Below are 57,671 nucleotides of genomic sequence, written 5' to 3'. Positions count from 1 at the left end.
GGTGTTTATGGTTACGTCAAAGCTTTATTTATTGGGTGATTACCAGATTATCTCGTAATCAATAATTCAGACTTGTATATACAAAGAGGTTTGAGATGTTAGACGTTGTTGAACTCTCACGTTTGCAGTTTGCGTTAACTGCTCTCTACCACTTCTTGTTTGTACCGCTTACATTAGGTCTTTCTTTCGTTCTTGTGGTGATGGAAACCTTATATGTAACAACGGGTAAAGAAGTGTATAAGGATATGACAAAGTTCTGGGGTAAGTTATTTGGTATTAACTTTGCCTTAGGGGTAACGACAGGGATTACAATGGAATTCCAATTCGGTACTAACTGGTCATATTATTCTCACTATGTAGGTGACATCTTTGGTGCTCCATTAGCGATTGAAGGCTTAATGGCGTTCTTCTTAGAATCTACCTTCATTGGTCTTTTCTTCTTTGGTTGGGATCGTTTATCAAAAGGTAAACACTTACTAACGACTTTTGCGGTCGCATTTGGTTCTAACTTCTCTGCATTGTGGATCTTAGTTGCGAACGGTTGGATGCAAAATCCAGTTGCTTCTGAGTTTAACTTTGAAACGATGCGTATGGAAATGGTCAGCTTCTCTGACTTAGTGTTAAACCCAGTAACACAATCTAAATTCTTACACACTGTTTCAGCAGGCTATACCTGTGGTGCGATCTTCGTATTAGGTATTAGTGCATACTATATCTTAAAAGGTCGTGATCTTGGGTTTGCTCGTCGTTCATTCTCAGTAGGTGCGAGTTTCGGTTTAGTCGCTATCATTTCTGTATTAATTATGGGTGATGAGTCTGGCTATGAAATCGGTAAAGCACAGCCTGTGAAATTAGCGGCAATGGAAGGTGAATTTGAAACTCACCCAGCACCGGCTGCGTGGAATGCGTTTGTTATTCCTAACACCGCTGAAATGAAAAATGAAATGGCAATTTCAATTCCTTATGCTGCAGGTATTATCGCAACACGTTCTTTAGACAAAGAAATTAAAGGTTTGAAAGATCTTCGTGAAGAGAATGTACAACGTGTACGCAATGGTATTGTTGCCTATGGTTTATTAGAAAAATTACGTTCTGGTAACTATACTGAAGCAGATAAAGAAGCATTTAAAGCGGTTCAAAAAGATCTTGGCTTCGGTTTATTGTTAAAACCATATACAGACAAAGTTGTTGATGCAACAGAAGAGCAAATCTTAAAAGCAGCAGCGGATACTATTCCAAACGTAGGTCCAACATTCTGGTCATTCCGTATTATGATGGCTGCTGGTGGTTTAATGTTATTACTCATTATCGCAGCATTTGTTCAAAATGTACGCGGTACAGTAGGTACTAAACCATTGTTATTAAAAGCATTGTTATGGGGTATTCCACTTCCTTGGATTGCGATTGAAAGCGGTTGGTTCTTAGCTGAGTATGGTCGTCAGCCTTGGGCAGTATATGAAGTATTGCCAACAGGGGTTGCGAACTCTGCATTAACAGCAGCAGATCTTTGGATCTCAATCGGCTTACTATGTGGTTTATATACCGTATTCTTGGTAGTTGAAATGTATTTAATGTTCAAATATGGTCGTCTTGGCCCAAGTGCATTAAAAACAGGTCGTTACCACTTTGAACAATCTGCGAAATAAGTAGGAGTAAAATATGTTAGATTATGAAGTTCTACGCTTTATTTGGTGGATTTTAATTGGTGTACTTTTAATCGGCTTTGCAATTACCGATGGTTTCGATATGGGGGTATTAACCCTATTACCAGTGGTAGGTAAAAGCAATGTTGAACGCCGTGTAATGATTAACTCAATCGCTCCGCACTGGGACGGTAACCAAGTTTGGTTATTAACTGCTGGTGGTGCGATCTTTGCTGCGTGGCCAACGGTATATGCGGCATCATTCTCTGGTTTCTATTTAGCGATGGTATTAGTGCTTGCGGCGTTATTCTTCCGCCCAGTAGGTTTTGAATACCGTGCGAAAATTGATGACCAAAAATGGCGTAATGCTTGGGACTGGGGATTATTTGTTGGCGGTTTCGTTCCATCATTAATCTTTGGTGTTGCATTCGGTAACTTATTACAAGGCGTACCGTTCCACTTCAATGAGTTAAACCAAGTGACTTACGAAGGTTCAACCCTTTGGAAATTATTAGGCTTATTAAATCCATTTGCATTACTTTGCGGTGTGGTAAGTTTAATGATGCTAACAACTCAAGGTGCAACTTGGTTACAAATGAAAACGACAGGTGAATTACGTAATCGTGTAAGAAATGTGGCTCAAGTAACTGCTTTAGTGGCTTTAGGTGCATTTTTACTTGCAGGTGTTTGGGTTTACTTCAAAGACGGTTTCGTGATCACAAGTGCTTTAGATCATAACGGACAATCTACTCTAGTGAATAAAACTGTTGTATTAGAAAGTGGTGCCTGGTTTAAAAACTACTTTGAAATGCCAGTATTATTCATCATTCCTGGTTTAGCTGTGATTGGGGCATTAGGTACTGTGGTTAGCTCTAAAGCAAATAATGGTGGACTTGCATTCTTATGCTCATCAATTATGCAAGCGGGCGTAATTTTAACGGCAGGTGTTGCAATGTTCCCATTTGTAATGCCATCAATTACTCATCCAGAAATGAGCTTAACGATGTGGGATGCAACTGCAAGTCATAACACATTAACCGTAATGTTTATTGTTGCCTGTATCTTTGTTCCGCTTGTATTAAGCTATACAATTTGGACTTACTTCAAAATGTTTGGTCGTCTTGACGCTAAATATATTGAAGAGAAAAGTGCAAGTTTATACTAAGGAGATCCATTATGTTTTATGTAACTTGGGTATTAGGTATTTTTCTTGCTATCCTGTTTGCAACAGTCATTACAGTAAGCATTGAGAAAACAGGTAAATTTGACGAGTAATATAGATGATTAATTCACTCTATCAACTCACAAGAAAGGGCTGGCTAAAAGCCCTTTCTTTTATCCTTTCTATTGCAATGTTTGCAATGATATTGCTCTATTCCAACACCTTTGCTCTCTACTTTGGTGGAAAAATTCCTTACTTAGTAGCCGGCGTTTTCTATGGAATGTTGATTTTATTTGTACATGGTTTTGGCTTTGAGATTAAATCAACAAGATGGCAAATGGTTTTTATGCCGTTGTTGGGGTATGCCATTATTCTTCCTGCATTAATTGCTTTAGTGATACTTTCATAACCTTTTAAGAGCCTGATTATAGGCTCTTATCATTTTTATCTGCCATATAATTCATTTTTCAGTTAAAAAGACTTGCACAACGATTTTACTCTCTCTAAAATGACAAGTAATTTGCGCCTAGTTTTTGGGCGTTTTTCTTTTTGGAAATAGCTTGAGATAATGATTGTGGATTTTCCTATTCGAGTATATTACGAAGATACAGATGCAGGTGGTGTGGTTTATCATGCTCGTTATTTGCATTTCTTTGAAAGAGCGAGAACTGAATATCTACGTAAATTAGGTTTTTCTCAACAAAATTTGCTAGCAGATTGTTTAGCATTTGTTGTTAAAAAAATGGAAATTGACTATAAAATACCGGCCCGCTTAGATGATTTATTAAGAGTTCAAACGAAAATATCTGAACTAAAGGGAGCAAAAATAGTCTTTTATCAACAGTTATGGAGAGATGATAATCTCTTAAGTGAGGCATTAGTCACTGTTGCATCTGTTGATCTGACAAAAATGAAGCCAGTTGCAATTCCTGCAAATATCAAACAGGCTTTTCAACAAACCACAATTTAGTATTTTTATTTTGGAGTTTACTCAATGGCAACTGAATTTAATTTAGTTTCATTATTTATGGAAGCGAGTATTGTCGTTAAGTTAGTTATTCTAATCTTAGTGGCTTTCTCTGTATTATCATGGGCTGTAATTATTCAGCGTAGTAGCGTGTTAACACGAGCTAAAAAAGATTCTTTAGCTTTTGAAGATCGTTTTTGGTCAGGAGAAGATCTACATCGCTTGCACGAGGGATTAGAAAATCGCCGTGATGGTTTAAGTGGTTCTGAACAGATTTTTTATGTAGGTTTTAAAGAGTTTAATCGTTTACAACAGGCAAACCCAGATTCTCCAGAGTCTATTATTCAAGGTTCGAGTCGAGCAATGAATCTTGCGTTAAACCGTGAAGTTGAAGGATTAGAAAATTATATTCCATTTTTAGGTACCGTTGGTTCTATTAGCCCATATATTGGTTTATTTGGTACAGTCTGGGGTATTATGCACTCATTTATGGGATTAAGTGCAGTAAAACAAGCTACATTACAATCGGTTGCGCCAGGTATCGCAGAGGCACTTATTGCGACAGCGATTGGTTTATTTGCAGCAATTCCAGCAGTCATGGCTTATAACCGTTTAAATTTAAGAGTTGGCAAATTAGAGCAAAATTATGTGAATTTCATTGATGAGTTCACAACAATTTTACACCGCCAAGTATTTGCGAAAAAATAATTTGTAAATTTTAAGATGGATCTTACCGCTTGTAAGATCCTTTACTAATATAGAAGAGGAATCTATGTCTTACCGTCGTCGTAAACGTAATGACATTAAATCTGAAATTAACATTGTTCCATTTTTGGACGTGTTACTCGTATTGTTACTTATTTTCATGGCTACAGCTCCAATCATCAGTCAAAGTGTTGAAGTAGAGTTGCCCGAAGATCGTCACAGTCAATCAGTTTCAAATGAAGATAAAACCCCTGTTATTTTAGAAATATCGGGTGTCGCAGAGTATAAGCTAAAAATTGATGGGAATTATGTTCAAGCAAACCAGCAGGAAAATTTAACTGAGCAAGATGTTATTGCTTATGCTGGAGATGCATTCCAAAAAGATAATAATACTTTATTTCTTGTCGCTGGTGGTAAAGATGTTCCTTATGAAGAGGTAATGAAAGGTATTTCATTATTGAAAGACGCAGGCATCAAATCAGTAGGTTTAATGACTGAAGGTAAATAATACTCGCGAGGATGATACGTGAAATCTCAAAATGATAGGTTAGAACTCGCTGTTATTGTATCCATTCTATTACATCTATTGTTAATAGGATTACTGATCTTAGGTTCGTTATTTACTAATACAACGTTACCTTCAGCAGGTGGCAGTGGCGGTGATAGTGATTCCCTTGATGCCGTTATGGTTGATACAGGGCAAGTTGCCGCAGAATATGGGCGCTTAAAGGCTGAAAAACAAGGAAGCCAAGCTAAAAAGGTTGAACCTAAACCTGAAGAAAAACCTAAGGAACAACCTGAAGAGCAAGAAGATAAACCAACGCCACAGGAAATTGCTGAACAGCAAGCAAAAGAGAAAGCGATTCAATTAGCTCAGCAAAAACAGCAAGAAGAAAAGCGTTTAAAAGAAGAACAACGTAAACAAGAGTTAGTTCGTCAGGAACAAATTAAACAAGAACAGCTTAAAAAGCAGCAAGAAGAAGCGACTCAACGTAAACTTGCTGAAGCGGCTAAATTGAAGGCTGATGCGGAAGCAAAACGTTTAGAAGCGTTAGCAAAACAAGCTGAACAAGAAAAGAAACTTAAGGAAGAGCAGCAACAGAAAAAGCTGGAAGAACAGAAAAAGTTAAAAGAGCAGGAGCTTGCTAAAGCTCAAGCAGAAAAGCTTGAAAAGCAGAAAGCAGAACAAGCTGCAGCAAAAGAGAAAGCTGAAAAAGAAGCTAAAGCGAAAGCGGAAAAAGAGGCGAAAGAAAAAGCTGAGAAAGAAGCTAAAGCGAAAGCGGAAAAAGAGGCGAAAGAAAAAGCTGAGAAAGAAGCTAAAGCGAAAGCGGAAAAAGAGGCGAAAGAAAAAGCTGAGAAAGAAGCTAAAGCTAAAGCGGAAAAAGAGGCGAAAGAAAAAGCTGCAAAAGAGGCTAAAGCCAAAGCTGATGCAGAAGCCAAAGCACAACAAGCCAAAAATAACAAAGCCCTTGATGATTTCTTAAGTGGTGGAGATATTGGCGGCGGTTCTAGCAAAGGCGGTAATAAGAATAGTGCTGGTTCACAAGGTTCGGGCGGAACGTCAGGGCAAGGTCAAGGCGCTAATGTTGATGGTAGTGCTTATGGTCAACGAATTAAGAAATTGATTCAATCTAAATACCGCGTAGATCCAAGTTTTGCAGGTAAACAATGTGATGTGAAAATCTTCTTAGGACGAGATGGTACTATTACCAACTATCAAGTTATGTCAGGAGATAAAGCTGTATGTGATGCAGCAGTAAGTGCGATTGTGGCAACGCGTAAAGTTCCACCGGCACCATCTGATGCGGTATACCAGCAATATAAATCACCAACACTAGATTTTAGTTTAAAAGTTAAATAATCAACCGAGAGGGTTAAAATGAAATTAGTATCTCGTTTTGCGAGTGTAATTGGAATGGTTGGATTGCTTTTCTCTGTGACAGTAAATGCTGAATCAGACGTAAGAATTTCAATTGATCAGGGTGTAAGTATGGCACAACCTATTGCGGTTGTTCCATTTAAAGCTTCGGGGGGCGTTCCTGCTGATGTAGCACAAATTGTGTCAGATGATTTGAGAAATAGTGGTAAATTCACACCGCTTGATCGTTCAAGTTTACCTGCTCAACCAGGTTCTGCTGCAGAGGTAAATGCTGAGCAGTGGACAAATATTGGTATTGATAATATCGTTGTTGGGCAAGTGTCTCCTGCTGGCGGTGGTTATAATATTGCTTACCAACTGATTGATACCTTAGGTACATCAGGGACAGCAGGTGGTGTGATCGCCCAAGGATCATTTAATGTACCAGCGGCACAAATTCGTTTAGGTGCTCATACAGTAAGTGACCAAGTATTTGAAAAGCTAACGCAAATTCGCGGTGCATTTAGGACAAAAATTGCCTATGTTGTGCAACGTGGTGTATCATCTTACGAATTAAGAGTTTCAGATTATGATGGCTTTAATGCATTTACTGTGGTAAAAAGTAAAGAGCCGTTAATGTCACCAGAATGGTCTCCGGATGGTTCAAAATTAGCTTACGTGACTTTTGAAAATAAAAAATCACAAGTTGTCGTTCATGATATTCGATCAGGAAGTCGCAAAGTTGTTGGCGCATTAAAAGGTCATAATGGCGCACCATCGTTCTCTCCTGATGGTTCTCGAGTGGCATTTGCTTCGAACCAAGATGGGTTGCTTAATATTTATGTAACTGGCGTGGGTGGTGGTTCACCAAAACAATTAACCAGTAATGCAGGAAATAACACGGAGCCAAGCTGGTCACCAGATGGTGGTTATATCCTATTTACATCAGATCGTGGTGGTCAACCACAAGTATATCAAATGAGTTCATCTGGCGGTGGTGCTAGCTTAATTGGCGGTAGCGGTAGTGGTAAAATTTCGGCAGATGGCAAGAATTTAATCATGGTTTCAGGTGATAGAATTGTAAAACGTGATCTTGCTTCGGGTGGCACAGAAGCAATCAGTTCAACGTTTTTAGACGAAAGTCCAAGTATTTCACCAAATGGTACTATGGTTATTTATAGCTCTACCAAAGGCGTGAGCAAAGTGCTACAATTGGTGTCCGCAGATGGCCGTTTTAAAGCTAATTTGCCGGGAGCAGGTGGACAGTATAAATTCCCTGCTTGGTCACCTTATTTGACTAAACAATAATTCTTTTTGGAGAAAAAAAATGAAAAAACTAGCTAAAGTTTTAATGATCGCGGCACCAGCTTTCGTTTTAGCAGCATGTAGCAGCTCAAACGACAATGCAAGTGCTACAGCTAATACAGCAGGCGCAGGTGCAGCAGATGTAAATGGCCAAACATTTGGTGGTTTATCTGTTCAAGATTTACAAACTCGTTACAACACTGTGTATTTCGGTTTTGACCGTTATACAGTTGAAGGTGAATACCAACAACTTTTAGACGCTCACGCTCAATATTTAACAGCGTCACAAGGTAAAGTAACCGTTGCAGGTCACGCTGATGAGCGTGGTACTCCTGAGTACAACATCGCGTTAGGCCAACGTCGTGCAGATGCAGTACAAAGCTATTTAGCTGCTAAAGGTGCTAACAATGTAGCAACAGTTTCTTACGGTGAAGAAAAACCAGCTGTATTAGGTCACACAGAAGCTGATTACGCGAAAAACCGTCGTGCAGTATTAGAATACTAATTTTTAGTAGATTAATATGTTAAATAATAAAGCCCCGAATTTTCGGGGCTTTATTTTTATGTGTAAATTCTGTATTCCTTAATTATTTTTTAAGGATTTTCCGTTAAAATGGTTAAAGTTTTAATCATAAATAAGGGCAGTCGATGCAATTTATTGGAAAAATTCTAGGCTTCATTTTAGGTTATAAAATTTTTGGTGGTTTTTTGGGAGGCTTATTAGGCTTATTGATAGGTCATTGGGCAGATAAAAAACTTTATGAACTAGGTAGTGTATCTTCTACTATTTTTGGAAAAGCATTAACGCGCCAGTCACTCTTTATGCAAACAACTTTTGCAGTGTTAGGACATATTTCTAAAGCTAAAGGACGAGTGACAGAAAATGATATTCAGCTTGCTCGTCAATTAATGGCGAACATGAAGCTAGATGCCAATAATCAACAATTGGCTCAGAAGGCATTTACACTCGGTAAAGAGGCGGATTTTCCGCTACGCCAAGTCATGCAGGAGTTCCGTGAAGCCTGCGGACAGCGTCGTGATTTATTACGTTTCTTCGTGGAAGTTCAGATGCAAGCTGCATTACAAGATGGCAATTTAGATGGCAATGAGCAGCAAATTTTATTCACTATTGCTGAAACATTGGGAATGTCCCGCTTGCAGTTTGAACAGATGATCGCCATGGTAGCGGCAGCTCAGCGTTTCCGTTCAGGCTATTATCAATATGAACAGCAAGATTCAAGCCAACAAGGACAATATCAAGGAAATTATGGCGGTTATCAGCGTTCAAGCGGACCAAGTTTAAAAGACGCTTATAGCGTATTAGGGGTGTCAGAAAGTGACGATCAAGCTACAGTTAAACGTGCTTATCGTAAATTAATGAATGAACACCACCCAGATAAATTAGTCGCAAAAGGTTTACCGCCTGAAATGATGGAAGTGGCAAAAGAAAAAGCACAGCAAATTCAAGCTGCTTATGATCTCATTTGTAAATCAAAAGGTTGGAAATAATGCAAAGCCGTTCCCATATCGTTCCGCTTTTTTTAGCGATTGTGATTACGGTCGTTTCTGTCTGGTCTGGTTTTAACCCGACGGACAGGGCTGTATGGTATGCAGAAGTGATGCCAATTTTTGCAGTATTCGGTTTACTGTTGCTCACTTATCCACGCTTTCAATTTAGTGGGCTTGCCTATGTATTGATGTCATTGTGGATGATTATGCACCTAATCGGTGCAAAATATACCTTTGCAAATGTGCCGTTTGACTGGGCAAATCAGTATTTGACCTTTTTAGGCGAAGACCGTAACCACTTTGACCGTGTAGCTCACTACATTATCGGTTTTTATAGCTTCCCGATGGCAGAATGGTTATTGCGTAAGCGTAAATGCGGCTTGGGCGTGGCATTCTTCTTTTCGCTCTTTTTCATTATGGCAGTTGCCGCAACCTATGAAATCATTGAATGGCAATATGCGGTGATTGAAGGCGGAAATGCAGGCATTGAGTTTTTAGGTTCGCAAGGCGACATTTGGGACGCTCAAAAAGATATGCTCGCTGATACGCTTGGGGCAATTACCGCATTAATTATCTACTTAATTGCCCGACCAGACTTACGTTTACGCCATTCTTCTTACTCATAGCGGTCGGATTTTGTGGAAAATTTACCAAAAGTTATCCTTGCACCTATGCAAGGGGTGTTAGACCCCTTTGTGCGTCAATTATTAACAGCAGTCAATGATTATGATCTGTGTATTTCAGAATTTGTGCGAGTGGTCGATCAAAAACTGCCGAAGAAAACCTTTTACCGCCTTTGCCCTGAGCTACATAATAACGGCTTTACCCCATCAGGTACGCCGGTGCGTGTACAAATTTTAGGGCAACACCCACAATGGTTAGCGGAAAATGCAGCACTTGCCGTTGAGCTTGGCTCGCACGGGGTCGATCTCAACTGCGGTTGCCCGTCTAAAACGGTGAATGGCAGCAATGGCGGTGCGTCCTTGTTGAAACAACCTGAGTTGATTTATCGAGCAACAAAAGCAATGCGAGAAGCGGTGCCTAGCCATCTTCCCGTGTCGGTCAAAGTGCGACTAGGCTGGGACAGTAGCGAACAAGCCTTTGAGATCGCCGATGCGGTGGCACAAGGCGGTGCAACGGAAATTACCGTACACGGCAGAACTAAAATGGACGGCTATCGAGCGGAACGTATTAATTGGCAAGCAATCGGCGATATAAAAAAACGGCTATCTATTCCTGTGATTGCGAATGGTGAAATTTGGGACTACACATCTGCAAAAAAATGCCGTGAAGTGACCGCTTGCGATGCGTTAATGATTGGGCGTGGGGCGTTAAATGTGCCAAATTTAAGCAAAGTTGTGAAATATAATCAGCCTAAAATGGCGTGGAATGAGGTATTACAGCTCTTATTCCAATATGTGCATATGGAAAACGAACTGGATACCGGTTTTTATCACGTTGCTCGCATTAAACAGTGGCTACGTTATCTCGATAAAGAGTATCCCGAAGCGGTGCAACTGTTTGATATTCTCAAAACAGAACACGGCTATGAAGGGTTAAAACAGCATATTATACAAGCGGTAAAATTTTAATGGAAAAACGCATTTTTACTGAAGAAACAGTTGAAAAAGACGAAAAACATCAACCTAAACAAGAGTTTAGCAACGCCGACATTCAGCTTGATGAAGAGCCAAAAGCGGTTGAAGCAGAACTGATTATTGAAGAAAGTTTAAAGCCATCTCGCTTCTGGTTAAGGTTATTTCTGGCTGCATTAGCCTTGTTTGGCGTTGCGACTATTGCTCAATCGGTGCAATGGTTGATTGATACTTGGCAAGCAAATCAATGGATTTACTTTGCCTTTGCTGTTGCCTTTTTTGGTATTAGCTTGGCCGGTATAGGGGCTATTATCAACGAATGGCGGAAATTACGTTGGTTGCGTAAACACCATTATCATCAACAAGTGAGCAAACAATTACTACTAGAAACAGTCGATACAAGCGGTGAGAAAGCACGAGAATTTTGCAAATCGGTGGTTAAAAATTTGGCTCAAACACCGATGGTTCAACAAGCGGAGCAACGCTGGCAGTCTCAGCTTGATGAAGCCTATAACAGCAAAGAAGTGCTGTATCTTTTCAGCGAAAATGTGTTAAGTCCAATTGATAACCAAGTTAAAAGAGTGATTAGCAAAAGTGCTGCGGAAAATGCAATTATCGTTGCGGTAAGCCCTTTGGCGTTGGTAGATATTTTAATGGTGGCATGGCGAAACATTGCTTTGATCAATAAAATCACCAAAGCCTATGGAATGGAGCTAGGCTATATTAGCCGTTTAAAACTGTTCCGAATGGTGATGACGAATATGGTTTTTGCTGGGGCAACGGAAATTGCCAGCGATGTTGGGTTAGATTTTTTCTCACAAAATCTCACCGCTCGTTTATCGGTTCGTGCTGCACAAGGGATTGGTGTGGGGTTACTTACTGCTCGTTTAGGTATTAAGGCAATGGAATTTTGTCGCCCAGTGATGTTCCAACAAAATGAACGTCCAAAACTTTCTGTTGTCAGACAAGAGCTGATCGGTGTTCTAAAAGAACAAATGTTCAGTAAAAGTAGCGAAAAAGAGCGTGAAAAAGTGTAGCTTGTGTTATATTTACATTTTATTTTGTTAATTTTTTAAGGATTTTTTTATGAAAAAGTGGTTTGTTATTATCGTGTTAGCTATCGTGGCTGTCGTTGGCGGTATTACGTTAAAAAATAGTTATAACGAATTAGTGAAAGCAGAAGAAGATATTAATTCTGTATGGGCGAATGTGGAGTCTGCTTATCAACGCCGTGCGGATTTAATTCCAAATTTAGTTAATACAGTGAAAGGTCAGGCGAATTTTGAGAAAGAAACGCTCACTAATGTGATTGAAGCTCGTGCAAAAGCAACTCAAACACGTATTGACCCAACTAATGCGACGGAAGAGCAAATGGAGCAATTCCAACAAGCTCAGCAAGGGTTAAATTCTGCATTATCACGCTTATTAGTGAGTGTGGAAAAATATCCTGAGTTAAAAGCGCATGAGGGCTTTTTAAATTTACAAGCGCAAATTGAAGGAACCGAAAACCGTATTAATGTAGAGCGTAATAACTTTAACGGTGCAGTAAAAGAGTACAATAAACAAGTACGTCAGTTCCCAACTAAATTAGCTGCATGGATTTTCGGTTTCAAAGCGAAACCACAATTTAAAGCAGAAGCAGGTTCAGAAAAAGCACCTGTGGTGAATTTTAACTAAGTTGAATTTATTTCAGTTATGGGGGCGAATGTAATTCGCCCCTACGTTTATGGAAATTAAAATGAACTTCTTTTCTTTATTTCAAAGAAAGTTACCTTTAGATACAGCGAAAATCGAAGAGGCAATTTCACATTTAGAACAGCAAACTTCCGCGGAGTTGCGTGTTGTTGTTGAACGTAAAGCTAAAAAATGTACGTCAGCAATAGAACGCGCTAATGTTTTATTTGATGAGTTGCAAATGAGAGAAACAGAACAACGTAATGGCGTGCTGATTTATCTCTCTTTTAAGCCTCATTATGTTGCTGTAATTGGAGATGAGGGGATTCATCAGAAAGTCGGTGATGAATTTTGGCAATCTGTGTATGAGTCAATGAAGTTGTCTTGCCAGCAAGGTGATTTCACACAGGCAATTTGCGAAGGCATTAAGCAAGTTGAAGTTCAATTAGCGCAGCATTTTCCAATTCAGCAGAATGATAGTAATGAATTGCCGAATGAGGTGATTTTAAAATGAAAATATTAAAATCTTTTGGATTATTTATTTTAATTTTCTTTTCTTCTCATCTTTGGGCTGCTTATCCAGATGCACCGAATCCATTTCGCTATGTGAGTGATTATACACAAACATTAAGTTCTCAAGATAAGCAAACTTTAGAGAATGCATTAGCAGATTATGGCAAAAAAACGAGTTCTCAAATTGCAGTCGTGATTGTAGCGACAACCGATGGGGAAGAAGTCTCTAGTTATACCCATAACTTATTTAATAAATGGGGTATCGGTCGTCAAAAAGAGAATAATGGTGTGTTGCTTTTGGTCGCAAAAGATGATCGAAAACTCTTTATTGCGACAGGGCGTGGCTTAGAAGGTGCATTACCCGATGCCATAGCATCATCCATTATTCGCAATGATATCACTCCTTATTTTAAACAAGGGCTGTACGCACAAGGTATAGCAAAAGGATTATCCTCTATTATTGCCGCAACACAAGGCGAATATGCACCGGCTCCCGTTGCACAAGATAGTAGCGGTGAATTTGAGGACTTCGAAATATTTATTATTGCTGCTGTGGCTATCTTTTTCCTCTTTAATATTTTATCTCGTGGTGGAAATACTTACGTTAGCCCAAGTAATGCAGGACGAATTTTAAGAGATGTAGATGCTATTCGCCGTAGTGGCGGTTTAAATGGTGGCTTCGGCGGTGGATTTGGTGGAAGTCGTCGAGGTGGCGGATTTGGCGGTGGTTTTGGCGGCGGAAGTGGCGGTGGTGGCTTCGGCGGCGGTAGTACTGGCGGTGGCGGCGCTGGAGGCAGTTGGTAATAATGAAAAAACCTAAGGATGTCCTTAGGTTTTTTTGTATTTATCATGACTTATTTTGTACCAAAAATCTTATCACCTGCATCACCTAATCCAGGGATGATATAACCATTTTCATTTAAATGGCTATCAATTGATGCTGTGTAAAGCTCAATATCAGGGTGAGCAGCTTCGAGAGCCTTAATACCTTCGGGAGCAGCAACAAGCACTAACACTTTGATTTGTTTACAACCTGCAGCTTTTAATAAATCAAGGGTGGCAATCATAGAACCGCCCGTTGCTAGCATTGGGTCAACCACAATCGCTAAACGTTCGCCCACATCGTTAGCTAATTTTTTGAAATAAGGGACAGGCTCTAAGGTTTCTTCATTACGATAGATACCTACCACGCTAATTCTCGCACTTGGAATATGCTCAAGTACGCCGTCCATCATGCCTAAACCTGCACGAAGGATAGGCACAACGGTCACTTTTTTACCCTTAATTCGTTCAATTTCAACTGGACCGTTCCAACCTTCAATGGTGACTAATTCCGTTTCCAAATCTGAGGTCGCTTCATAAGTTAAAAGGCTACCAACTTCCGTTGCTAAGGCACGGAAATCTTTTGTACTCACATCTGCAGCACGCATTAAACCAATTTTATGCTTAATAAGCGGGTGCTTTACTTCAACAATTTTCATTTTTGGTCTCCGGTTATGTTTAAAAAAATCGGGCTATTCTAGCAGAATTTGATAAAGATAGTTTAATTTAGATCAGATAAAAGTGCCCAAAAAGCATGAATGATCGGCTCTTGTAAACGACGCTGTTGAACACAAATACCTAACTCAAAAGCCTCAATGGGTTTATCTAATTGAATTCGCGAAATTTGATTTGCAACTGGACTTTGCTGAACCACCACATCAGGAATCATGGCAACACCACAGCCCAAGGCAACCATTGGCACAATCGCCTCATGTCCTTCTACCGTGGCGTAAATTTTAGGCTCTTTAATTTTTTGCAATTTAAACCAATGATCTATCCGCTTGCGAGCAGGCCCGTCAACAGGCAAGATAAAAGGCATATTCTGCCAATCAATCGGCGTTTGCTGTAACAACTGTGTTGCGGTACAAGCAACTCGGGGAGCAATTAACGATAATTGAATATCATCAATATAGTGAAAAATAATGTTATTTGGTAAGTTTTCAGGCTTTCCAGCAAGAGAAATATCCGATTGTAATGATTGAACGCTATATAATGCTTTAGCAGGATCGCCTGTGCTTAATTTGATCTCAATCTTTGGGTATCGTTTCCTAAATTTCGCCAAAATGCGTGGTAAGTGGCTGTAAGATGCGGTTACAGAACAGAACAGTTTAAGCTCGCCCTCCAATTCAGTTTGATCTGGTGAAAAATGGCGTTGAATTTGTTGCCATTCCCCCCAAGTCTGCTCAGCAAAATGTGAAAAACGTTCACCCGCTTCCGTCAAAATCACTTGTCGATTATCCCTTAAAAATAATGGTTGCCCAATTTCTTGCTCCATACGTTGAATATGGCGAGAAAGCGTTGAGGCACTCATATGGTTTTTTTCTGCAGTACGAATAAAACTACGGGTTTGAGTGATATCTAAAAAAAGTTTAAGGGACTGAAAATCCATATTTAACCTTTTAACCATTCAGGTTTTATTTGTGTGAAATCTAATTCATTGACACTTTTATGAAAACGAACAATATGGGTTTCTGCTTTATTATTCGGATGCCAATTCACAAAGTTTTCTTCATCTTGGCTATAAAAAGCAATGAGTGGTTTATGAAAACCAGCAGCAATGTGTACGATAGAAGTATCTGGTGAAATAACTGCATCGGCATGTTTGATTAATTCAATAGTATGAAAAATATTATATGTTTTTTCATAAATAGTGACATTCCTATAGTTTTTAGCAAGATGTTGCAGTTTATCTGTGACTTCAGGAAATGTAAGTAGCACAATATGTGTTGTATTGTTAGTCAAATGATCTAACAATGCTTTCATTGTATTATCACTAAAGCGTCTTGCTGAACCTGCCCCAAAGAAATTAACAGCAATATAATTCGTTAAGTTATTTTCTTTTAAGAAAAGTGACACATCATCGGCACTTTGTTTATCTACAGGAATATCGTATTGGGTTGAAATATCGTTAAAGCCGATTAATTCTAATGCCTGACGGTAAATTTCATTAAAATGTATTTTTTGAGCATCAATATTTATATTAAATAACGCATAATGTTCTTTTTTATAACCGACATAATTTTTTGCGTTAATCAAGCGTAGAAACAATAGGTCTCTATTTCTTAGTGTTACGGTAGGATCAATAACAAAATCAAAAGACTCTTTTGTCAACATTTTCCCGCATTTGATATAGTCAATGATATCTTTTGTTTTCACAAAATAAAGTTTATCAATGTAAGGATTTTTTTCAAAAAGATAAGCATTTTTATGAGAACAGACAACCGAAATTTCTGTATCAGGAGATTGTTTTTTAATTTCTCTAAATACAAATGAGCTAACAACATAATCGCCGATTTTTCCATCGTGACGGAGAAATAAGAGCTTTTTCGGTGGAAATAATCCTTTTACAAGCGGTCTTTTGTGGTCAAAAATTTGCTTGCCTATGGCAAGTCGAATATTTCTAATAAACTGTTTTATTTTCTTCATGATTATCTGAGGGTAATAAAATAGGTTGATGCGGATGTATATCAAGAATATATTTAATCCAATTTCCAAAACTATATTTTTCTTTGATATTAGGATCGATATTCTGATAAGGTTTTTCTAAAAAATCAGGGATTTCATCAAAATTACCATCTAATACAAAAATATTATTAGGATGATAAAAGTCATATTTTACGATCTCTTTATTTGTTGTAATCAATTTTTTATTATATCCAAGGGCTTCAAAAGCTCTAAATGATAATCCTTTATGTTCATCAATCACAAAATCTAATAATACTTTGGATTTTTTAGATAATGTCAAGTTATCACTAAAGCTAATTGCTTCTTGTATTTCAAGCTCTGTAATATTGGATGGATAGATGTTTTTTATTTTCTGGGAAATGATTATAATATTTATATTCCAATGTCTTTTTTTTGCGAAGTTAGCAAAATCAATAATAATTTTTTTTCTATAATCGTTGTGAGCGCCTAGGAAATAAAAGTCATATTCAAAATGAAGATAGTCAAGATTATGATCAAAATAAAAGTTTGTAGCAGGTAAAAAATCGTTTTTTACATCTTTAGGATCAAATACATAAAACCTATCGAATAGTTTGACATAATCATAAATAGAAGGGTACCTACTCATCCCATCCCATTGAAAATTTATCATTCCATTATTTGATGTCCTGTTTTTTATATAAGAAACTAAATCTATCGAAAAATTATGTGCAAGAAAAAATAAAGAGTAATCAAATGTATCTATTTTATTTTTTATGAGTTTTTTCTTTAGGATGCTTGATTCTAATTTTTTTTTAGCTAATCTATCTCTAAAAAATAATTTTCGGAATTTTACTTTTAATCTAGAAAAAATTGAAGGATATTTGAATTTCTCGATCTCCCCATTATTCTCAATAAGAAGAGTAACATCAAAATTGTGATGTTTGAGATTATCATGAATTAGTTTAGATATACCAAGGTTGGTAGAAATACATATAAGAATAGATTTTTTTTTCATATTGTCTATCATATTAAGATTATACTTGTAGATAAATATATCTTATATTTATCTACTATTTATTATCTCTTTCTCCTTGAGAATCAATTTCTGATTCAGCACCAGTAAATACACATGAAGGTTCTACTCCATATGCATTAATTCTAGTTATTTGGATTAAGCCTGTAAGAAAATCAGCAGGCATTCTTATAGGGTATGCATGTTCTAATAATTTTTTGGCTCCGTTATAAGTAATAAGGTAAGCTGCAGCACCAATAATACATCTCTTAGAGCTTTTTGAGGGTTTAATGTATTTAGCAAGTTTATATCTCTCAATTAAATTTTTTGGAAATGGAAATATCTTTCCTTTTCCATGATATAAAAATAAAATTTCTTTATTTTTAGGTGTTTTGTTTAAGGCATCTATTAGTATTTTTTTAAAGTATAAATGTAAGAAAATATCATCTTCAAAAATAATAGCTTCAGGAATGTTGTTGTTTATTATATGTTCATATAACTTGATATGGCTTATAGCACAGCCAATTTCACCTAAAGTTAAGGGGGAGCGAGCTCCATAGTTTTTAGGATAAAAGTTATAGTCTATTTTTGATAATTGTTCTTCAGATAGATCTTTTCCATATATAGCATCAAAAAACTCAAAATGAAGACCTAATGAGTTTAGGTGCTTTCTAATGACATCTCTTCTTGGTGAGTGTTTTAGGCTGATTACGAATATGTGTGGGAAATAGTTTTCATTTTTCATTAGAGTACCCATGATATTATTAAAACTATATTACTATAAGAATAATTCTAGCATATTAGCTAGTTAACTAATAATACATATTAACGTCTTTATAAATCAATACCTTGAATAAAATAAAACCCTGCAATGTGCAGGGTTTTTAAGTATAACAATTTTATTATTTTGTGCTTGGAATGCTGAAGCGTTTGTTGAAGCGTTCAACACGACCACCAGTATCAACAACACGTTGTTTACCAGTGTAGAATGGGTGGCAGTTACCACACACATCAAGATTTAAATTTTTACCCACTGTTGAGCGAGTTTTGATCACATTACCGCATGAACATGTTGCAGTAATTTCCACGTAATTTGGGTGAATACCTTGTTTCATTATAGAAAACCTCTAACGAAGCCATATCGCCACTAGATCATACTACTTTGCTGTCTAGTACCATATGTATTAAAAAATACACTGAGTATCAACTCAGCACCAAAAAGAGTCGGCATTCTACGTTAATTTGGAATAGATTTCAACAATTATAATAATGTGAGGTATGTCTCATTTTATCCGTGATATTTTACGCCCGTAGTTGTAAAAATAGTGTAGAATCGCACGACAATTTTCATGTTAATTTCTTTTTAGGAGTAAATAATGGCAGAACGTAGAGAACTTGCAAATGCTATCCGTTTTTTAAGTATGGATGCTGTGCAAAAAGCAAATTCAGGTCACCCTGGTGCGCCAATGGGTATGGCGGATATTGCGGAAGTGTTATGGCGTGATTTTTTATCACACAATCCAACCAATCCAGCTTGGGCAAACCGTGACCGCTTCATACTTTCTAACGGACACGGCTCAATGTTGATTTATAGCCTTTTACACTTAACAGGCTACGATCTTTCCATTGAAGATTTAAAACAGTTCCGTCAATTACACTCTAAAACACCAGGTCACCCAGAATATGGCTATGCACCAGGTGTTGAAACCACAACAGGCCCGTTAGGTCAAGGGATTACCAATGCGGTAGGTATGGCGATTGCGGAAAAAACCTTAGCAGCACAGTTTAACCGTGAAGGTCACGAGATTGTAAACCACTACACCTATGCGTTCTTAGGTGATGGCTGTTTAATGGAGGGGATCTCACACGAGGCTTGTTCATTAGCAGGCACTTTAGGTTTAGGGAAATTAATTGCTTTCTACGATGACAACAACATTTCGATTGATGGTCACGTTGATGGCTGGTTCTCTGACGATACCGCAATGCGTTTTGAGTCTTACGGCTGGCAAGTTATCCGCAATGTTGATGGACACAATGCGGAGCAAATTAAATTTGCAATTGAAAATGCACAAGCAGAAAAAGATCGCCCAACATTAATTATCTGCAAGACCATTATCGGTTACGGTTCGCCAAACAAATGTAACTCACACGATTGTCACGGTGCACCATTAGGCGATGCAGAAATTGCAGCTGCGCGTGAATACTTAAAATGGGAACACGCACCTTTTGTTATTCCAGCTGAAATCTATGCAGAATGGGACGCAAAAGCAAAAGGCTTAATTGCAGAGAAAGAGTGGAATGCAAAATTTGCAGCTTATGAAACCGCTTACCCAGAGCTTGCGGCGGAATTTAAACGCCGTGTCGCAGGTGAATTACCAGCAAACTGGGCGGCAGAATCACAAGCGTTTATTGAAAAATTACAAGCAAACCCAGCGAACATTGCAAGCCGTAAAGCGTCACAAAATGCGATTGAAGCCTATGCACACATTCTTCCTGAGTTTTTAGGTGGTTCAGCAGACTTAGCAAGTTCAAACTTAACCTTATGGTCTGGCTCAAAACCAATCCGTGCAGATCATAATGTTGATGGCAACTACATCAACTACGGTGTGCGTGAGTTTGGTATGTCAGCGATTATGAACGGTATCGCTTTACACGGTGGCTTTATCCCATACGGTGCGACTTTCTTAATGTTTATGGAATATGCACACAATGCGGTGCGTATGGCGGCGTTAATGAAACAACGCTCGTTATTTGTTTACACGCACGATTCTATCGGCTTAGGTGAAGATGGTCCAACTCACCAACCAGTTGAACAAACGGCAGCATTACGTTTAATTCCAAATCTTCAAACATGGAGACCGTGCGACCAAGTCGAATCTGCGGTGGCATGGAAAGCGGCAGTTGAACGTAAAGATGGTCCAAGTGCCTTAATCTTTACTCGTCAAAACCTAGCTCAAATGGAACGTACTCCAGAACAACTTGCCAACGTGGCTCGTGGTGGTTATATCCTGCGTCAATGCTGCGAAAAAGGCGATTGCCCAGATTTAATCTTAATCGCAACAGGTTCAGAAGTTGAATTAGCGATGAAAGCAGCCGATGTATTGAGTGCCGAAGGGCATAAAGTACGTGTGGTTTCAATGCCAAGCACTAACGTGTTTGACGCACAAGATGAAGCTTATCGTGAGTCAGTATTACCAAGCTCAGTGACTAAACGTGTGGCGATTGAAGCGGGTATTTCAGACTTCTGGTACAAATATGTTGGCTTTGGTGGCCGCATTGTTGGTATGAATAGCTTCGGTGAATCAGCACCAGCAGGTGAATTATTCAAACTCTTCGGCTTCACAGTAGACAACGTAGTGGCGAAAGCGAAAGAGATTCTGTAATCACATAGAATGTGGCAAAATAAGGGGATTTTATATCCCCTTATTTTTTAGTGTCTATTTGGGAAATCAGAAAATGAAGAAAATTCTTGTTATTCGTAACGATAAAATTGGCGATTTTATGCTGGCTTGGGCGGCATTTGCGATGTTAAAAAAATCAATGCCGAATTGCCAAATTATTGCCCTTGTTCCTAAATATACAGCACCATTAGCGGAAATTTGCCCTTATTTAGATGGCATTATTTTAGATAGTTCAGATAAACAAAATAACGCTGAAAATGATCGTGTATTACAAGCGGTAAGATCTGAACAGTTTGATGCAGTGATTAGTTTTGTGTCGGATTGGTATAATGCCAAATTAGTTTGGAAAAGCCGTATTGCCTACCGTTTAGCACCCGCAACGAAACTCTTTCAATTTTTATATAATCACCGTTTAACCCAGCGTCGCTCTCGTTCTGAAAAAGCAGAGTATGAATATAATGTAGACTTAGTGCGTTATTTTTTGAAAGATAATCAAATTACAGCGGTAGAGCCGACGACACCTTATTTGTCCTTTGATAATACTTGTCTGATTACGCAAAAAAGCAAATTAATCGAACTGTTAAAGTTAGACGGCCATAAAAAATGGCTTTTTGTACATAGTAGTACAGGGGGATCTGCGACGAATTTATCTTTGAATCAATATGCGGAGTTAATTTCAGGGATTTTAGAAAAATTTGATTGCCAAGTGATTTTAACCGCAGGACCGAATGAAAGTGAAACTGCTAAAGCATTGCAACAATTAGTAAATCATAAGAATGTGGTGATTTATGATAAAAATGATGGATTAGTCGATTTTGCCAGATCGTTAGCCTGTGCCGATCTCTTTATTGCAGGTTCAACAGGGCCTTTACACATTTGTGGTGCATTAAATATTGCAACGGTAGGTTTTTACCCAAGTCGTTTATCTGCCATTCCACGCCGTTGGAAGCCGTTAAATGATGCCGATAAACATATCGCATTTTGCCCGCCTTCTGATAAGGCTTCTCAGAAAAACTTGACCTTAATTCCGATTGATAAAGCATTAACGGAGATTCTGCCGTTTATTGATAAAGTGTGGTAATTACAAGCGGTCTGATTCTGCAATTTTTTTGCAAAGAGACCGCTGTGCATAAATTAACGGCTACGATTCCACAAGTCTGCGTATTTTACAAAAACCGAATGTGCTGAAAGAACTGCAAGTAGAAATCCTTGTTTGCCATCTAAAAATCCTGCTTTTAGTAAATACATTTTTACAAAACAGCCGATAGCGTGTGTCACACCTTGAAAGAGCGTTGCTTTCTTTCCTGATCTGGCTTTTTGCTCCGCCCATGCTTTCGCATAACTTGCTGATTTTACTAGATAATGGTGAATATCTTTATAAGTAAAATGCAATAAATCGCCTTTAAGTTTAGCTACTTTGGCTTCTTTTGGATAATGGACTTTTTCGTGAACAAGTTCATCGCCGTATTGGGCAAAATCCGTGCGGTAAAGTCTCACTACATAATCAGGATACCACCCTGAATGGCGAATTTGTCTGCCAAAAACTTCACTTAAACGACCGATTTGATAAACCGTATTTTTTTCATCAGAACTGACCGCTTGTTGTATGCTTTGTTTTAATTCTGGGGTGACACGTTCGTCAGCATCAAGCCAGAGAACATAATCGCTAGTGACATATTGTTGAGCGAGTTGGCGTTGTTTACCAAAACCTTGCCAATCGGTATTTTCATAGAATTTTGCTCCGTATTGTAAGGCGATTTCTTTGGTATTGTCGCTACTTCCAGAGTCTAGAATGACGATTTCGTCCACCCAACCTTTGACAGTTTCTAAACATTGGGCAAGATCTTGCGATTCGTTTTTGACGATCATGGCGACGCTAAGCGTTGGCATAGGTTATCCTTTTTAAAATTAAGTAAGTTTGCGTATTTTAGCATATCTTTAGCTTTAAAATTTATCTTGAATATGCTATTTTCTGCACCGATTTTTTTAGCATAAAAAGGCAATTTTAATGTCAGTAAATTTAACAACAAAACAGAAACAATTTTTAAAAGGACTTGCGCACCATTTAAGCCCTGTCGTCATGCTTGGCGGTAATGGTTTAACAGAAGGGGTGTTAGCCGAGATCGAAAATGCGTTAGATCACCACGAGTTGATTAAAGTGAAGATCGCAGGGGCTGATCGTGAGATGAAGCAGTTGATCATTGATGCGATTGTACGTGAAACCAAAGCGGTGGAAGTACAAACTATTGGACATATTTTAGTCCTTTATCGCCAAAGTGAAGAGAAGAAAATCAGCTTGCCAAAGGCGACTAAAGCGATTTAATTTGCAAAATTTTAATGAAAACTGACCGCTTGTTGTCGCAAGCGGTTTTTTTATGAAGGAATTTCCCGTGGTAAAAAAACTCTCTTTTTTAACTTTTTTAATGTTACTGATTCCATTAACGGCTTGGGTTATTGGCTGGCAATGGAATCTACAAACCAATTTAACCATTAATCCGTTTGACTGGGCATTATTTATATTGACCGAAACAGGCTCCACACCTTATGCATTAATTACTTGCGTGCTGTTTATGCTGTGGCTGATGTGGTTGGCTCGTTCTCGCTATTCTTGGCTTTTAGTCGGATTTATTTGTGCAACTTCGGTGGTTGGCACTCAAGCAATTAAAGAAGGGACGAAAGCCGTATTTAAAGAGCCTCGTCCATTTGTGACAGAGATGTTCCAAAGCAATACTGAAGCATTTTATGCGTTGCCGAAAGCAGAGCAAGCAGTGGCAGTAATGAAATTTGAACAACCTGAGAATCAATTTGTGGTTGAACATCAAGCAGATGAATTAGGCTATTCTTTCCCATCTGGGCATACTATTTTTGCGGTTTCTTGGATGTTAATGTTTGCCGGTTTATTGTTTGGAGTACGTGGACAAGCGGTTGTTTTTGCACAAATTTTTGCAATTTTATGGGCGGGTTTGATGTTGATCAGCCGTTTGCGTTTAGGAATGCATTATCCTATTGATCTATTTGCCAGTACGTTGATTGCGTGGGCTTTCCACTTAATCATCTTCTTATGGACAATTCCTTTCTTAGAAAAATGGACATTATTTAAAAAGCGAGGTTAACGATGGTTTATTACGGTTTAGACATTGGCGGTACAAAAATTGAATTGGCTGCCTTTAATGAGAAATTAGAGAAATTACACAGCGAGCGTGTGCCAACCCCACAGACAAGCTATGAGGATTGGTTAAGAACGGTGGAAACCTTAGTGCGTAATGCCGATGCAAAATTTGGTGAGCAAGGCACTGTGGGGCTTGGTGTACCTGGTTTTGTTAATCATAAAACAGGGTTAGCGGAAATTGCTAACATTGCGGTAGTTCACGGCAATAAAATTATTCAAGATTTGGAAGAGCGTTTAGGACGTGAAGTGCGTGTTGAAAACGACGCGAACTGCTTAGCTTTATCGGAAGCGTGGGACGAAAGCAATCTGCAATATCCAACGGTGTTAGGGTTGATTATTGGTACAGGTTTTGGTGGCGGTATCGTATTAAACGGTAAAGCACACTCAGGTCAAATCGGTATGGCGGGTGAAGTTGGGCATATTCAGCTTAACTATCACGCATTGAAATTACTGGGTTGGGATAAAGCCCCGATTTATAAATGTGGCTGTGGCAATACGGCTTGTTTGGATAGCTATATCTCAGGACGTGGTTTTGAGATGCTTTATAATGATTTAGTGGGTGAAGCGATTGATGCGAAAACCATTATTCATCGTTTTTATGGTAAAGATGAGAAAACCGTTGAGTTTGTTGAGAAATACATTGAGTTAATGGCAATTTCAGTGGCAAATTATATTACGGTGCTTGATCCGGATATGATTGTGTTTGGTGGTGGTTTATCCAACTTTGATTATATTTATGAAGCCTTACCAAAAGCCTTACCAAAATATTTATTGCGTAATGCGGAAGTGCCAGTGATCAAAAAAGCGATCCACGGTGACTCAAGTGGCGTGCGTGGGGCGGCAGCGTTATTCTTGAAATAAGTAGGTCGGGCATTTATGCCCGACAATCATTTATAGAATACAGCAAAGTCAGGCATTTATGCCCAACAATTTTTTATAAAACACGGCAATGTCGGGCATAGATGCCCGACCTACGGAAAATAAATATGCTTCAGATTACCCCAATTCCCGCCCTTTCTGATAATTACATTTGGATTTTACAAAAAGAGAGCCAAGCGATTATTGTCGATCCAGCAGAGAGTCAGCCTGTATTCGCTTTTCTTGCAAAACATCAGCTTAATCCGACCGCTATTTTGCTTACCCATAATCACCACGACCACACTGATGGCGTCGCTGATTTAGTGGCACAATTTCCCGATATACTTATTTATGGATCAGAAGAAATTAGCCAATTTGCCAATCAGATTGTTTATCCTGAGCAACAGTTTGAGCTGTTAGGGCTGAAGGTGAGAGTGATTGAGAGTGCAGGGCATACAGCGCAACATATTAGCTATTTGGTTGATGGTGAATATCTCTTTTGCGGCGATGCGTTATTTTCAGGTGGTTGTGGACGGGTGTTTACAGGGGATTACCAAGCTCAGTTTGATGCCTTACAACGTTTTAAAGCCCTGCCTGATTTTGTGCAAGTCTATGCAGGTCACGAATATACTCAAAGCAATCTCAAATTTGCTGAAACAGTGATGGCGACAAGCTGTGTTTTAATGGAATATCAAGAGCGAGCGGATATTTTACGTTCACAACATAAACCAACGCTACCGAGTACGATTGGGATTGAAAAACAGATCAATCCGTTTTTACAAGCGGTCACTTTAGACGAATTTATTGCAATGCGTCAGAAAAAAGATAATTTTTAATCTTCACGTTAAATAAAAGCAAAGGGGCTAGGGATTGTGAATTCCACTCTTTGCTATCCTATGGTATAGTTATCACCATTTTTCATTCATCTACATTCATTATTTTATTAAGTGGGTAAATTCCTGTGAGTATCGATCTTCAAAATATGCCACAACACGTTGCTATTATTATGGACGGCAATGGACGTTGGGCGAAACAGCAAGGGAAATTACGCATATTTGGACATCAAAACGGTGTGAAAGCGGTACGTTCTGCAGTAAATTTTGCAGCTAAACATGGTATTAAGGTGCTAACACTTTACGCATTTAGTAGCGAAAACTGGTCAAGACCTGAAGCAGAAGTCTCTGCATTAATGACGCTGTTTATGAAAGCCTTGGATTCTGAAGTTAAGAAATTACATAAAAATAATATTCGACTCAAAATTATTGGTGATAAATCAGCTTTTAGTGACAGTTTGCAAAATCGTATTGCGCAATCAGAAGCATTAACTGCGAATAATACTGGCTTAATTTTAAATATTGCTGCGAATTATGGTGGCTATTGGGATATTACCCAAGCAACGAAACAGATTGCATTACAGGTAAAAAACGGTGAGCTTTCTGTTGATGAGATTACCCCTGATTACGTTCAGCGCCATTTAGTGACCGAAGATCAGCCACAGGTTGATTTATTAATTCGAACCAGTGGCGAACAGCGAATTAGTAATTTCTTATTATGGCAAATTGCTTATGCCGAGTTAGTATTTAGCCCTGTGTTATGGCCGGATTTTGATGAAAAGGCATTTACCGATGCCGTTATCGCATACCAACAACGTGATCGCCGTTTTGGTGGTTGTTAATTTATAAGGAAAATTCAATGCTTAAAGAACGAGTCCTTTCAGCAATCGTGATGGTTATTTTAGCGGTGATAGCGCTATTTTGGCTTTCCCCTTTGGCTTTTACGATAGGGTTATCTGCCATTATTGTTTTAGGAATGTGGGAGTGGGCGCAATTTGCAGGCTTTAAACGCCCGATCGCACGAGCTATTGTCGCTTTTGTCGTGACCTGCTTATTAATTTTTCCGATCATTGCGGGCACATCTTATATTCAAGCAACACGTTTTTTAACCGATGAAACAACGCCTTTACTATTTATTGGTGGTTTTTGGTGGTTAATTGCATTTGCATTGGTAATTAGTTATCCAAAATCCGCAGAGATTTGGGCTAAATCAGTTGCAGCGAAGTTCATTTTTGGCTTCTGTACCTTAATTCCATTTTTAATCGGTACATTGGCTTTACGATTCTATCAATATAATCTCGACGAACACCAAGGCACTTATCTATTACTCTATGTTTTCCTATTGGTTTGGGGGGCGGATTCTGGCGCTTATTTTGCCGGTCGTGCATTTGGTAAACATAAACTTGCGCCTAAAGTTTCACCAGGTAAATCTTGGGAAGGAGCGATTGGTGGCGTGATGACTTCTGCGATTATTGCGGTGATTTTCTTAAATCTTACGCCAGAGAACGTATTTGGGCGTGAATTAAATACATCTGCGTTTATCGTACTTTCAGTGATTACGGTGGCGGTTTCAATTTTAGGCGATTTAAGTGAAAGTATGTTTAAACGTCAAGCGGGCATTAAAGACAGTAGTAATTTAATTCCAGGACATGGCGGTATTTTAGATCGTATTGATAGCTTAACCGCAGCAGTACCTGTGTTTGCTATCGGCTTCTTCTTTTTCTTATAGGATTGTTTGATGACATCAATGCTCGCCTTTTTTATCCTAATCTGCGTGCTAGTATTCGTACACGAATACGGGCATTTTTGGGCTGCACGTAAATGTGGAGTAAAAGTGCTACGCTTTTCGATTGGATTTGGAAAAGTATTATGGCGTAAGAAGGATAAGCAAGGTACAGAATTTGCCTTTTCCTTAATTCCTTTAGGTGGCTATGTGCAAATGCATAACGGTGAGCCTGAACATCAGTTGCCTGATTCACAATCTTTGCAGAGTAAAACCGTTTTACAGCGAGCTTTTATTGTTCTTGCCGGGCCGGTGGCGAATTTTTTATTTGCTATTTTGGCTTATTGGGTTGTGTTTAATGTAGGAGTACCGACGGTTAAACCTGTCATCGGATCAGTGATTCCTGATTCTATTGCCGCCCATGCAAAATTAGAACCTGAGTTAGAAATTAAATCTGTCGATAATCGTGCAGTTCAAAACTGGGAAGAGGCGACTTTAGCTTTGTTGGGTAAGGTTGGTGCGTCGCAAGTGGTTATTGAAGGCAATCATTTTGATGAAAATATTTCTCGTCAATTTACCTTAGATTTGAGTAACTGGAATGTCGATGGAAATAAAGAAAATCCATTAACGACGTTAGGTGTTCGTCCAAAAGGTGTTGATGTTGAACCAATTATTAAAAATGTAGTCGAAAATTCGGTTTCAGCGAAGGCGGGAATTCTAGCTGGTGATAAAATTATCACGGTAAATTCAAAGCCTTTTGAATGGCGATATTTATTAGAGCAAGTGCAAACAGGGAATATCGTTCATTTAACGATTGAGCGGAATAATCAGCAACTCTTTTTCCAATTACAGCCAGAGAAATCGGAAAAAGAAGGTCGCTATCTTATCGGTATTGTTCCGACTTATCAGACATTAGCGGATAAGTATCGAGCAGAATTGAAATATGATATGCTAACGGCATTTAGCAAAAGCATTGAAAAAGTCGGTTCATTAACCTATACCATTTTGCAATTTATTGGCAATTTGATTACGGGAGATTTATCTCTAAGTAATATGGGCGGGCCAATCTCAATGGCGAAAGGTGCGGGGGCAACGGCAGAAATTGGTTGGGTTTACTACTTAAGTTTCATGGCGTTAATTAGCGTGAATTTAGGGGTAATGAATCTATTTCCTATTTTACCTTTAGATGGTGGACAGCTGTTATTGTTAGGTGGTGAAGCCATTCGCGGTAAACCGTTGCCTGAAAAATTTCACTTTCGGTTTCAACAAGTCGGGATTGCGTTCGTATTAGGCTTAATGTGCTTTGCCTTGTTCAACGATTTAATTCATTTCTAACCGTACAAGCGGTTAGATGTTAATATAATTTTACTAAACTAGTAGGATCATTTAGATGAAAAAACTATTACTTTCAACACTTTTAGTAGCAAATGGTGTCGCTTTTGCAGCCCCTTTTGTTGTAAAAGATATTCGTATCGATGGTGTTCAGCCTGCAACAAGTGCTGCTATCATTCCAACACTTCCTGTTAAAGTCGGACAAACAGCCACAGATAACGATGTTGCAAATGTTGTGCGCCAATTATTCGTACAAAACCGCTTCCAAGATGTACGCGCAGTGCGTGAAGGTAATACGCTTGTGATCAAGGTGGTAGAATATCCTATTATCAATAGTGTAGATATCAGTGGTAACTCTGCTATTCCTAAAGATCCTCTAGAACAAAACTTAAAAGCAAACCTTATTACTAAAGGTGAGCTTTACGATGCAACTAAATTAGAGTCATTTAAGGCCGCATTAATTGATCATTACCATTCTATTGGCCGTTATAACGCCACTATTGATACTATTGTGACAAAATCTCAAGAAGGTGGTGTAGATGTTAAGTTAGATATTAAAGAAGGTGATGTAGCCTATGTTAAGAACATTACTTTTGAAGGTAATCAAGCTTTCTCATCTAAAGAGTTAATGAAGCAACTAGATATTCAACCTGATGTTTCTTGGTGGAATATTTTTGCAAGTAGCAAGTTTGAGCAACAAGCTTACAACCAAGATTTTGAAAATTTACGCAATTTCTATATGAATCGTGGTTATGCGAAGTTTAACGTTGATGCATCCCAACCAGTATTTAGTGATGATAAAAAAGAAGTAAATCTTACGTATAAAATTCATGAAGGCGATGCTTATAACGTTAGTGATATTCGTATCGTAGGTAATACAGCTAAGTTAGATAAAGAGCTGAATGAACAGTTAAAAGATTTCAAACAAGGTGATTTATTCCGTAAAGATGAATTAACGAAATATGAAGAAGGCATTAAGCAAGTTTTAGGTGATCATGGTTTTGGTTCGGCGAAAGTTGAATTACACCCATCATTTGATGAAGCTAATAAAACCGTACGTTTAACCTTCGTTGTAGATGCAGGACAGCGTGTTTATGTCCGTAAAATTCGTTTTGAAGGCAATGATGTAACTGCAGATTCAACATTGCGTCGTGAAATGCGTCAGCAAGAAGGTGCATGGCTCTCAACAAGCAAAACACAATTAGGTAAAGCGCGTTTAGAGCGTACAGGTTTCTATGAAACGGTTGAAATGGATTATCAAAATGTACCAAATACCGCAGACCAAGTTGATGTTGTTTATAAAATTCGTGAGCGTAATACGGGAAGTATCAACTTCGGTATTGGATATGGTACAGAAAGTGGTATTAGTTATCAAGCTGGGATTAAACAGGATAACTTCTTAGGTATGGGGTCAACTATTAGCTTAAATGGTACTCGTAATGATTACGGTACGAGTATTAATTTAGGTTATACCGAACCATACTTCACAAAAGATGGCGTAAGTCTTGGTGGAAATATTTTCTATGAAGATTATGATAACTCTAAAAATGAAACGGTAGCGAGCTATAAACGCCAGACTTACGGTGTAAATGGTACCTTAGGTTTCCCTGTAGATGAAAATAACTCATATTATTTAGGTTTAGGATATACGCACGATACGATTAAAAATGCATTACGTGAATACAATCGTGAGCTATATGTGAAATCAATGCAGTTTCCTATTGATTTGACTTCGGATAAATATGCTAAGATTAAAGCCGATGATTTCGATTTCTCATTTGGTTGGAACTATAACAGTCTAAATCGTGGTTATTTCCCTACTCAAGGTACGATCGCAAATATTGGTGGTAAAGTGACCATTCCTGGTTCGGATAATAAATATTATAAACTCAGCGCAGATTTTAGAAATTATTTACCGTTAAATCGTGAACATAAATGGGTAATTTCTACTCGTGCGAGTGTCGCTTATGCAAATGGTTTTGGTGGTAAAGAGTTACCTTTCTATCAAACCTATAGTGCAGGTGGCATTGGTTCATTGAGAGGTTTTGCGTATGGAGCGATTGGTCCTAAAGCGGTCTATTTAGACAATAATAAAGTATTTAGTTATGTCAATGGAGATACAGTCGGTGGTAATGCGATGGCAACAGCTAGCTTAGAGCTGATTATGCCAACTCCATTTATAAGTGAAAAATACCAACATAATGTAAGAACATCATTATTCGTAGATGCTGCAACTGTTTGGAATACTAAATGGAAGGAATCTACAGTGATTGGTTATAGTAATAATGATCCTGTGACATTTAAAGATCTTGGCTTAGAAAACTTCAAAGATTATAAACGTATCCGTGCATCAGCAGGCGTAGCGTTCCAATGGAACTCACCAGTTGGACCTTTAGTATTCTCTTATGCTAAACCAATTAAGAAATATAAAGGTGACGAGATTGAACAGTTCCAATTTAGTATTGGTAGCACATTCTAATTTTTTAACAAGCGGTTAGATTTGTGAAATAATTTGCAAATCTACCGTATTATTTTTAAGGATATTTAATGAAACATTTATTTAAAATTGCTGCAGTTGCATCTGCATTAGCGTTCACATCAAACTTAGCAAATGCAAATGATAAAATTGGTTTTGCAGACGCAAATTTCTTAATGCAAAACCACCCTTTAACACTTGAAGCAAGTGAAAAATTCGCCAAATTTATGAAAGCGAGCGAAGAAAAATTTGCTCCGCAAGAGAAGAAATTAGCAGAAGAAAATAAAAAACTTGCTGAAGATGAAAAAGCTTTAGTTGCAGAACGTAAAAAAATTGAAAGCGATGCGCAAGCATTACAAAAAGAGCAAACAGCTTTAGAAGCTTCAATGAAGAAAAAAATTGCTCAGCTTGAAAAAGATGCACCACGATTAAGAGCAAAAGAGATTCAAGCTCGCCAAGATAAAATTAACGCCGAAGCAAAACCATTCCAAAATAAAGTGGCAGCGTTACAAAAACGTGAGCAAGCATTTGGTAAAAAAGGTGAAGCATTTCAAAAACGTGCAGAAGAGTTTCAAAAGAAAGTAGCAGCTTTCCAAGAAGAAATCGCTAAAGCACAAAAAGAATCAGGTTCAATGACGCCAGAAGAAGTGCAGAAAAAAGTCGTTGAAGATATTAATGCGAAAATTAAACAAGTTGCAGAATCTAAAGGCTATACTTTAGTACTTCCACCATCAATAGCATTATATGCTAAAGATGAAAGTGCAGATATTACGGAAGAAATTCTTGTTGCAATGGGTGGAAAAATGCCTGAGCCACCAAAAGCAGAAGCACCTAAGACAGAAGATGCTAAAACTACAGCTCCAGTAGCCGAAGTAAAAGCTGAAGAACCTAAACCAGAAGAAGTGAAAAAATAATGGCTGGATTCCGTTTAAGTGACTTAGCGGAGCAGATCGGCGGTACTCTAAAGGGTAACGCCGATTTAGCTATTTTAAGCATTGCTCCTTTAGATAAAGCAACTGCCAATCAAATTACCTTCATCTCAAATTCAAAATACCGTCCACAGCTGGCACAAAGCCAGGCTGGTGCGATTATTGTGACAAAAGCAGATGTTGAATTTTGCACTGAAAATCAAAACCTTATCGTTGTCGCTAATCCTTATCTAGCTTATGCCATTTTAGCGCAATATATGGATAGCACGCCAAAACCTGCAGAGAATATTGCTGAAAGTGCTGTGATTTCTCCTGAAGCTAAGCTAGGTAATAACGTTTCTGTCGGAGCAAATGCGGTCATTGAAAGTGGCGCGGAAATCGGCGATGATGCGATTATTGGTGCAGGTTGTTTTGTGGGTAAAAACAGCAAAATTGGTGCAAGAACAAAATTGTGGGCAAATGTTTCCGTTTACCATAATGTACAGATTGGCTCAGATTGTTTAATTCAATCATCCGCCGTGATTGGAAGTGACGGATTTGGTTATGCTAATGATAAAGGGCAATGGATTAAAATTCCACAAACTGGTGGTGTGATTATCGGAAACTGTGTTGAAATTGGGGCTTGTACCTGTATTGACCGTGGCGCATTAGATCCAACGGTGATTGAAGATAATGTAATTATCGATAATCTTTGCCAAATCGCCCATAATGTCCATATTGGTTATGGTACTGCGGTGGCTGGCGGTGTTATTATGGCGGGAAGCCTTAAAGTTGGGCGTTTCTGTCAAATTGGCGGTGCAAGTGTGATTAATGGACATATGGAAATTTGTGATGGTGCGATTATCACGGGTATGGGTATGGTAATGCGACCAATCACAGAAAAAGGTATCTATTCGTCAGGTATTCCATTACAAACCAACAAAGAATGGCGTAAAACAGCAGCTTTAGTGATGAATATTGATGAAATGAATAAACGTTTAAAATCCTTAGAAAAATGCTTAGCTGAATAATTTATTTAAGAGGTCTTAACAAGTGACAACTGAAGTACAAACAGAAAATCGTGAACCGAGAATTATTGAAGTAACAGAAATTATGGAAATGCTTCCACACCGTTATCCGTTTTTATTGGTCGATCGTGTGGTAGATTTTGAAGAAGGTAAATGGCTGAAAGCAGTAAAAAATGTGAGCGTGAATGAGCCTTGCTTTACAGGACACTTCCCGAACCAGCCTGTTTTTCCTGGTGTATTAATTTTAGAAGCGATGGCACAAGCAACAGGTGTTTTAGCGATTAAAAGCTATGGTAAATTAAAAGAGAATGAACTCTATTATTTTGCAGCGGTAGATAATGCTCGCTTCAAACGCCCAGTCGTGCCAGGTAATCAGATGATTATCGAAGTGACTTTTGTCAAAGAGAAACGTGGCATTACTGCATTTACTGGAAAAGCTTATGTGGATGGTAAAATTGTCTGTGAAGCAGATTTAATGTGTGCTCGCAAATAAAATTGCCCTAAATGAGAGGGATATAACTATGCAATTAATTGATTCTTCAGCAAAAATTCATCCATCTGCAATTGTTGCAGAAGGGGCGAAAATTGGCGCTAATGTGGAAATCGGTCCTTTTTGTGTGATTGGCGCAGAGGTAAAAATTGGCGCTCGCACAAAAATTCACTCTCACGTAGTGATTCAAGGGGATACTGAAATTGGTGAAGATAACCACATTTTCCAATTTGCAAGTATTGGTGAAATTAACCAAGATCTTAAATATCAAGGTGAACCGACGAAAACCATTATTGGCGACCGTAACCGTATTCGTGAAAGTGTGACTATTCACCGTGGTACAGTACAAGGTGGTGGCGTAACCCGTGTGGGTAATGACAATTTATTTATGATTAATTGCCACATTGCACATGACTGCTCTATTGGTAACCGTTGTATTATTGCAAATAATGGGACTTTAGCAGGACACGTTACCCTTGATGATTTTGTCATTGTAGGTGGAATGTCTGCTATTCATCAATTTGTGGTGATTGGCTCGCATGTGATGTTAGGCGGTGGCTCAATGGTTAGCCAAGATGTACCACCTTATGTGATGGCACAGGGAAATCACGCTCAGCCATTTGGCGTAAACCTAGAAGGTTTAAAACGCCGTGGTTTTGAGAAAGCGACAATGCACGCGATTCGTAATGTGTATAAATTAATTTATCGTAGTGGTAAAACATTAGAAGAAGCAATGCCTGAAATTGAGCAATATGCGAAAACGGAAGCTGCCGTTAGCTTATTCTTAGATTTCTTTAAGCGTTCAACACGTGGCATTATTCGCTAACAGAAAAGGGTGAGATTTTGCAAAAAAATAGTAAGATCTCACCGCTTGTATTAGGCTAAATCAGATGACATAACGTCGTTATCCGTCTGATTTCCTGCAATTCTTTTTTCTTCATTAGCCCATTCGCCAAGATCGATTAATTGGCAACGTTCGCTACAAAATGGGCGATATTTACTTTCCGCAGACCAAACAACTTCTCTTTCACAGGTTGGGCAATTCACGATAGTCATTTTAAAATTTCCTTTTGTTTTGCAAGGGTTAAATAGTGTTTATGTAGTTTTGCAACTTGATGTGCAAGATGAATCGCATTGTCATCAAGGGAAAGATTATTTTCAATCACATCATCGGCATAGCTTAATCGTGTCTGACGATCCACTTGTGATGCCATAATGTTCTTAATGGTTTCTTCTTTGCTTTTATCTCGTTTAGTCGCTCGTTCTAACTGAATTTCAGGTAACACATCAACTACTAAAATGCGGTCACAAAATTCGGTTAGCTGATTTTCAATCAACAAAGGCACAACCCAAAGCACATAAGGGGCTGAGCTTTCATTCAACTGCTTTAACATTTCTGCACGAATTGCTGGGTGAAGTAGTTGATTTAGCCACTGTTTTTCACTTTCCGATTGAAACACAATATGGCGTAAAGCGGTACGATCTAGCTCACCATTTGTAAGTAAAATTTGCTCGCCGAAGTGCGACACAATTTCAGCTAACAACGGCGAGCCTTTTTCAACCACTTGGCGAGCAACAATATCTGCGTCAATAATTGACACATCTAACATTGCAAAGAGATTGGCTATGGTCGATTTACCACTGCCGATACCGCCTGTAAGTGCTACGGTGTAGGTCATTGGAGTTCCTATAAAATGTAGGGAGACACTGCGTGTGTCCATATTTTGTATATGTATATATTCATTTTTGAGGACACATGCAGTGTGTCCCTACGAATTAAATTTTACCAATAATCCCCCAGAAAGTCGAAAGGCTAATAAAGGGAATAAAAGGTAATCGGGCAAGTTTTTGTTTGGTGAATAAAAAATAGAGAGCATAAAACGCTAAACCAAATAAGGACGCATAAAGCAGTAATAAAATCATCTCTTCAAGGGTAAACAAAGGCGATAATGCAATAAAGAGAAGAATATCCCCTAAACCTAAACTCTCTTTTTTGTAGATTAACTGGCTAAGCAGTGAGAATAAGCTAAAAAAGAGAATGGTGATAAAAAGCGAAAAAATATGGGAATTTAGCTCAATGGAATGGTAAAAAAGCAGTTGCCATAATGCTAAGACAAAAATAATTGAAACATAGCGAATATCCGTTAAATAATATAAATAGTCCAATAAAGATAAATAAATTAGACAGATAAGAATAAAAATAAGCGGTAAGTTTATATCGTAAAATATCCAAACTATAACAGGAAATAAAATATAAAAACCGTAGGATAAAAATGTAAATTTAGGCTGTAAAGTGGATTTATGAATAAAATCCGCCAAACTTAAAGGCGATTGGACTAATAAATGGTAATCCTGATAAGTTTGCTGATTAATTCGTATTGGAAAATGTTGCATTTCTTTTTGAAACCAATAAGCAAGTAAAATCGACAATAAAAATAACATCATTCTATCATTGCTCCCATATCAAAAATCGGCAAATATAACCCGACTAAAATAGTTCCTACAATAATTCCCATTAACACCATTAACATCGGCTCTAATAATTGGGAAAGTATATCAATTTGATAATCTAACCGCTGTTGATAACCGTCGCTGATTTGTTGCAACATTGGCGATAATTTTCCGCTCTGCTCGCCAATGGCAATCATCTGTAACATATCCGTAGGAAAGAGTTTTGGATCTAAACTGTCGGCTAAACGATGGCCTTGTTTTAAATAAGTTAGTGTAGTTGCTAGAGAACCTTGTAATAAAATATCATCACTTTTATTGGCTAAAAAGGAATGAAGTACAGTATCTAAACGAATATGTGAAGCCAGCATTAAACTGCTATTTTGACAAAAAAAGATAATGCGTGAATACTGGATAATGCCTTTTAAAATAGGAATATGGCTTAAGATAATCAATTTTAAGCGTTGAATAAGATCTGTTTTTTTATTTAAAATATGAATTAAAAGAAAACATAACGCACATAAGATAATTAGCGTTAAAATAGAGTGTTGTAGAAAATGAGATAGGCTAAAGAGTATTTCGGTAATTAGGGGTAATGATTTTCCTTTTGATCCATAAAGTTCTGCAAATTGTGGCACAATAAAAAGTAATAATAAAATAGAGAGTGTGATTGAAATAGCTAAAATAAAGACGGGATAAAAGAGAATTTTTTTAATTTTCTTGGCTAATTTTTCCGATTTTTCACGGCGTTGTGCAATATTGGTTAAAATCAGCCCTAAATTACCGCTTGTTTCTGCCATTTTAATTAATTGGATCTCTTGTGGATTGATATATTTCCCCTGTTTTTCAAAGGCAACGGATAGGGCAAAGCCAGCTTCAATCAAGCGGATTGTCTCTTGTTGCCAACGGTAAAAGGTGCGATTTTGGCAAGTTTCCAGCAACATTACCAAACTCTGTTTTAGGGGGATTTTGGCTTGAATTAATAATGCAAACTGTTGCATAAATTGATTAATTTCCTCCTTTTTCGGTGCCGTCGGCAAGGCAAAATGTCGGCTAATGCGTAACTGGCTATAGCCTTTTTGTTGCAAGTGTTTTTCTAGCACTTCTCGGCTTTCGGCAAGCTGTCGCCCTGTTTGCTTTTGTCCAAAGCGGTTGCGTCCTTTCCATTGAAATTCATAAATGTTATTCATCGCCTAATACCCTATCCACTTCGATTTCGTTGGTTAGTTGTTGTTCAATTTTTTGTTTAGCACTCTCTCGTAAGCTGGAAAAGTCCAAGTAAGCGGTCTGTTTATCGAATTTTTTTGCAGTTCTACTTAAACATTGGTAAATCCCGATCCGCCCTTTATAGCCTTGATAGCACTCATCACAGCCTATGCCACGACACTTTTTGCAGAGCTTACGCACAAGGCGTTGTGCAATGACTAACAGTAGTGAATTTTGGATTTCATACTCTTGAATACCCAGTTGTAACAAACGTTCGACCGCTAATAGTGCGTCATTGGTATGCAGGGTTGAAAGGACTAAATGCCCCGTCTGGCTTGCTCTTAATGCCATTTTTGCACTCTCTTCATCTCGAATTTCACCTAGCATAATGATGTCGGGATCTTGGCGTAGAAAGGTGCGTAATAGCTGGCTAAAATCAAGGTTAATACTTTGATTGACTTGGGTTTGAATTAAGCCGTCAATCTCAATTTCCACAGGATCTTCGGCGGTGAGAATATGTTTATCCATTTGGTTGAGGTAGTTTAAGGCACTATACAAGGTGATACTTTTGCCACTGCCCGTTGGTCCTGTCACTAAAATCAGCCCTTGCGGTTGTTTCAAGGCGTTGAGTAGTGTGGTCTGCTGTTGTGGATTAAAGCCAAGTTGCAGAAAATCAAAACTGGTTGGTTTGTTTTTTTGTAGGCGCAATACCAGTTTTTCGCCGTAGATCGTCGGCAGGCTAGATACCCGAAAATCAAGGGTGTCCGCCAAGGCGGTAGTAAAGCTAAATTGCCCATCTTGTGGCTGGCGTAATTCACTAATATCTAGCTTCGCCAGCAGTTTTATCCGTGAAATAAGTCGGCTTGCCAGTTGAATAGACAGGCTTTTATACAGGTGCAAAACACCGTCAATGCGTAAGCGGATAATCAATTTTTGCTTGCGTGGTTCAATATGAATATCAGACGCATTTTGGGTTAAACAGAATTTAAAAAGATTATCGAGCAGTTGAATAATCGGATCGCTTAAGTTGAGCTGTTCTTGCTCTTGTTCTGCGAAAGCCAGTTCGCTCTCTTCATAAAGGGGTTGTTGCTCAGGCGAGAGTGCGTTAAGCAGGTATTTAAGCTCATCAGAAGCAATTACCACAGGTTCAATCTGCTTATGGGTCATAAAAGCAAAGATTTCGCAAGCGGTGAGATTGTTTTCATCATCAACGGCAAGCCATAATTTATGCTCAGTTTCTTGCACAGGAACGGCAAGATAACGCAATAACAGCTCTTTTTCTTCGCAATTTTGTTGCCAACGGCTAGGCGATATATCAAAAATGCGTTCGGTTTGTTGTTCGCAGACGGTGTATTGGGACATAGTTAATCCTTATCTATATAGGGGTAGAAAAGTCCTACCCCATTTATTTATTGTGTGGCTTTTGTCCCACAGAAATTCGCAGGGAATAAACTAATGTCAGAACCTCGACAGCTTGTTGCCCAAGTAATGTTGTTATTGGCAAATTTCGGGGTCATTGTGTAGCCGTAGCCATCAATGCTGCCTTTGCCTTCTACGGTGATTGTCCCCGAAGCGACGGAAATAGATTTAAGATATTTCGCATCGGCAACATCGGTTTTATCCGCTTGAACGCCATTTTTACCTGAACTACATTCCGAGATTTTTTTATCCCCTACGTTATAAATACAAATTTCCACATCGGATTTATAAGATGCAGAAGCACTTAATAACTCAGAGAGTGCAGCCTTTTGGGTGTAACTGGTGTAAGACGGGATTGCAATCGTGGCTAAAATAGCAATGATGGCGATCACGATCATCAACTCAATTAAGGTAAAGGCTTTTGCAAGCGGTCGAATTAACCTGATTTTTTTCATAAATTGTCCTTCTAAAATGAATGCGTAGAATTTACGCCTTATTTACTCTGCCACTTTTTAGAAAAAATGCGATGAGCAACATTTATTTTTTCGACGTAGATCGAAAAAATCGTTTTTTCTTCCTGTTCATTTACACAGTATTTTTGCTAAAATAGGGCAATTTTTTGATTTGAGAGTGAAAGATAAAATGGCAAAAGCACCAAAAACTGCGTATGTATGTAATGATTGTGGCGCGGAATATGCTCGTTGGATGGGACAGTGTAAGGCGTGTTTAGCGTGGAACACCATTAGCGAAGTCCGTCTGATTTCGGCAAAAGAGAGCAAAAGTGACCGCTTGAGTGGCTATGCAGGGGAAACGACAGGCAAAATTCAGCGATTGTCTGAAATTGATTTGCAGGAAGTGCCACGTTTTAGCAGTGGTTTTTATGAGCTAGATCGTGTGCTAGGGGGCGGTATTGTACCTGGTAGTGCGATTTTGATCGGCGGACACCCTGGCGCAGGGAAAAGTACCTTGCTCTTGCAGGTAATGTGCGGTTTATCACAAAGTGTGCCGACCCTTTATGTGACGGGGGAAGAGTCGCTACAACAGGTGGCAATGCGTGCTAACCGCTTGGGCTTGCCGACGGATAATCTAAAAATGTTATCTGAAACCTCAGTCGAACATATTTGTAACCTTGCCGATCAGGAAAAACCCAAACTGATGGTGATTGACTCTATTCAAGTAATGCACCTTGCGGATATTCAATCTTCCCCTGGCAGTGTGGCTCAAGTGCGTGAATGTGCGGCATTTTTGACACGTTATGCCAAAACACGTCAAGTGGCGATTATTATGGTCGGGCACGTTACGAAAGATGGAACTTTAGCAGGCCCTAAAGTGCTAGAACACGCCATTGACGCTTCGCTGTTATTGGAAGGGGAGGCGGACTCGCGTTATCGCACCTTACGCAGTCAGAAAAACCGTTTCGGAGCAGTGAACGAACTCGGCGTATTTGCAATGACAGAACAAGGCTTAAAAGAAGTGAAGAACCCTTCGGCGATCTTCTTAAGCCGTAGCGAAGAACAGACTTCAGGCAGTTCGGTGATGGTATTATGGGAAGGCACTCGTCCGTTGTTGGTAGAAATTCAAGCATTGGTCGATCACTCAATGCTTGCCAACCCTCGCCGTGTTGCGGTGGGGCTAGAACAGAACCGCTTATCACTGTTGCTTGCGGTGTTACATCGACACGGTGGCTTGCAAATGTCTGACCAAGATGTGTTTGTGAATGTGGTCGGCGGTGTAAAAGTCACTGAAACCAGTGCCGACTTAGCTCTATTGCTGGCACTCATTTCTAGCTTCCGCAATCGTCCGTTACCGCAAGATTTGGTGGTCTTTGGCGAAGTTGGTTTAGCAGGGGAAATTCGCCCTGTGCCAAGCGGACAAGAGCGAATTAGTGAAGCGGCAAAACACGGCTTTAAGCGTGCGATCATTCCTCACGGCAACGCCCCGAAAAAAGCGATTAAGGGAATGGAAGTCTTTACCGTGAAGAAATTAAGTGATGCCTTGGATATTATGGGGAATTTGTAAAAGATAGAAACAAACAGACCGCTTGTAAGTGACTACAAGCGGTCTGTTTAGCACGAAATTTTACAACTAGCCTGTATTACGCATACCCGCTGCAATACCTGTGATAGTAATCATCAGGGCTTGCTCTAGTGCAGGGGTAGAGTTTTCCCCAGCTGAACGTAAGCGGTGGAGTAGCTCTACTTGTAATAGGTTCAGCGGATCTGTATAGATATTACGTAGCGCGATAGACTCTGCAATCCAAGGTAAATCCGCCATGAGCTGTCCTTCGTGAGCTAATGAGAGAACTGTTTTAATATCAGCTTCTAATTGGCTACGCAAGGTGTTTCCTAAACGGTGTAAATGCTGTGGTACAAGGCGTTGGTCATAATGTTCCGCAAGCCATAAATCCGCTTTACTGAAGACCATCTCTAACATACCAATACGGGTTGAGAAGAACGGCCATTCGGTGCACATTTCTTTTAATAATGTCTCATTTCCTTGGTCGATAAGTTGCTGTAACGCTTGGCCTGCGCCTAACCATGCTGGTAACATTAAACGGTTTTGCATCCAAGCGAAGATCCAAGGAATAGCACGTAAACTTTCTACACCGCCATTTGGATTACGTTTTGCTGGGCGTGAGCCAAGTGGCAATTTTGATAGCTCTTGTTCAGGCGTTGCAGCACGGAAATAAGGAACAAAATCAGGCTCGCCACGCACAATACCACGATAAATGTCACAAGAGATTTCAGAGCCTTTATCCATCACATCTCGCCATGCTTGTTTTGGCTCTGGCGGTGGGCATAGATTTGCTTCTAAAATCGCACTGGCGTATAAGTCTAGGCTTGAGACAGCGACCGCAGGTAAACCTAATTTGAAGCGGATCATTTCGCCTTGTTCTGTTACACGTAAGCCATTTTTGAGAGAGCGTGGTGGCTGAGAAAGTAATGCAGCGTGCGCTGGCGCACCACCACGACCGATAGTACCGCCACGTCCATGGAATAGGGTTAATTCAATATTGTATTTTTCAGATAAGTTGACTAACGCTTCTTGTGCGCGATATTGTGCCCAAGAGGCAGCCAACATCCCTGCGTCTTTTGCAGAGTCAGAATAACCGATCATCACCATTTGTTGATTATTGATCACACCACGATACCAACCGATATTAAAAAGCTCAGTCATTACTTTTTCACAGCGATCTAAGTCATCTAAGGTTTCAAATAATGGTGCAACGCGAATAGTGGTTTTACAACCTGCTTCTTTTAAGAGAAGGTGGACTGCTAATACATCGGATGCTTCACGAGCCATAGAAATCACATAGGCAGAGATTACGCCTTCAGGCTGTTCTGCAACCACTTTACAGGTATCTAAAATTTCTTTGGTTTCAGGGCTTGGTGTCCAGTTGGTTGGTACAAGCGGTCGGCGAGAGCTTAATTCACGCACAAGGAATGCTTGTTTGTCATCTTCCGTCCATTGTGAATAATCCCCTAAACCGATATAACGCGTAATTTCTGCAATCGCCATTTCGTGACGAGTACTTTCTTGACGAATATCTAAACGAGATAAACCTAAACCAAAACAACGAATACGGCGTAAGCAATCTAATAATCCACCGTTGGCGATAATACGCATGCCACATTGGTGGAGCGATTGGTAGCAATCGTATAGCGGTTCCCAGAGTTGTTCGTCGTCAGTTAGAATTTCATCATAATTAACGGTGAGTGGTTTATTTTGTAAAAGCTCATCGTAGTAGGCAACTGTTTTAATTAATTTAGTACGTAGCTCTTTAACAACTGCACGATATGGCTCTAAATGATCGCCATATTTTGCACGGAAGGCATCTGTCGCATGGATAACAGAAAGCTCATCTGACAATGTTTTGATATCTTCAAGGAAAAGTTCTGCCGCTTTGTAACGGTTCATACGCAACACTTTGCGAGTCGTTTCTGCGGTAACAAACGGGTTGCCATCACGGTCGCCCCCCATCCAAGAAGAGAAACGTACAGGTGCAAGCCCAACAGGGTGTTGTACACCGAAGTTTTTTTCTAAATGGAAATTTAATTGACGGCAAAATTCAGGCACAGCCTTCCAAAGGCTATTTTCGATAACTGCCATGCCCCATTTCGCTTCATCAACAGGGGTCGGGCGTTGGGTACGGATTTCGTTGGTATGCCAAGCCAACGCAATTAATTGCATTAAACGGCGTTTAAGTTTTGTGGTTTCTGCATCGGTCAAGTCATCGTGTTCTAAACGGCTTAAACAGCGATTAATCTCTACGTGTTTATGCACTAAAGAACGGCGAGTGACTTCCGTTGGGTGTGCGGTTAGCACTAAATCAATCAACAATTTTTCAATGGTCGCAATCACTTTTTCGGTAGGGACATTTTGCGCTTTCAAACGGGCAAATAAAGCACCCATAGAGCGTTCACCTAAAGCCGCATCTTTATTGTGGCGAGAAATCGTGTGGTATTGCTCCGCAATGTTCGTTAAGTTTAAAAATTGGCTAAATGCACGAGCCACAGGAATAACATCTTCATTTGAAATATTTGCAAGAATATCAAGAAGTTGCTCACGTGATTTTTCATCACCTGAACGTGATGCACGAGACAACATACGAATATTTTCAATTAAATCTAAAATTTCATTCCCTTGGGCATCACGAATGGTTTCACCCAAAAAATCTCCTAACATATGAATATTACTACGCATTGATTCATAGATTTGGCTCATAAAATTATCCTCTTAAACGGTAAAACTAAATTAAGTGTAGATATACCGAAAAAGAGGATAAATGGCAATGAAATTTAATTTTTTTGATGAAATAAATTAGAAAAATTTATCTTTACGCAAACAAATGACGATTTGCAATCAACTGCTCACGGGTTAAACTGAATACCCCTAATCCACCATTTTTAAATTCAAGCCAGTGGAATGGCACGCTTGGGAATTGCTCCATCAAATGCACCATACTGTTACCCACTTCACAGACTAATACACCGTTATCGGATAAGAAATCTGCCGCTTGAGCTAAAATACGTTTGGTAATATCCAAGCCGTCCACCCCCGAACCTAATGCCATTTCGGGTTCGTGGTGAAATTCTTCTGGCATATCGTCTAAGTCTTCTTGATCGACATAAGGCGGATTGGTCACGATTAAATCATAACGGTCTTGTGGTAGATCGTTGAACAGATCTGATTGGAATGGGAATACCCGATGAGCCATATTGTGTCGTTCAATATTGATTTCAGCTACATTTAACGCATCAACAGAGAGATCAACCGCATCAATTTCCGCATTCGGGAATTTGTCGGCACAAGCAATCGCAATACAGCCACTTCCTGTACACATATCTAAAATACGTTTTGGTTCAGCTCGTAAAATCCCCGTAAAACCTTGTTGAATTAATTCGCCGATTGGAGAGCGTGGCACTATCACTCGTTCATCAACGTAAAACTCTAAGCCAGAGAACCACGCAGAATTTGTTAAATAAGCGACAGGTTTGCGTAAGCCTAAACGTTGTTCTACCATTTCAATAATGCGTTCTTTTTCTACACGGGTTAAGCGTGAAGCATAGAGTGTTTCTGGCACGTCCATTGGCAATGCAAGGGCGGTTAAAACCAGTTGATTAGCTTCGTCCCACGCATTGTCGTGTCCGTGTCCGTAGTAGAGATCAGAGGCGTTAAAATAGCTGTATGCCCAACGCATCATATCTAAAATAGTAGCAAGATCGTCAGCGACAGGCGATGAGGCGATTTCATCAAGAAGTTCAAGGTTATGTTCGTACATATTTAATACCTATTTTGAAAAATTGCCGTTTTATACCATATTTCCCTTTGTGTTAGAATGGGCTGATTAATTTAAAAGGAAAGATTATGTTAGAAAATGATGAATTGGCTTTGTTTCGAGAAGCGATAAAGGGAACAAAGAAAATCAAACAAGATACTTTTGTCCCTAAGGCTGAGCCACGTAAAAAAGTCAATGAAATTCGAGAGTTAAAAGAAAAAGCGGATACCTTGTTCTATTTTTCCGATGAATATGAGCCGTTATTAACTGAAGAAAATGATAAAGTGAAATACCGTCGAGAAGATGTTGATCCTTATATTTTAAAACAGTTGCGTCGTGGTGACTTTCACCCTGAGCTTTTTTTAGATTTACACGGTTTGACTAAAGAAATGGCAAAAAAGGAATTAGCGAGTTTAATTTTAGCCTGCGAGCGAGAAGGAATTTATTGTGCCAGTATTATGACAGGCTATGGCACAAGGGCGTTGAAATACCAAATCCCCCGTTGGCTTGTTCAACATCCTAAAGTGATTGCGTTACATCAAGCACCAAGAGAGTGGGGCGGTGATGCGGCTATTTTGATTTTGGTGGAGCAACCTGAAAAAGTGGATTACAAGCGGTAACATTTTGCAAAAATTTTGCAAATCCGATCTCCATTTTTAAAAACGATGAATAAAATTTTGTAAAATAGCCCGTTTTTTTATTTCCCATAAAGGAGTACAAAATGTTAGAACTTATCTTAGCCATTTTATGTAGTGTGTCTGTTGGTGTGCTTATTAAAATTGCACGCTCAAAAGGCATTGCTATTGCACAAAGTATTGCTGTGAACTATATCGTGGCGACCAGTCTATGTTATTTTTTATTAAAACCTGATTTTAAGGGACAAAGCTTAGTGGATATAGTTGCCAATAATCCATCTTCTTATCTCTTTTTCGCATTAGGAATTCTGTTGCCAACGGTATTTTTAATTCAAGCTAAAGCCCTTGAGTTTGCTGGAATTATCCGTACTGATGCAGCACAACGCTTATCCTTATTCCTACCGATTTTTGCCGCCTTTACTATTTTTGGTGAAGCGGTGACTTCCAATAAATTATTGGCCTTAGTGTTGGCGTTTGCGGCATTAGGTTGCTTGCTTTGGAAAAGTAATGAAGGCATGGGCAGTAAAGGCGGTAAAACAGCGATTATCAGTCTTGCGCTAGTTTGGGTTGGTTTTGGGGTAATTGATATTCTATTTAAGCAGATGGCAAAAACAGGTTCAGCTTTCCCATTGACACTACTCATCTCTTTTATCGGCGCTGGCTGTGTGATGTTCATCTATTTATTGCTTAAACGTACGCAATGGCATGTGCCGAGCGTGTTAGTCGGTTTATTACTTGGCGCACTTAACTTTGGCAATATTCTGTTTTACATCAAAGCTCACCAAGTGATGAAAGATGATCCAACTCTTGTCTTTACAGGCATGAACTTAGGGGTTATCTGTTTAGGTACATTAATAGGTGCTTTTGCATTTAAAGAAAAAATTAATAAAATCAACTATGTGGGTGTAGCAGTTGCGATAGTTGCAATTATTTGCTTATTCTACTGGCGATAAAGGTTAAAATAGCTCCCGTAACGGAGCTGTTTTTTTATGGGGGAAAAATGAAAAATCCAAAGCAGTATGCACAAAGGTATGTAAATTGGGTTCTAAGACTAGGAAAGGGAAAATCCGCACTCTTCGGACTTTTCGTGCTCGCTATTTTTGCGATTGTCACTCAAAGCCTATTAAGCTGGTTTTTCACAGGACAAGTGCACGCTGATGATATTTTGCGTTCAATCGCCTTTGGATTAATTTCAGCGCCCTTTGTTATCTATTTTTTCAACTTAATTGTAGAAAAATTAGAGCGCTCTCGTATCCGCTTAGAACAATCACTTAATGATCTCTCTTTATTACGAGAACATGATGCTCGCTTGAATGTAGAACTTGAGCAACAAGCGGAGTTTTTACGTTCTTTTTTTGATGCATCACCGGATTTAGTGTTTTATCGTAACGAAAATGGCGAGTTTCTCGGTTGTAATCGGGCGATGGAAATTTTAACGGGGCGTTCTGAAAAAGAGCTAATTCATCTAACCCCCAAAGATATTTACCCTGAAGAAACCGCAAAGCTGATTTTAGATACGGATCGAGATACCTTAATTAGTAATACAGGCATTACTTATGAACAATGGATTCGCCATCCGAATAATAAGCTGTCTTGTTTTGAAATTCGGAAAGTGCCTTATTATGATCGTGTAAATCAGCGCCATTGTATTATGGGGTTTGGGCGTGATATTACCGAACGTAAACGTTATCAAGAAGTGATTGAAAAAAATAGCCGAGATAAATCCACACTTATGGCGACCATTAGCCATGAATTGCGAACGCCTTTAAATGGGATTATTGGCTTGAGCCGAATTTTGCTAGAAGGAGAGCTTTCAGAACAGCAAAGAGAGTATTTAAAAACGATTAATGTTAGCGCAGTCTCACTAGGGCATATTTTTAGTGACATCATTGATTTAGAAAAAATTGATAGCCGTCGAATTGAGCTTTTCCGTAGCGAAGTGGAATTTTCTCAGATTATTAGCAACATTAGCCATTTTGCGAATTTAATGGCTGAGCAGAAAAAAATTAAATTTCATATTGAATACGATGATAATCTGCCTGATTTTGTTTTTGTAGATAATGCCCGACTGAGCCAAATTTTATGGAATTTAGTCAATAATGCAGTCAAATTTACTCCTGCGGGTGGCGACATTTATTTAAAAGTAGAGCGACGAGATCAAGAACACTATGCCTTTATTTTAAAAGATACTGGCATTGGTATTAAGAAAAGTGAGCATCGTAAGATTTTCGCAATGTTCTATCAATCAGAAAATTCTCAAGGCAAAAAAGCACAGGGAAGTGGTATTGGCTTGGCGATTTCTAAGCGAATTGCACGCTTAATGGGCGGTGATTTAACTGTCGAAAGTGAATTAAATCAAGGGGCTACTTTTACATTAGTTATTCAAGCGGATGAAGCTTGTCAGAATAAAGAAGTGGCAATCAATACCCATGCTTTAAAAGTACTGTTAGTCGAAGATATTGAAGTCAATATCGTCGTTGCTAAAGCAATGTTAGATAAATTTGGCTGTGAGGTTGATGTCGCAATGACAGGAGCGGAAGCCTTTGATTTATTTGAGAAAAATAGTTACGACTTAATTTTATTAGATATTCAACTACCTGATACTACGGGCGTTGAAATTGCTCAAAAATTACGTCAATTTTATGAAAATGGAGATGTTGATTACTTGCCATTATTAGTTGCTTTAACGGCAAACATTATGCAAACGAAAGCAGAATATCAGAAACAAGGAATGGATGATGTATTACGTAAACCGCTATCCCTTGAAGCATTATCAGATTGTCTCAACCGCCATTTTGACGACGGCTTTTTGCAAAATACCAACGAAAACTCACCGCTTGTAACGGAGCAACAGAGCGAAAACTATCCTTTCAATCAGAAAATGCTCAAAGAGCTTATTGATGTGATGGGAAAAAGTGCGCTCTTAGCCAATTTCGATCTGTTTGCTAAATTTATGCCGGAATATATGCAGAATCTAGCCAATTTTCATGAAAATTGGCGAATAACTCAAGATCCACAACTGAGAAAGGCTACGTTAGATGAAGCTCATAAAATTAAAGGAGCACTTGCCTCAGTTGGATTGTGCCGTTTACAACAAATTGCACAATTAGCGCAAACGGATAATGGTAATGATTGGGAGAGCAATATTATGATGTGGATTACATTACTATCAGAATGGCCAAAAGACTTGGAGTTAGTTATTCAATTTGTAAATGAGGAATTTTGATTAAAATAGGTAGCGTATGAAAAATGGGATTTTCATACGCTTACTACTATTTAAATTCAGAAATACTATTCAAAATCCGCTTATCCGAAATCGGATATTTGGTGCCAAGCTGTTGGGCGAACAGGCTGACACGCAACTCTTCAATCATATAACGAATTTCCAAGACTTCATCGGAAATCGGTTTGGATTTTGGCAGTTTCACCAACAGTTGTTGATAGGCGTTTTGCACCTGTTCCACTCGTAACATTTTGGCGCGGTCGGCGTTGCTATCCACCACTAACTTATCTAACCGCTTGTCGATAGCGGTGAGATAGCGGTGTAAATCTGCAAGGCGTTTGTAGCCCGTTTTGGTGACAAAATCAGGGTAAATCAAACCGTCGATTTGGGCTTTAATGTCTGACAGGGCAAATGCCATTGTGAAATCCAGCTTACCTTTTAGGCGTTTGTTGATTTCATAGGCAAGGGTGAGATTTTTCTCAACCTGTTTGGCAATCTCGACCGTCGTATCGTTTAAATTCGCTCTAACGTAGTCGTGAAGGGCGTTAAATTTTTCTTCCGACCAGACAAAGCCACCAAACTCTTCCATCAATTTATCCACCGCACAGGCGATACAGTCGTCAATTAGCTCTAACACCTTGCCGAACGGTGCAAAATATAAACCGAGTTTGGCTTTATTCGGCAGTTTTTCGTGCAGATATTTAATCGGCGACGGCACGTTTAGCAATAACAATCGGCGTAAGCCTGCTTGCATTGCTTTGGCTTGCTCAAATTCCGTTTCAAACAGCTTGATCCCAACGGCATCTTTTTCATCGACAATCGCAGGGTAGGCTTTCACGCTAAAATGCTGTTTTTTCTGCTCGTAAAATTGTGGCAAATCTGCAAAATTCCACAAATGCACACCGCTTTGCTCAATGCCGTCATCGGCAATGTTAGACAGGGTATTTTGCACTTCGTCTTTCAAGTTAAATTTCAGCTCATCAAGATTTTCACTTTCAGCAAGGCTTTTGCCTTTTTCATCAATCACACGGAAGCTGATCCGCAAATGCGGTGGCAGTTGACTTAAATCCCATTGTTCAGGCTCAACTAAAACCCCTGTCATTCGGCGAAGTTCATAACTCAAACTTTCCAACAATGGTTTTTTAAACGGCTCTGCACGAGATAAAAACGCTTCTGCATAGTTTGGTGCAGGCACAAAACTACGGCGAATGGCTTTCGGTAGTGATTTAATCAATGCAATGATAAGCTCTTGACGTAGTCCTGGAACGTGCCAGTCGAAGCCGTGCGTATCCACTTGGTTCAGCAACGGTAACGGAATATGTACCGTCACGCCGTCCGCTTGCGAGCCGATTTCAAATTGATAGCTCAGCTTCAGTTTGAGCGAACCTTGATACCAGAAATTTGGAAAATCCAACTCACTGACTTTGTTTGCGTTGTCGTTCATCAAGAACGATTTTTCAAAGTTCAGCAGTTCAGGATTTTTCTGTGACGCTTTTTTCCACCAGCTGTCAAAATGTTTGCTGGAAACGACATATGTGCCGATCCGCTGATCGTAAAATTCAAACAGAACTTGCTCATCCACTAAAATATCTCGACGGCGAGATTTATGTTCCAACTCTTCGATCTCTTTGATCAAGCGGTTATTTTCTTTGAAAAATTTGTAATTATTGTGCCATTCGCCTTCCACCAAAGCTGAGCGGATAAAAATTTCACGGCTGACAACAGGATCGATTGCTCCATACATCACAGGGCGGCTGGCGATAATCGGAATACCGTAGATCGAGACTTTTTCATCGGCAACCACCGCCCCTTTTGATTTCGCCCAACGTGGTTCGCTGTAACTGGATTTGGTTAAGTGTTTTGCAAGTGGCTCAACCCATTCAGGCTCAATTCGTGCCACCATTCGCCCCCACAATTTAGTGGTTTCAATCAATTCTGCCGCCATTACCCATTTCGGCTGTTTTTTGAAAAGTACAGAATTAGGGAACAGGTAGAAATGGGCATTTCTCGCCCCTAAATAGTGCATTTTTTCGTTATCTTTCAAGCCGATATGCGACAATAAGCCCGATAATAAAGCGGTGTGAATTTGCTGATAATTTGCTGGTTCACTGTTAATCGGCAAGCCCATTTCACGCACCGCAAGGCGAAGCTGATGATAAATATCCTGCCACTCACGTACTCGCAGATAGTTGAGATAATCTTTTTGGCAGAGCTTACGGAACTGATTTTTGGTGAGTTCCTTTTGTTGCTCTTGAATAAAATGCCACAGGTTCACAAAAGCTAAAAAATCGCTCTCTTTATCGGCAAAGCGGCGATGTTTATCATCTGCCGATTGCTGTTTTTCCTGCGGACGCTCACGGGGATCTTGAATAGATAATGCCGATACGATCATCATCACTTCGTGCAAACTACCATTTTTCGCCGCTTCGATCACCATACGACCTAGACGAGGATCGATAGGGAGTTGGGCGAGTTGTTTGCCGATTTCCGTCAATTTATGTGTAGGGACGCCATGCTTGGCGTCCGTTTTGATGTTGTTCAAGGACGCCAAGCGTGGCGTCCCTACAATGGCTTCTAATTCTTCTAAAAGACGAATACCATCTTGAATATGCCGTTGATCCGGTGCATCCACAAACGGAAACGAAGCAATATCCGTCAAACCCAATGCTGTCATCTGCAAGATAACCGAAGCCAGATTTGTCCGCAAAATTTCAGGATCGGTAAACTGCGGACGTGCGTTAAAATCGTCTTCCGAATACAAGCGGATACATATCCCCTCCGAAATACGCCCACAACGCCCTTTACGCTGGTTGGCGGAGGCTTGGGAAATCGGCTCAATTGGCAAACGCTGAACTTTGGTACGATAGCTATAACGGGAAATTCGAGCCGTTCCTGTATCAATTACATATTTGATATTTGGGATTGTCAGCGAGGTTTCCGCCACGTTAGTCGCCAGAATAATACGGTTTAGATTGCTTGGATTAAAAATGCGTTGCTGTTCCACTGCCGATAAACGGGCATATAACGGCAAAATTTCCGTATGGCGAAGTTCCTGCTTCTGCAAGGCTTCGGCAGTATCACGAATTTCTCGCTCGCCGTTCATAAAAATCAAAATATCGCCCCGACCTTCCGCTTGCAGTTCGTCCACTGCATTGAGAATGCCTTGTAGTTGGTCTTGATCCTCTTCCTCTACAATCGGGCGATAACGCACTTCCACAGGATAAGTTCTGCCTGATACTTCGATGATCGGTGCATTGTTGAAATGTTTAGAAAAACGTTCAACATCAATGGTTGCTGATGTGATGATCACCTTCAAATCAGGGCGTTTTGCTAAAATTTGTTTGAGATAGCCGAGAATAAAATCATTGTTAAGCGAACGTTCGTGGGCTTCGTCAATAATTAGCGTATCGTATTGATTGAGATAGCGGTCGTTTTGGATTTCGGCAAGCAGAATACCGTCCGTCATCAATTTGACGAGGGTGTTATCGCTCATCTGATCGTTAAAGCGGACTTTATATCCGATAGTCGAACCCAGTTCCGATTTCAACTCTTCGGCAATGCGTGTTGCCACCGAGCGAGCCGCGATACGTCTAGGTTGCGTATGCCCGATTAGCCCTTTTACCCCACGCCCTAGTTCCAAACACATTTTTGGCAACTGCGTAGTTTTACCCGACCCCGTTTCCCCTGCAATCACCACCACTTGATGTTCGGCAATCAGTTTTAAGATCTCGTCACGGCGAGCGGAAACAGGCAGATCAGGGTACTCAATTTTCAGTTGTTCGGCTTGTTGTTTGCGCGTGAGATAGCGACTTTTACAAGCGGTCAAATCCACCTCAATTTCTGCAAGAATGGCTTGTTTAGCGTTTTCATTTTTGATATTTGCCAACCCACGAATACGCCCAGCTAAACGGCGAGCATCAATTAAAGTGGTATCTTGCAGTTGGTTAAGTAAGTTTTTTTGTTCTGTTGTAAGTGGTTGTTTTTTATGGTTTTTTTGCATATTTCAATGGTAAATTACGATTTTCCTATAATGAGCGACAAAATCCCAGCTGCAATTAGCGGACCAACAGGTACGCCTTTTAAGAAAGCAACACCGATAATAGTGCCGATTAATAACCCTGTGACTAGCACGGGTTGGTTGCCCATGAGATTTACACCACGTCCACCAAGCCACGCTACAATAATGCCGGCTATGATTGCGACAATCATCTTCCAGTTAAGCAACTGAGCGATTTCAGGGAAAGCAATTCGCCCTGATACAAGAGGGGCAAGTACGCCGATAGTCAGAATGATAATGCCGATTTTGATACCATATTGATCTAAATAAGGCACATATTTTGATAATAACGTTTGTTGCATAATCAATAAGACAGCAGCAGAAATGGTTACAGCACTATTTTGACTGAAAATACCGAGTAAGATAAGTACAACAAGCAGTAGGGCAACAGAATTAAATTGTAGTGACATAGGTTTATTTAAGGTGAAAATCCCTTACTTGATAAACAAATAAGGGATTGTGTTTTTCTTTAGTTAGTTGATAAATCGCATTAGTCCCATTAATACACCAAGACCAGCAAACATAAATCCAGCCATTTTATACATTGATGTTGTCAAACGTACTTCAAGCTGAGCAATTTCTTGCTTTAATTCAGATTTTAGTTCGTTAACACTCTCTTTTAAATCTGACTTATTGACTAATCCACTTTGACTTTGCTCAAGTGCTTCATCTAACGCTGTTGCAAACGCCTCAGCAACCTCAGGTGGTTGATTGGCTTCTTGTAGCTTTTTTACAAAGCGAAGTTTATCAAATCGAATACTCATAGTTGCGTCCATTTTTTATTCCCTTTGTGATTAGTGTTATCAAAAAATAACATAAATCACGTAGGTATTTGGGGCTAATTTTGTGATCGCTGTCGAAAAACAGAAAATTAACTAGCGACCATTACCATTGCAGGACGGATAACACGTCCGTGTAGGGTGTAACCTTTTTGTAAGACTACACTAATATGGTTAGCTTCAATGCCCTCAGCTGGTTGCATTGAAATTGCTTGGTGTAGCTCTGGGTTAAATGCTTCACCCACCACACCGACTGCTTCAATACCAAAATTATTTAAGGTTGAAACTAAGCCTTTATGGGTTAATTCTACGCCTGATTTCACGCTTTCATCAGCGCCTTCAAGTGCCTGTAATCCACGCTCTAGGTTATCGACAACATTTAACATCTCTTTAGAGAATTTTTCTAAGGCAAATTTATGGGCTTTTTCTACATCTTGCTCTGCTCGACGACGGATATTTTCGACTTCCGCTCTTGCTCGCAGTTGAATATCTTGTTCACGTTTATCCGCTTCAGCAATATAGGCTTCTAGCTCTTGTACACGAGCAATAGCTTCTTCAAGCGGATCGATTTCATTATTTTGTTGCAACTCAGGTTCAACATCTTGTGTTTGAGCTTCCTGAGCCTCTTGTGCTAATTCAGTTGCTTGGCTAACGTCTTGTTCTACTTGTTCTTTTTCAGTTTGGTTTGTCATTGTGTATCCTCAAATTTTGACTTCGCAAATTTTTGCACTAAAACGACCGCTAATATAGCGACAAATTAAGGGATTTCAAGGCTTAAATGATTATTTTCCACGGTAATCTGTTTTCTTTAGTCGGTTTTCGTTATAATCTCCGCAATTTTTTCCAAATTTTATAAGAAGGATAACTAGATATGATGCGTTCTCATTATTGCGGTGTATTAAACCGTACTCACGTTGGTGAGCAAGTAACATTAAGCGGTTGGGTACACCGTGTGCGTAACCTTGGTCGTTTTATTTTTATGCAAATTCGTGACCGTGAAGGGATCGTGCAGGTTTTCTTTGATGAGAAAGATGAAGCCTTATTCAAACAAGCTTCTGCGTTGCGTGCGGAAGCCTGTGTGCAAATTAAAGGTGAAGTGATTGCGCGTGATGCGTCGCAAATCAATAAAGAGATGGCAACGGGTGAAATTGAAGTGTTGGTAAAAGAGCTTGTAGTGTATAACAACTCAGAAGTATTACCGCTCGATTTCAATCAAAACAACACTGAAGAACAGCGTTTAAAATACCGTTACTTAGACTTACGCCGTCCTGAAATGGCTGAGCGTTTGAAAACCCGTGCAAAAATTACCAGCTTTGTGCGTCGTTATATGGACGACAACGGTTTTCTGGACATTGAAACCCCAATGCTTACCAAAGCAACCCCTGAAGGTGCGCGTGACTATTTAGTGCCAAGCCGTGTGCATAAGGGCAAATTCTATGCGTTACCGCAATCACCGCAATTATTTAAACAGTTGCTGATGATGTCAGGTTTTGACCGTTACTACCAAATCGTCAAATGTTTCCGTGATGAAGATTTACGTGCGGATCGTCAGCCTGAATTTACCCAAATCGATGTGGAAACCACCTTTATGACCGCCCCTGAAGTGCGTGCGATGATGGAAAAAATGATCCGTGGGTTGTGGTTAGATCGCTTAAATGTTGATTTAGGTGAGTTCCCACAAATGACCTTTGCAGAAGCAATGCGTCGTTATGGTTCGGACAAGCCCGATCTGCGTAACCCGTTAGAGTTGGTTGATGTGGCGGATATTCTAAAAGATGTTGAATTTAAAGTATTCAGCGGTCCTGCAAATGATCCTGAAGGGCGTGTTGCGGTAATCCGTGTGCCAAATGGGGCGGAAATTACTCGTAAACAGATTGATGAATATACCCAATTTGTCGGCATTTATGGTGCAAAAGGCTTAGCGTGGGCAAAAGTGAATGACGTAAACGCCGGTTTAGAAGGTTTACAAAGCCCGATTGCTAAGTTCTTAACTGATGATGTGGTTAAAGCATTATTAGCTCGTGTCAATGCACAAAATGGCGATATTATCTTCTTTGGTGCGGACAGTGAAAAAGTGGTTACTGATGCGATGGGGGCGTTACGTTTGAAAGTGGGACGTGATTTAGGTTTAACGGATCTCACCGCTTGGAAACCACTTTGGGTTGTCGATTTCCCAATGTTTGAAAAAGATGACGAAGGTAACTGGTCAGCAATGCACCACCCATTCACCGCACCAAAAGATTTAAGCCCTGAAGAGCTAGTTCAAAATCCAAAAGGTGCTGTGGCGAATGCTTACGATATGGTGATTAACGGCTATGAAGTGGGCGGTGGCTCTGTGCGTATTTTCGACCCGAAAATGCAACAAACGGTGTTTGGTATTTTAGGCATTAACGAAGAAGAACAAAAAGAAAAATTCGGCTTCTTGTTAGACGCATTAAAATTTGGTACGCCACCACACGCAGGTTTGGCGTTCGGTTTAGACCGTTTAACGATGTTAATTACTGGCACAGAAAATATCCGTGATGTGATTGCCTTCCCGAAAACAACGGCGGCAGCTTGTTTGATGACCGACGCACCAAGTTTCGGTAATCCGAAAGCCTTGGCGGAGTTGGCGATTCAGACTATTAATATGGATAAATAGTAGCAATATTTTTGTAGGGGCAGATAATATCTGCCCCTTTGTTGTATTATGATATTGAATTAAATGTTGTTTATTTTTACTTTAAAGCATTATGCTAAAAACACGATTATTTCTATTACTCTCTTATCTACTATTTTCTACTCCAATTCTTGCTAAAGAAAACATTCCTTTTTCAAGTGAAACTAAAAAATTAATTTATCAACAAAAGTGTTTGCCTGATGAGTTAATTGCTAATCGGGAGAAAAGATGGGATACCCAATATTGTGTAACCGTTGATGCAAATATTGTACAAACCAATCAAAAGTGGATTGATCAACGCTTATATCAACAGGCATTTAATCTTATTTATCTCCATTTTTTTGATCCATTAGATGAACTATCTATGGAAGAAAGGATGAAGTATATAAATGAGAGTGAAGATCAACCATTTAGTATTCAAGAACATAATGCGGAACATAATAGAATTTATAAAAAGTTAGAAAATCTCGCACAATTAACAGAGCTGATTCAGCGTTTTTTTGATGAAGAATACCAAGATAAATTACACCGTATTAAAAATGATATGGGGATTATGGAGTCAGCTTATCGATTAGATATTCGTTATCTAGGGCAATTTAAGCAACTAGTTATGTTTGAATATGAGAGCGAAATCGAAATTGGTTCAATAGGCGGCTTTAGTCGTTATTTTGTGTTTGATTTAGAAAAACAACAAGAAATTAAATTAGATGATGTTTTATTACCAACTGGTAAACAAAAATTATATCAATTAGTTAATGAAGCTTATGATGAATATACGATAAAAAAGTTCAAAGAATATTATTCACATTCTGATCGTTATACCAATATTACAGAACCTAAGGATATTTTAGAGCATCATAAACAAACTTATTCAGCTAATGCAGAAACAGACAATTTTGTTTTGGTGAAAAAAGGTATTAAGCTAGGATATCCTGCTCCACAATTAAGCTCTTTTGTTACAGGAACGGTTGAAATTACGATTGATGAAGAAGATATTCATGAGATTTTAAAACCTGAATATATTTGGTCAGAATAATATTTAATTACATGATAAAATGAACAATATAACAAATTATAAAAATCCTAATTCGGTTTTAATTGTCATTTATGCTGAAAAAACTCGGCGAGTACTAATGCTCCAACGCCAAGACGATCTAACCTTTTGGCAATCGGTGACAGGGACGATTGAAACAGGGGAAACACCTTATCAAACGGCATTGCGTGAAGTGAGAGAAGAAGTCGGAATTGATATTTTTGCTCAAAATTTATCCCTTTATGACTGCCGATATAGCGTGAAATTTGAGATTTTTCCGCAATTCCGCTATAAATACGCCCCTGACGTTACGCATAATACGGAGCATTGGTTTTTATTGGCATTACCCGATGAAATCGAACCGATATTGACGGAACATTTAGCGTATCAATGGCTTTCGATAGATGATGCGGTGGTTTTAACCAAGTCACCCAATAATGCCGAAGCGATTGCAAAATATTTGGCGGAACCGACCGCTTGTATTAAAAAATGATGGTGGGGACAGCCCGTGGATACACGCAGTGTGTCCCTACCTTTTTATATTGAAACATAAATTAAAAAGAAGGAAACAAGAGAATGGCAGGTCATAGTAAGTGGGCTAACATTAAACACCGCAAAGCAGCACAAGATGCTCAACGTGGTAAAATTTTTACTAAATTAATTCGTGAATTAGTGACAGCAGCAAAACTAGGCGGCGGTGATGTGAGTTCAAACCCGCGTTTGCGTGCGGCGGTAGATAAAGCGTTATCAAATAATATGACGCGTGATACCATTAATCGTGCTATCGACCGTGGTGTTGGCGGT

The 57,671-nt window shown here is 39.2% G+C and carries 58 protein-coding genes (1 of these 58 cut by a window edge); 39 read left to right on the top strand and 19 right to left on the bottom strand.

The window, feature by feature from the left end; translation table 11 throughout:
- Positions 1-95 precede the first annotated feature (95 nt).
- From EXH44_RS02185 to EXH44_RS02105, 17 genes are all read left to right on the top strand, one after another.
- Positions 96-1,646, top strand: coding sequence for a cytochrome ubiquinol oxidase subunit I (locus EXH44_RS02185; RefSeq protein ID WP_162856079.1), 1,551 nt, complete (start codon positions 96-98; stop codon positions 1,644-1,646).
- A gap of 13 nt (positions 1,647-1,659) precedes the next feature.
- Positions 1,660-2,808 (top strand): cytochrome d ubiquinol oxidase subunit II, encoded by a 1,149-nt coding sequence (gene cydB / locus EXH44_RS02180; RefSeq protein WP_162856078.1) that lies wholly within the window; start codon positions 1,660-1,662, stop codon positions 2,806-2,808.
- Between the two features lie 11 nt (positions 2,809-2,819).
- On the top strand, positions 2,820-2,918 hold the full coding sequence (locus tag EXH44_RS02175; RefSeq protein ID WP_135675057.1) for a CydX/CbdX family cytochrome bd oxidase small subunit: 99 nt from the start codon (positions 2,820-2,822) through the stop codon (positions 2,916-2,918).
- 5 nt (positions 2,919-2,923) lie between these two features.
- Positions 2,924-3,214 (top strand): cyd operon YbgE family protein, encoded by a 291-nt coding sequence (locus EXH44_RS02170; RefSeq protein ID WP_162856077.1) that lies wholly within the window; start codon positions 2,924-2,926, stop codon positions 3,212-3,214.
- A 165-nt stretch (positions 3,215-3,379) separates the two neighbouring features.
- Positions 3,380-3,775 carry a tol-pal system-associated acyl-CoA thioesterase gene (gene ybgC / locus EXH44_RS02165; RefSeq protein WP_162857514.1) on the top strand — a complete coding sequence of 132 codons (396 nt, stop codon included), beginning with the start codon at positions 3,380-3,382 and terminating at the stop codon, positions 3,773-3,775.
- 24 nt (positions 3,776-3,799) lie between these two features.
- Entirely contained in the window at positions 3,800-4,480 is a 681-nt protein-coding gene (gene tolQ / locus EXH44_RS02160; RefSeq protein ID WP_162856076.1) for a protein TolQ, read from the top strand.
- A gap of 64 nt (positions 4,481-4,544) precedes the next feature.
- Complete coding sequence (tolR, locus tag EXH44_RS02155) at positions 4,545-4,985, top strand: colicin uptake protein TolR (RefSeq protein WP_162856075.1); 441 nt, start codon at positions 4,545-4,547, stop codon at positions 4,983-4,985.
- A gap of 18 nt (positions 4,986-5,003) precedes the next feature.
- Entirely contained in the window at positions 5,004-6,338 is a 1,335-nt protein-coding gene (gene tolA, locus EXH44_RS02150) for a cell envelope integrity protein TolA (RefSeq protein WP_162856074.1), read from the top strand.
- Between the two features lie 18 nt (positions 6,339-6,356).
- Positions 6,357-7,643 (top strand): Tol-Pal system beta propeller repeat protein TolB, encoded by a 1,287-nt coding sequence (gene tolB, locus EXH44_RS02145; protein ID WP_162856073.1) that lies wholly within the window; start codon positions 6,357-6,359, stop codon positions 7,641-7,643.
- A 19-nt stretch (positions 7,644-7,662) separates the two neighbouring features.
- Complete coding sequence (pal, locus tag EXH44_RS02140; RefSeq protein WP_135675043.1) at positions 7,663-8,145, top strand: peptidoglycan-associated lipoprotein Pal; 483 nt, start codon at positions 7,663-7,665, stop codon at positions 8,143-8,145.
- Positions 8,146-8,288: 143 nt separating this feature from the next.
- Positions 8,289-9,149: a co-chaperone DjlA gene (djlA, locus tag EXH44_RS02135; RefSeq protein WP_162856072.1), complete on the top strand. Its 861-nt coding sequence runs from the start codon at positions 8,289-8,291 to the stop codon at positions 9,147-9,149.
- On the top strand, positions 9,149-9,775 hold the full coding sequence (locus tag EXH44_RS02130) for a DUF2238 domain-containing protein (RefSeq protein WP_162856071.1): 627 nt from the start codon (positions 9,149-9,151) through the stop codon (positions 9,773-9,775). The genes djlA and EXH44_RS02130 overlap by 1 nt, the downstream gene beginning before the upstream one ends.
- A gap of 45 nt (positions 9,776-9,820) precedes the next feature.
- On the top strand, positions 9,821-10,741 hold the full coding sequence (gene dusC, locus EXH44_RS02125) for a tRNA dihydrouridine(16) synthase DusC (protein WP_244238751.1): 921 nt from the start codon (positions 9,821-9,823) through the stop codon (positions 10,739-10,741).
- Complete coding sequence (locus EXH44_RS02120) at positions 10,741-11,781, top strand: YcjF family protein (RefSeq protein WP_162856069.1); 1,041 nt, start codon at positions 10,741-10,743, stop codon at positions 11,779-11,781. Before dusC ends, EXH44_RS02120 begins: the two co-directional genes overlap by 1 nt.
- Before the next feature lie 49 nt (positions 11,782-11,830).
- On the top strand, positions 11,831-12,421 hold the full coding sequence (locus EXH44_RS02115; protein ID WP_162856068.1) for a LemA family protein: 591 nt from the start codon (positions 11,831-11,833) through the stop codon (positions 12,419-12,421).
- Between the two features lie 61 nt (positions 12,422-12,482).
- Positions 12,483-12,932 carry a TPM domain-containing protein gene (locus EXH44_RS02110; RefSeq protein WP_162856067.1) on the top strand — a complete coding sequence of 150 codons (450 nt, stop codon included), beginning with the start codon at positions 12,483-12,485 and terminating at the stop codon, positions 12,930-12,932.
- A complete protein-coding gene (locus tag EXH44_RS02105) occupies positions 12,929-13,735 on the top strand; it encodes a TPM domain-containing protein (protein ID WP_162856066.1) in 807 nt (268 codons plus the stop codon). Before EXH44_RS02110 ends, EXH44_RS02105 begins: the two co-directional genes overlap by 4 nt.
- Positions 13,736-13,785: 50 nt before the next feature.
- Here EXH44_RS02105 and upp read toward each other — a convergent pair whose 3' ends face one another.
- From upp to rpmE, 6 genes are all read right to left on the bottom strand, one after another.
- Entirely contained in the window at positions 13,786-14,412 is a 627-nt protein-coding gene (upp, locus tag EXH44_RS02100; RefSeq protein ID WP_162856065.1) for a uracil phosphoribosyltransferase, read from the bottom strand.
- 62 nt (positions 14,413-14,474) lie between these two features.
- Entirely contained in the window at positions 14,475-15,362 is an 888-nt protein-coding gene (gene ilvY, locus EXH44_RS02095) for an HTH-type transcriptional activator IlvY (protein ID WP_162856064.1), read from the bottom strand.
- A gap of 2 nt (positions 15,363-15,364) precedes the next feature.
- A complete protein-coding gene (locus tag EXH44_RS02090) occupies positions 15,365-16,399 on the bottom strand; it encodes a glycosyltransferase family 9 protein (RefSeq protein WP_162856063.1) in 1,035 nt (344 codons plus the stop codon).
- Positions 16,374-17,414, bottom strand: a complete 1,041-nt coding sequence (locus EXH44_RS02085; RefSeq protein ID WP_162856062.1) for a WaaS/CpsH family glycosyltransferase — start codon at positions 17,412-17,414, stop codon at positions 16,374-16,376. Before EXH44_RS02085 ends, EXH44_RS02090 begins: the two co-directional genes overlap by 26 nt.
- Positions 17,415-17,469: 55 nt before the next feature.
- Entirely contained in the window at positions 17,470-18,156 is a 687-nt protein-coding gene (locus EXH44_RS02080) for a glycosyltransferase family 25 protein (protein ID WP_162856061.1), read from the bottom strand.
- Positions 18,157-18,313: 157 nt separating this feature from the next.
- Positions 18,314-18,526: a 50S ribosomal protein L31 gene (gene rpmE, locus EXH44_RS02075; protein WP_162856060.1), complete on the bottom strand. Its 213-nt coding sequence runs from the start codon at positions 18,524-18,526 to the stop codon at positions 18,314-18,316.
- Between the two features lie 261 nt (positions 18,527-18,787).
- On the opposite strand from rpmE, the gene tkt reads away from it, so the two are divergent.
- Together tkt and EXH44_RS02065 are read left to right on the top strand one after the other, a co-directional pair.
- Positions 18,788-20,794, top strand: coding sequence for a transketolase (gene tkt, locus EXH44_RS02070; protein ID WP_162856059.1), 2,007 nt, complete (start codon positions 18,788-18,790; stop codon positions 20,792-20,794).
- A 73-nt stretch (positions 20,795-20,867) separates the two neighbouring features.
- Complete coding sequence (locus EXH44_RS02065; protein ID WP_162856058.1) at positions 20,868-21,893, top strand: glycosyltransferase family 9 protein; 1,026 nt, start codon at positions 20,868-20,870, stop codon at positions 21,891-21,893.
- 53 nt (positions 21,894-21,946) lie between these two features.
- Here EXH44_RS02065 and EXH44_RS02060 read toward each other — a convergent pair whose 3' ends face one another.
- The gene (locus EXH44_RS02060) at positions 21,947-22,702 is read right to left on the bottom strand and encodes a glycosyltransferase family 2 protein (protein WP_162856057.1); all 756 of its coding nucleotides are present in this window, start codon (positions 22,700-22,702) and stop codon (positions 21,947-21,949) included.
- 118 nt (positions 22,703-22,820) lie between these two features.
- On the opposite strand from EXH44_RS02060, the gene yhbY reads away from it, so the two are divergent.
- The 12 genes from yhbY (at position 22,821) to lpxA (ending at position 34,455) form a co-directional block, all read left to right on the top strand.
- A complete protein-coding gene (gene yhbY, locus EXH44_RS02055) occupies positions 22,821-23,135 on the top strand; it encodes a ribosome assembly RNA-binding protein YhbY (protein ID WP_135675003.1) in 315 nt (104 codons plus the stop codon).
- Positions 23,136-23,235: 100 nt separating this feature from the next.
- The gene (locus EXH44_RS02050; protein ID WP_208717188.1) at positions 23,236-23,925 is read left to right on the top strand and encodes a phosphatase PAP2 family protein; all 690 of its coding nucleotides are present in this window, start codon (positions 23,236-23,238) and stop codon (positions 23,923-23,925) included.
- 2 nt (positions 23,926-23,927) lie between these two features.
- A complete protein-coding gene (gene nagK, locus EXH44_RS02045) occupies positions 23,928-24,842 on the top strand; it encodes an N-acetylglucosamine kinase (RefSeq protein WP_162856056.1) in 915 nt (304 codons plus the stop codon).
- 125 nt (positions 24,843-24,967) lie between these two features.
- Positions 24,968-25,675 carry a hydroxyacylglutathione hydrolase gene (gloB, locus tag EXH44_RS02040; RefSeq protein ID WP_162856055.1) on the top strand — a complete coding sequence of 236 codons (708 nt, stop codon included), beginning with the start codon at positions 24,968-24,970 and terminating at the stop codon, positions 25,673-25,675.
- A gap of 146 nt (positions 25,676-25,821) precedes the next feature.
- Positions 25,822-26,514 (top strand): polyprenyl diphosphate synthase, encoded by a 693-nt coding sequence (uppS, locus tag EXH44_RS02035; protein ID WP_162857512.1) that lies wholly within the window; start codon positions 25,822-25,824, stop codon positions 26,512-26,514.
- Positions 26,515-26,531: 17 nt separating this feature from the next.
- Entirely contained in the window at positions 26,532-27,401 is an 870-nt protein-coding gene (locus tag EXH44_RS02030; protein WP_162856054.1) for a phosphatidate cytidylyltransferase, read from the top strand.
- A 9-nt stretch (positions 27,402-27,410) separates the two neighbouring features.
- A complete protein-coding gene (gene rseP / locus EXH44_RS02025; protein ID WP_162856053.1) occupies positions 27,411-28,730 on the top strand; it encodes an RIP metalloprotease RseP in 1,320 nt (439 codons plus the stop codon).
- A gap of 55 nt (positions 28,731-28,785) precedes the next feature.
- Positions 28,786-31,206 (top strand): outer membrane protein assembly factor BamA, encoded by a 2,421-nt coding sequence (gene bamA / locus EXH44_RS02020; RefSeq protein WP_162856052.1) that lies wholly within the window; start codon positions 28,786-28,788, stop codon positions 31,204-31,206.
- A gap of 68 nt (positions 31,207-31,274) precedes the next feature.
- Positions 31,275-32,117: an OmpH/Skp family outer membrane protein gene (locus EXH44_RS02015; protein ID WP_162856051.1), complete on the top strand. Its 843-nt coding sequence runs from the start codon at positions 31,275-31,277 to the stop codon at positions 32,115-32,117.
- Positions 32,117-33,142: a UDP-3-O-(3-hydroxymyristoyl)glucosamine N-acyltransferase gene (lpxD, locus tag EXH44_RS02010; RefSeq protein WP_162856050.1), complete on the top strand. Its 1,026-nt coding sequence runs from the start codon at positions 32,117-32,119 to the stop codon at positions 33,140-33,142. Before EXH44_RS02015 ends, lpxD begins: the two co-directional genes overlap by 1 nt.
- An 82-nt stretch (positions 33,143-33,224) precedes the next feature.
- Positions 33,225-33,632, top strand: coding sequence for a 3-hydroxyacyl-ACP dehydratase FabZ (gene fabZ / locus EXH44_RS02005; protein WP_244238750.1), 408 nt, complete (start codon positions 33,225-33,227; stop codon positions 33,630-33,632).
- A 28-nt stretch (positions 33,633-33,660) separates the two neighbouring features.
- Positions 33,661-34,455 (top strand): acyl-ACP--UDP-N-acetylglucosamine O-acyltransferase, encoded by a 795-nt coding sequence (gene lpxA / locus EXH44_RS02000; protein ID WP_162856048.1) that lies wholly within the window; start codon positions 33,661-33,663, stop codon positions 34,453-34,455.
- Positions 34,456-34,505: 50 nt separating this feature from the next.
- Here lpxA and yacG read toward each other — a convergent pair whose 3' ends face one another.
- From yacG to EXH44_RS01970, 6 genes are all read right to left on the bottom strand, one after another.
- Positions 34,506-34,685 (bottom strand): DNA gyrase inhibitor YacG, encoded by a 180-nt coding sequence (gene yacG, locus EXH44_RS01995; RefSeq protein ID WP_162856047.1) that lies wholly within the window; start codon positions 34,683-34,685, stop codon positions 34,506-34,508.
- Positions 34,682-35,308, bottom strand: a complete 627-nt coding sequence (gene coaE, locus EXH44_RS01990) for a dephospho-CoA kinase (protein WP_162856046.1) — start codon at positions 35,306-35,308, stop codon at positions 34,682-34,684. The genes yacG and coaE overlap by 4 nt, the downstream gene beginning before the upstream one ends.
- A 97-nt stretch (positions 35,309-35,405) precedes the next feature.
- A complete protein-coding gene (locus tag EXH44_RS01985) occupies positions 35,406-36,074 on the bottom strand; it encodes a prepilin peptidase (protein ID WP_162856045.1) in 669 nt (222 codons plus the stop codon).
- Positions 36,071-37,267: a type II secretion system F family protein gene (locus EXH44_RS01980; RefSeq protein WP_162856044.1), complete on the bottom strand. Its 1,197-nt coding sequence runs from the start codon at positions 37,265-37,267 to the stop codon at positions 36,071-36,073. The genes EXH44_RS01985 and EXH44_RS01980 overlap by 4 nt, the downstream gene beginning before the upstream one ends.
- Positions 37,260-38,645: a GspE/PulE family protein gene (locus EXH44_RS01975; RefSeq protein ID WP_162856043.1), complete on the bottom strand. Its 1,386-nt coding sequence runs from the start codon at positions 38,643-38,645 to the stop codon at positions 37,260-37,262. The genes EXH44_RS01980 and EXH44_RS01975 overlap by 8 nt, the downstream gene beginning before the upstream one ends.
- 47 nt (positions 38,646-38,692) lie before the next feature.
- Entirely contained in the window at positions 38,693-39,157 is a 465-nt protein-coding gene (locus EXH44_RS01970) for a pilin (RefSeq protein ID WP_071610760.1), read from the bottom strand.
- Between the two features lie 187 nt (positions 39,158-39,344).
- Here EXH44_RS01970 and radA point away from each other — a divergent pair, with 187 nt between their 5' ends.
- Entirely contained in the window at positions 39,345-40,721 is a 1,377-nt protein-coding gene (gene radA, locus EXH44_RS01965; protein ID WP_162856042.1) for a DNA repair protein RadA, read from the top strand.
- A gap of 66 nt (positions 40,722-40,787) precedes the next feature.
- Here the strand turns inward: radA and ppc are convergent, their stop codons facing one another.
- Together ppc and prmB are read right to left on the bottom strand one after the other, a co-directional pair.
- Positions 40,788-43,427, bottom strand: coding sequence for a phosphoenolpyruvate carboxylase (gene ppc, locus EXH44_RS01960; protein ID WP_162856041.1), 2,640 nt, complete (start codon positions 43,425-43,427; stop codon positions 40,788-40,790).
- 112 nt (positions 43,428-43,539) lie between these two features.
- Entirely contained in the window at positions 43,540-44,484 is a 945-nt protein-coding gene (gene prmB, locus EXH44_RS01955) for a 50S ribosomal protein L3 N(5)-glutamine methyltransferase (protein WP_162856040.1), read from the bottom strand.
- An 86-nt stretch (positions 44,485-44,570) separates the two neighbouring features.
- Here prmB and smrB point away from each other — a divergent pair, with 86 nt between their 5' ends.
- From smrB to EXH44_RS01940, 3 genes are all read left to right on the top strand, one after another.
- The gene (smrB, locus tag EXH44_RS01950) at positions 44,571-45,101 is read left to right on the top strand and encodes an endonuclease SmrB (RefSeq protein WP_162856039.1); all 531 of its coding nucleotides are present in this window, start codon (positions 44,571-44,573) and stop codon (positions 45,099-45,101) included.
- A 101-nt stretch (positions 45,102-45,202) separates the two neighbouring features.
- A complete protein-coding gene (locus tag EXH44_RS01945) occupies positions 45,203-46,069 on the top strand; it encodes an EamA/RhaT family transporter (RefSeq protein WP_162856038.1) in 867 nt (288 codons plus the stop codon).
- A gap of 47 nt (positions 46,070-46,116) precedes the next feature.
- A complete protein-coding gene (locus EXH44_RS01940) occupies positions 46,117-48,342 on the top strand; it encodes an ATP-binding protein (protein ID WP_162856037.1) in 2,226 nt (741 codons plus the stop codon).
- Between the two features lie 46 nt (positions 48,343-48,388).
- Here the strand turns inward: EXH44_RS01940 and hrpA are convergent, their stop codons facing one another.
- The 4 genes from hrpA to grpE form a co-directional block, all read right to left on the bottom strand.
- A complete protein-coding gene (gene hrpA / locus EXH44_RS01935) occupies positions 48,389-52,339 on the bottom strand; it encodes an ATP-dependent RNA helicase HrpA (RefSeq protein WP_162856036.1) in 3,951 nt (1,316 codons plus the stop codon).
- 14 nt (positions 52,340-52,353) lie between these two features.
- Positions 52,354-52,806 carry a DUF441 domain-containing protein gene (locus EXH44_RS01930; RefSeq protein ID WP_162856035.1) on the bottom strand — a complete coding sequence of 151 codons (453 nt, stop codon included), beginning with the start codon at positions 52,804-52,806 and terminating at the stop codon, positions 52,354-52,356.
- Between the two features lie 63 nt (positions 52,807-52,869).
- Entirely contained in the window at positions 52,870-53,172 is a 303-nt protein-coding gene (locus tag EXH44_RS01925) for a CCDC90 family protein (RefSeq protein ID WP_010786493.1), read from the bottom strand.
- A 95-nt stretch (positions 53,173-53,267) separates the two neighbouring features.
- Positions 53,268-53,867, bottom strand: a complete 600-nt coding sequence (gene grpE, locus EXH44_RS01920; protein WP_162856034.1) for a nucleotide exchange factor GrpE — start codon at positions 53,865-53,867, stop codon at positions 53,268-53,270.
- A gap of 179 nt (positions 53,868-54,046) precedes the next feature.
- Here grpE and aspS point away from each other — a divergent pair, with 179 nt between their 5' ends.
- The 4 genes from aspS to EXH44_RS01900 form a co-directional block, all read left to right on the top strand.
- Positions 54,047-55,816: an aspartate--tRNA ligase gene (gene aspS, locus EXH44_RS01915; protein WP_162856033.1), complete on the top strand. Its 1,770-nt coding sequence runs from the start codon at positions 54,047-54,049 to the stop codon at positions 55,814-55,816.
- 91 nt (positions 55,817-55,907) lie between these two features.
- A complete protein-coding gene (locus tag EXH44_RS01910; RefSeq protein ID WP_162856032.1) occupies positions 55,908-56,870 on the top strand; it encodes a hypothetical protein in 963 nt (320 codons plus the stop codon).
- 19 nt (positions 56,871-56,889) lie between these two features.
- Positions 56,890-57,360 (top strand): dihydroneopterin triphosphate diphosphatase, encoded by a 471-nt coding sequence (gene nudB, locus EXH44_RS01905; protein ID WP_162856031.1) that lies wholly within the window; start codon positions 56,890-56,892, stop codon positions 57,358-57,360.
- A gap of 83 nt (positions 57,361-57,443) precedes the next feature.
- Positions 57,444-57,671: the beginning of a YebC/PmpR family DNA-binding transcriptional regulator gene (locus tag EXH44_RS01900; RefSeq protein WP_162856030.1), read on the top strand. It continues 513 nt past the right edge of the window; 228 of the gene's 741 nt are visible here — the first part of the coding sequence; it begins with the start codon at positions 57,444-57,446; its stop codon lies off the right edge, out of view.

This window comes from Actinobacillus indolicus, assembly GCF_004519515.1.
GTDB classification, from domain to species: domain Bacteria; phylum Pseudomonadota; class Gammaproteobacteria; order Enterobacterales; family Pasteurellaceae; genus Glaesserella; species Glaesserella indolica_A.
The sequence above is the reverse complement of the archived record's forward strand: the minus strand, read 5'-3'. Positions and strand labels throughout refer to the sequence as shown.

Bases quoted from the DNA above. Each gene is read 5' to 3' on its own strand.
- EXH44_RS02185 (WP_162856079.1), top strand. From the start codon at position 96: ATGTTAGACGTTGTTGAACTCTCACGTTTGCAGTTTGCGTTAACTGCT.
- cydB (WP_162856078.1), top strand. From the start codon at position 1,660: ATGTTAGATTATGAAGTTCTACGCTTTATTTGGTGGATTTTAATTGGT.
- EXH44_RS02175 (WP_135675057.1), top strand. From the start codon at position 2,820: ATGTTTTATGTAACTTGGGTATTAGGTATTTTTCTTGCTATCCTGTTT.
- EXH44_RS02170 (WP_162856077.1), top strand. From the start codon at position 2,924: ATGATTAATTCACTCTATCAACTCACAAGAAAGGGCTGGCTAAAAGCC.
- tolQ (WP_162856076.1), top strand. From the start codon at position 3,800: ATGGCAACTGAATTTAATTTAGTTTCATTATTTATGGAAGCGAGTATT.
- tolR (WP_162856075.1), top strand. From the start codon at position 4,545: ATGTCTTACCGTCGTCGTAAACGTAATGACATTAAATCTGAAATTAAC.
- tolB (WP_162856073.1), top strand. From the start codon at position 6,357: ATGAAATTAGTATCTCGTTTTGCGAGTGTAATTGGAATGGTTGGATTG.
- pal (WP_135675043.1), top strand. From the start codon at position 7,663: ATGAAAAAACTAGCTAAAGTTTTAATGATCGCGGCACCAGCTTTCGTT.
- djlA (WP_162856072.1), top strand. From the start codon at position 8,289: ATGCAATTTATTGGAAAAATTCTAGGCTTCATTTTAGGTTATAAAATT.
- EXH44_RS02130 (WP_162856071.1), top strand. From the start codon at position 9,149: ATGCAAAGCCGTTCCCATATCGTTCCGCTTTTTTTAGCGATTGTGATT.
- dusC (WP_244238751.1), top strand. From the start codon at position 9,821: ATGCAAGGGGTGTTAGACCCCTTTGTGCGTCAATTATTAACAGCAGTC.
- EXH44_RS02120 (WP_162856069.1), top strand. From the start codon at position 10,741: ATGGAAAAACGCATTTTTACTGAAGAAACAGTTGAAAAAGACGAAAAA.
- EXH44_RS02115 (WP_162856068.1), top strand. From the start codon at position 11,831: ATGAAAAAGTGGTTTGTTATTATCGTGTTAGCTATCGTGGCTGTCGTT.
- EXH44_RS02110 (WP_162856067.1), top strand. From the start codon at position 12,483: ATGAACTTCTTTTCTTTATTTCAAAGAAAGTTACCTTTAGATACAGCG.
- EXH44_RS02105 (WP_162856066.1), top strand. From the start codon at position 12,929: ATGAAAATATTAAAATCTTTTGGATTATTTATTTTAATTTTCTTTTCT.
- upp (WP_162856065.1), bottom strand. From the start codon at position 14,412: ATGAAAATTGTTGAAGTAAAGCACCCGCTTATTAAGCATAAAATTGGT.
- ilvY (WP_162856064.1), bottom strand. From the start codon at position 15,362: ATGGATTTTCAGTCCCTTAAACTTTTTTTAGATATCACTCAAACCCGT.
- EXH44_RS02090 (WP_162856063.1), bottom strand. From the start codon at position 16,399: ATGAAGAAAATAAAACAGTTTATTAGAAATATTCGACTTGCCATAGGC.
- EXH44_RS02085 (WP_162856062.1), bottom strand. From the start codon at position 17,414: ATGAAAAAAAAATCTATTCTTATATGTATTTCTACCAACCTTGGTATA.
- EXH44_RS02080 (WP_162856061.1), bottom strand. From the start codon at position 18,156: ATGAAAAATGAAAACTATTTCCCACACATATTCGTAATCAGCCTAAAA.
- rpmE (WP_162856060.1), bottom strand. From the start codon at position 18,526: ATGAAACAAGGTATTCACCCAAATTACGTGGAAATTACTGCAACATGT.
- tkt (WP_162856059.1), top strand. From the start codon at position 18,788: ATGGCAGAACGTAGAGAACTTGCAAATGCTATCCGTTTTTTAAGTATG.
- EXH44_RS02065 (WP_162856058.1), top strand. From the start codon at position 20,868: ATGAAGAAAATTCTTGTTATTCGTAACGATAAAATTGGCGATTTTATG.
- EXH44_RS02060 (WP_162856057.1), bottom strand. From the start codon at position 22,702: ATGCCAACGCTTAGCGTCGCCATGATCGTCAAAAACGAATCGCAAGAT.
- yhbY (WP_135675003.1), top strand. From the start codon at position 22,821: ATGTCAGTAAATTTAACAACAAAACAGAAACAATTTTTAAAAGGACTT.
- EXH44_RS02050 (WP_208717188.1), top strand. From the start codon at position 23,236: ATGTTACTGATTCCATTAACGGCTTGGGTTATTGGCTGGCAATGGAAT.
- nagK (WP_162856056.1), top strand. From the start codon at position 23,928: ATGGTTTATTACGGTTTAGACATTGGCGGTACAAAAATTGAATTGGCT.
- gloB (WP_162856055.1), top strand. From the start codon at position 24,968: ATGCTTCAGATTACCCCAATTCCCGCCCTTTCTGATAATTACATTTGG.
- uppS (WP_162857512.1), top strand. From the start codon at position 25,822: ATGCCACAACACGTTGCTATTATTATGGACGGCAATGGACGTTGGGCG.
- EXH44_RS02030 (WP_162856054.1), top strand. From the start codon at position 26,532: ATGCTTAAAGAACGAGTCCTTTCAGCAATCGTGATGGTTATTTTAGCG.
- rseP (WP_162856053.1), top strand. From the start codon at position 27,411: ATGACATCAATGCTCGCCTTTTTTATCCTAATCTGCGTGCTAGTATTC.
- bamA (WP_162856052.1), top strand. From the start codon at position 28,786: ATGAAAAAACTATTACTTTCAACACTTTTAGTAGCAAATGGTGTCGCT.
- EXH44_RS02015 (WP_162856051.1), top strand. From the start codon at position 31,275: ATGAAACATTTATTTAAAATTGCTGCAGTTGCATCTGCATTAGCGTTC.
- lpxD (WP_162856050.1), top strand. From the start codon at position 32,117: ATGGCTGGATTCCGTTTAAGTGACTTAGCGGAGCAGATCGGCGGTACT.
- fabZ (WP_244238750.1), top strand. From the start codon at position 33,225: ATGGAAATGCTTCCACACCGTTATCCGTTTTTATTGGTCGATCGTGTG.
- lpxA (WP_162856048.1), top strand. From the start codon at position 33,661: ATGCAATTAATTGATTCTTCAGCAAAAATTCATCCATCTGCAATTGTT.
- yacG (WP_162856047.1), bottom strand. From the start codon at position 34,685: ATGACTATCGTGAATTGCCCAACCTGTGAAAGAGAAGTTGTTTGGTCT.
- coaE (WP_162856046.1), bottom strand. From the start codon at position 35,308: ATGACCTACACCGTAGCACTTACAGGCGGTATCGGCAGTGGTAAATCG.
- EXH44_RS01985 (WP_162856045.1), bottom strand. From the start codon at position 36,074: ATGATGTTATTTTTATTGTCGATTTTACTTGCTTATTGGTTTCAAAAA.
- EXH44_RS01980 (WP_162856044.1), bottom strand. From the start codon at position 37,267: ATGAATAACATTTATGAATTTCAATGGAAAGGACGCAACCGCTTTGGA.
- EXH44_RS01975 (WP_162856043.1), bottom strand. From the start codon at position 38,645: ATGTCCCAATACACCGTCTGCGAACAACAAACCGAACGCATTTTTGAT.
- EXH44_RS01970 (WP_071610760.1), bottom strand. From the start codon at position 39,157: ATGAAAAAAATCAGGTTAATTCGACCGCTTGCAAAAGCCTTTACCTTA.
- radA (WP_162856042.1), top strand. From the start codon at position 39,345: ATGGCAAAAGCACCAAAAACTGCGTATGTATGTAATGATTGTGGCGCG.
- ppc (WP_162856041.1), bottom strand. From the start codon at position 43,427: ATGAGCCAAATCTATGAATCAATGCGTAGTAATATTCATATGTTAGGA.
- prmB (WP_162856040.1), bottom strand. From the start codon at position 44,484: ATGTACGAACATAACCTTGAACTTCTTGATGAAATCGCCTCATCGCCT.
- smrB (WP_162856039.1), top strand. From the start codon at position 44,571: ATGTTAGAAAATGATGAATTGGCTTTGTTTCGAGAAGCGATAAAGGGA.
- EXH44_RS01945 (WP_162856038.1), top strand. From the start codon at position 45,203: ATGTTAGAACTTATCTTAGCCATTTTATGTAGTGTGTCTGTTGGTGTG.
- EXH44_RS01940 (WP_162856037.1), top strand. From the start codon at position 46,117: ATGAAAAATCCAAAGCAGTATGCACAAAGGTATGTAAATTGGGTTCTA.
- hrpA (WP_162856036.1), bottom strand. From the start codon at position 52,339: ATGCAAAAAAACCATAAAAAACAACCACTTACAACAGAACAAAAAAAC.
- EXH44_RS01930 (WP_162856035.1), bottom strand. From the start codon at position 52,806: ATGTCACTACAATTTAATTCTGTTGCCCTACTGCTTGTTGTACTTATC.
- EXH44_RS01925 (WP_010786493.1), bottom strand. From the start codon at position 53,172: ATGGACGCAACTATGAGTATTCGATTTGATAAACTTCGCTTTGTAAAA.
- grpE (WP_162856034.1), bottom strand. From the start codon at position 53,867: ATGACAAACCAAACTGAAAAAGAACAAGTAGAACAAGACGTTAGCCAA.
- aspS (WP_162856033.1), top strand. From the start codon at position 54,047: ATGATGCGTTCTCATTATTGCGGTGTATTAAACCGTACTCACGTTGGT.
- EXH44_RS01910 (WP_162856032.1), top strand. From the start codon at position 55,908: ATGCTAAAAACACGATTATTTCTATTACTCTCTTATCTACTATTTTCT.
- nudB (WP_162856031.1), top strand. From the start codon at position 56,890: ATGAACAATATAACAAATTATAAAAATCCTAATTCGGTTTTAATTGTC.